The organism is Ruegeria sp. E1 (genome assembly GCF_056534225.1).
In genome coordinates this window covers 53,023-103,274 of sequence record NZ_JBQFPE010000016.1, presented here as the reverse complement: position 1 = coordinate 103,274, position 50,252 = coordinate 53,023, and the positions used below count along the sequence as shown (strand labels likewise).

The following is a 50,252-nucleotide window of genomic DNA, read 5'->3' as shown; positions in this document are numbered from 1 at the left end:
CAGAAAATCTCAGTACAGCCCGCATCACCACAATTGAGCCGCCAGTTCAATCGCTTGTCCGAGCCTCGTCGATTTCAGGGCCTAGGTCCCACAGGGGCCACGAGCTCTTCAATCCTCAACTTGAAAAGTGAGAAAAACAAGGAACGGATCTGTCAACTCACCCATGCACAAGCCAATGAAACGAAAGTACAAACTCTGACCAATTTCAACATTACAGAAACCGATAACTCTACGTGGATGTGTGTGCTGGGTTTGCGTCTAACTGCTTCATATTTGTCCGGATAGGCCCAAAACTGCAAGGCAAGCCGCAGGCAGAGCACGCTTAGGGCGACCGGTGCCAACAGTTTGGTGGGCCATAAGGGGATGCTGATATTGAGCGAACCGTCGCGGCTCCGGAGTGGGCGCCAAAGTTGAAACTGCGCTGACCGTTTCCATTGTTTGCCGGTGCCGCGGGTGCCCCTGACGCTCAGACCTGCAATGTCCGTCAGTGATTTCGACGTGTTGCCCATACCGACAATGTTGTACCGTGGCAGCGGCGAAGGCATTGGCAGGGTCGCTTCCCATCAGGCCAAACCCTCGACGACGACCGGATGCCGGTCGCCACGTGTGGCCAGGTCTCGAACAGTCGATGACAGCGGCGCAACGAGTCGGGTCTTGTGATAGTCTGAGGGTATCAACACTAAAACTCGGGAGGGAAACATGTCTGATATCGATACCGTTAAGGCGCTTGACGCTGCAATCATCGAAGGGGTCAACGCGAAGGATGCAGCCATGGCAACAGCCCCCTACGCGGAAGATGGTGCGCTCATGCCTCCGGGGGCGCCAATGATGTCGGGTCATGCAGCCATCCGTGAATATTGGCAGGCAGCGATTGATGGCGGCCTGAGCAACGTCGTGGCCAATTTGACCCAGGTGCATATCAGCGGAGACTTCGCCGTTACCATGGGAACACTCAAGGGCTTGATGGGAGAGCAGGAACTATCGGGCAAGTACATTCTCTACTTCCGAAAGGGTGACAATGGCTGGAAAGTTCAACGCGACATCTGGAATTTCGACGCATAGGTTGCGCGAAAGGACCTGACGCGCAGCTTATTTGTCTCGCGCAAGCGGCGCGCGGGCAACGTCACCTGTGTCGGGCAACGCCCCACCTACGGCTTACGCCGGGATATTTCACGCCATGCTCTGCTATGCAGCTCGCACAGACTTGAGGTCGTCTTAGAGGAAATAACGCCCAAACAACTAATATGTCCGGTCAGGCGAGGTTGCCGCACGCGGCCTTTATGAACCGGCACGGGCACGCGCTTGACGTCAGAGCAGATCGCGCATCTTGCCAACATCGGTTTTTGCAACAAGCCGCTGATAACGGCTCTGGCGAGGCTTCGATTACATGCCAAACCTCAAATCGACAAGAGCCATTTCTTGAAAATTCTTACCGTGACACGCTCCTGATCGCCGGGACGGCAAACGAAATAAAGCCCGCGATCCAGCGGGACGTGGCTATCATCCAGGCGGATTAGCCGCCCAAGCTTTAAATCTCTTTCCGCCAACAGATGTCTGGCCAATGCCACGCCTTGCCCGTCAATCGCGGCCTCCAACAGAACCGCGCTGTCCACGTATTGGATACTCTGCGAATTGATCCGGTCAGGGTTCAGCCCGGCTTGTGCCGCCCAGCTTTCCCATCCGACGTTGAAGGCATCGTGCAATAGCGGGAGATCGACCACATCCCCGGCATTCATCGGCAACCGCAAATTTTCAACGAGCGAGGGTGCCGCCACGACAATCAGTTCCTCTTGTCTTATTTGCTCATGATAAAGCCCGTCCCAACCGGGTTCTCCAAATCGCAGCGCCACGTCGACCTCGGATCGGTCAAAATCCGCAAAGTGATCATTTGTGTCCAGCAGCAATGAGATACCGGGATGTTCCTGCTGAAACGAACTTAGCCGCGGCACAAGCCATTTGAGCGCCAGCGATGTGGACAACGATACCGTAATTGACTGGCGATGATGCTCGTTTCACCTCTATGACACCCAGCTGCAACGCAGAAAACGCCCCCCGCGTTGATTGATGCAGCCGTTCCCCCGCTTTGGTCAGTTCAACCCCGTTGGGGCGGCGATGAAAAAGCGTCACGCCAAGATGCAGTTCCAGCAGTTTTATTTGTCGGCTGATTGCCCCGTGTGTGACGTTCAGAACATCCGCCGCCTTGGTCAGGCTGGATTGGGTTGCGGCTTCGTCAAAGGCCTGAAGGGCGCGAAGGTGTCTCAGGTTTTCAGTCATGTGAGGAAAACTAACAGCAATGTGCCATAATCTCGATAGAAACCTTTAATTTAAGCGCTTTATGCTGGGCTGAACCCAATAAATCTCACACGAGGCCCCGAGGAAAGGAAGTTTGATGTCCGAGGTTAAAGTTGCGCTGATGACAGGCACGGGACAAGGCATAGGCCGAGGATGTGCCATTGAAATGGCGAAAGCTGGCTACACGGTCTCGCTGATGTCTCCGTCCAATCGCTCGGTTGAACTGGCCGAGGAGCTTGGCGGTATCGGCCGTTGCGGCTCGGTGCTGGATGTCGATGATCTGCAGGCGATGATCGATGACACCATGAGAAAATACGGGCGGATTGATGCAATCGTCAGCAATATGGGTCACGGTGGAACAGTGCCAGAAGCCATCAAGACGGTTGGCTTCGATGTTGACTTTGACGGGCCGCTTTTGGAACTCAGCGATGAATTGTGGCATGAAAGTCTGGACATGTATGTGCTGAACGTCGTCAAGATCGCCCGGATCGTCACACCCATTCTGATCGAACAAGGCGGTGGCGCATTTGTAAATATCTCATCCATGAACACAATCGAGCCGCGCGCGCCCTATCCCATGAGCATGTTGCGCGGTGCTCTGCACAGTTTCGCAAAGCTGTACGGGGATCGCTACGCCCGGCACAATATTCGCATGAACAACCTGCTGCCTGGGTTCTGCGAGAATGTGAACCTGTCTGAGCGGGCCCGTCGGGAAATCCCTGCTCAGCGACCCGCAACATTTGAGGAAATTGGGCAGGCCTGCGTATTTCTCGCCAGCGAAGGAGCCCGCTATATTAACGGCCAAAGTATATTGTCCGATGGCGGAATGAACCGCGCAGTACGATAGGAACAAGGCGGGGACGTATGATTATCACACCACTCAAAGATATCCTTGACACAGACAGGGATGTGTCCGGTCCGGGTTGGAATAGCAGAAGGTTGCTGCTTGCCTCTGATGGAATGGGGTTTTCGCTGACCGATACGATCATCAAAAAGGGTGCATTGCTTGAACTTGAATATACCCACCATTTAGAGGCGTGTTATTGCATTGAGGGTAGCGGCCGGATCAGGGCGTTTGACAATGAAACATGGCATCCCATCGAGCCATTTACCCTTTATGCCTTGGATCAGCATGACCGGCATCTGGTGCAGGCCACAGACGCTGATCTGCGGCTTGTCTGCGTTTTCAACCCACCTCTTACCGGGCGCGAAGTGCATCGCAAAGACGGAAGCTATGCACCGGCTGATCCCTGATAACTCAAGAGGTTTTGTTCCGATCCCGATATTCTGTCTTTGTCAGGAAAGCACTTTGCAGTCCATTTCACATCTGAGGATAGGAAATTGTTCGGAATTCATCTCTGAGCCATTCGAACCGGGATGTCATCGGATTTACAAAGTGCATATCCATCAGATTCTGCATCGTGTTGTGGATCAGTTTTGACGTTGTGGTCGGGTACACGTTGCTGGTGAACAGGGATACGGTGCGTACAAAGCTTTTGCCGGGGAACGGCAGGACTTTGGTGAACTCGTGATAGCGGATGGCGCGGAAATAGCTTGCCGCCGTGGTGATCGTCCAGCCGCTGGAATCCGCGACCAACCCGATGATGGACTGGTTGCATTCCAGTTCGAACTTGTTCGGCAGATTGATCTTGCTGCGGTTCAGCTGCATTTCGATAAGCTTGCCGATCGTGTGATCCCGGGAATAGCGCAGGAACGGAAGTGCTGGCTTTGCGCGGATCAGGTCCTGGATATCGCCGTCGTAATCCGGTGGCAGGACAACGATGAACGGGTCGCGCATCAGCGGGTATTCAATCAGCCCCTCGACATTCTGGGCAGGCCGGGTGGCGATGCCAGCGTCCAGTTTTTGCGCCTGCAGCTTTTCGATGATCTCGTGGCTGGGGCGGGCGAAGTGGCGGAAATTGCACCGGGGCAGGGCGGCTGACAGAAAGCTGAACATCTCGGGCGCGATCTGATTGTCGAAATCGTCAATCAGCGCCAGCCTCAGATCGGTCGCGTGTTGCCAACTGCCCGAGCGGATCTCGGCCTCGCCCCGTTTCAGGGCGGTCATGCCCTCAAAGACATGGCGGGCATAAACAACGCCTGCGGGTGTCAGCCCCATCGGGCGACGGCTGTGGTCCACCAATTCCACGCCCAGTGCCTTTTCCAGATTACGCAGGTGGTTCGATACCGTGCTGATCGACAGCCCGGATTCCGCGGAAACCCTCTGAACCGAGCCAAGTTTAGAGATCAGCTGAAACACCTCCAGCCATTTGAGACTAAGCGTTTTTCTGGTCACAACGGCACCCTCATACGCGTATGGATTCAATAAAAGCGAAACAGAGTTTCGCTTTTAGCGCAACAAAGATTTTAATTCACTCTTTCATAAGCTGGGGCTTATGATTTCCTCACCTTGCACGCGCTCGAAAAGCAAAAACCACGAGCGCTGCAGACTGATAGGGAGAATTAGTCAAAATGTCGAAAAAACATCTGCTCACAACGGTCTTCGCCGGGATTGCAGCCGTAACCGCTTCGATGGCAACAGCGGCTGACGAAATCACCGTGGCGTATTTCCTCGAATGGCCGATGCCGTTCCAATACGCCAAGGCGAACGGTACCTACGAAGACGAAATGGGCGTCAAGATCAACTGGGTGTCCTTCGATACCGGTACCGCGATGTCGGCGGCGATGGCTTCGGGTGACGTGCAGATCGCCGTTAGCCAAGGTGTTCCGCCCTTCGTGGTGGCCACGTCGGCGGGTCAGGACCTGCAGGCGGTGGACGTCGCGGTCAGCTATTCGGAAAACGACAACTGCGTTGTGGCCGAGGCGCTTGAGATCGACAAAACCAATGCGGGTGAGTTGAACGGCAAGAAGGTCGGCGTTCCGATCGGCACCGCCGCGCATTACGGTTTCCTGTCCCAGATGGAGCATTTCGGGGTCGACGTAAACTCGCTTGAAATCGTTGATATGGCACCGGCAGACGGCGCGGCGGCGTTTGCGCAGGGCAATCTGGACATGGTCTGCGGCTGGGGCGGTGCACTGCGCCGGATGCTGGAACACGGCAACATCCTGCTGACCGGAGCCGAGAAGGAAGAACTGGGCATTCTGGTCTTTGACGTCACCAGTGCCCCGACCGCGTTTATCGAGGAAGAACCCGAACTGCTGGCGAAATTCCTGAAAGTGACGGCAGATGCCAACGCGCAGTGGAATGCGGGCGACAACAAGGACGAAATGCTGGCCGTGATCGCCAAGGATGCCGGTATGGACGCCGCTGACGCCGAAGCGACCATCGCGACCTTCACCTTCCCCAGCGCCGAAGATCAGCTATCCGACAAATGGCTGGGCGGCGGCGCGCAGGAGTTCATGAAAGGTGTGGCGAACGTCTTTGTCGGCGCTGGCAGCATCGACTCGGCCCTGGATACCTATGACGGTGCAGTGAATTCCGCGCCCCTGTCCGCGGCTTCGAACTAAAGGTCCGACGCAATCTTTTTGGGGACTGGCCTGACATTCGGGCTGGTCCCCAGATGCAAAAGCAGGAAGGAAACGGAATGCCCGAGTTGGACATTATCGATCTGTCCATGCGTTTTGATTTGCCCAATGGCACGTCGGTGCAGGCACTTCAGGACGTAACGCTCAGCCTCAAGGAAGGTGAGCTTGTTTCGGTTCTGGGCCCGTCAGGATGCGGCAAGACCACATTGCTGAACATCGTCGCGGGGTTTCTCGCACCGACATCCGGGCGCGTCGAGCTGAATGGTCATGTCGTCGAAGGGCCGGACGCGGAACGCGGGATGGTGTTTCAGAAAGGCGCGCTTTTCGAATGGATGAACGTGCGTGAGAACGTGGAATTCGGACCGCGCATGAAGGGAATGCCCAAGGCGGAGCGGGACAAGATCTCGGACCACCTGCTTGAAGTCGTGGGATTGCAGGACTTCAAGGAAAAGGCGGTTTACGAATTGTCAGGCGGGATGCAGCAGCGTGTAGCGTTGGCGCGGTGTCTGGCCAACGAGCCCGACGTGATCCTGATGGACGAACCGCTGGGTGCTCTGGATGCGCTGACCCGCGAAAAGATGCAGGGTCTGGTTCTGAAACTTTGGAAGGAAACCGGCAAGACCATCATCCTCATAACTCACTCGGTCGAAGAGGCGTTGCTGCTGGGTGAGCGTCTGATCGTCATGGCCCCGCGCCCCGGGCGCATTCACAAGGAATATAACCTGCCCTTTGCCGAGCGCGGCGTAAACGCGGATCTTCGTGACGTGAAGAAATCCGAAGGCTTTGCCGAAACCCGAGACGAAATCCTGTCGATGATTTGGGAGATGGAAGAAGAAATCATGGGCCGGACGGAGCAAGCATCATGATTGTACTTCTATTCTATGTCGGTCTGTTTGGCGGCGCCTTTCTGATCGTACACCTACTGCGCAAGGGCCTGCAAAGCCGTCAGGACTTTACCAGCCTGAAAACCGTGACCTTCGGCGACGAAAGCGCGGTGCGCTCGGACCGGGCGGCGTCGATAATCTCGGTTCTGGTGATCTTTGTGATCTGGGCCGCGTTTACCGGCTCGAAACTTCTGCCTATCCATGTTCCGGGACCTTTTGTCGGGGACATGCAGTTCACCTACACGGTCGAAAGTGCGGATGGCGCAACGGACGACGCAACCGTATACGTGCGCGTTCCACCTTTTGGTGAAGATGCCGAAGACTTCGAGGTCGATGGCGGTGATGGCTTTGCCAAGGACGTCGCCTTTGCCGCGCCCAGCGGTCGGTCATCAACCATCCTGTTCGACAAGAATGATGAGGTTAAACGCAGTGACGGGGCCAAGATCGTAGCAATCAACGGCACTCGGATCGGGCCGGATGGTACGGTTGATGTCGGCAACGGCACGGTGTCTCTGACCGGCAAGGGTGCGATCAGCTTTACCCCTGCGCAGGGTCTGCAGATGAACCCCATCTGGTTGCCTGCGCCCGAAACAGTTGTGGCGCGGTTCTTTGAAATCGCCAGCGAAGGCTACCAGAACTTCTCGCTCTGGCAGCATCTGGGCTGGTCGCTGCTGCGCGTTGTCGCAGGGTTTATTGCCGGTGCGATTGTGGGCATCCCGCTTGGCTATGCCATGGGCCTGTCTGGCTGGTTCCGTGGCTGGTTCGACCCGATTGTCGAATTCATGCGACCAGTGCCGCCGCTGGCGCTAATCCCGCTGGTTATCATCTGGTTCGGCATCTGGGAGACCGGCAAGATCGTTCTGCTGTTCCTTGCCGCGCTCTGGATCATGACCATTGCGGCGCGGGCGGGTGTGTCCGGTGTGAATATCTCGAAGATTCACGCGGCCTATTCGCTGGGGGCGTCGAAATGGCAGATCATGCGGCATGTGATCGTCCCGAACTCGCTGCCCGAGATTTTCACGGGTGCGCGCGTGGCGATGGGCGTTTGCTGGGGCACGGTTGTTGCGGCCGAACTGGTCGCGGCGCAGAAGGGGGCCGGGATGATGATCATCGCGGCATCCAAGTTCCAGCTGACGGATATCGTCATCATGGGCATCGTGCTGATCGGAATCATTGGCTATGGCATCGATATCCTGATGCGCAAGGCCGAGAATATTCTGGTGCCCTGGAAAGGCCGCAGCTGATCCAGAACAAAAAAAGAAAACCCCGGGCAGCGCCCGGGGTTTTTTGTTTCTAGACCTAAGCCCGCTTAGCCGAACACACGCCCCAGTGCGCCGTCGACCGCGTCGGTGATCTGATCGATATCGTCGGCGGTCGCAATCAACGCAGGTGAGAAGCACAGCGTGTTGTTCTTGCCCGGAACCGACCGGTTGGTCACACCGATGATCACCCCCTGCGCCATGCAGTCGGCCACCACCGCCTGCGCCAGTTTCTCGTTCACTGGCTCACGGGTCGAACGGTCCGCGACCAGTTCAGCCCCAAGGAACAACCCTTTGCCGCGCACGTCGCCGATGACTTTGTGCTTTTCCATCAGCGCCTGCAGGTTGCCCATCATGCGGTCGCCCATGTCAGTGCAGTTCTGCAGCAGATTTTCATCCTCGATGATCCGCATGTTTTCTATCGCCGCTGCCGGTCCGGCGGTGCAGCCACCAAAGGTCGAGATATCGCGGAAATAGTTCATCGGGTCGTCGGCATTGTCCTTGAACATGTCAAAGATTTCTTCGGTCGTGACCATGCAGGCAATCGCCGCATAGCCCGAGGCAACACCCTTGGCCATAGTCACGAAATCGGGCTTTACACCATATTGCTGATAGCCGAACCAGGTGCCGGTACGGCCCACACCGCAGACAACCTCGTCAATATGCAGCAGGATGTCATATTTCTTGCAAATTTCTTGCACGCGCTGCCAATAGCCTTCGGGCGCTTCGATCACGCCGCCGCCTGCAGTTACCGGCTCAAGGCAGAGGGCTCCTACGGTATCGGGGCCTTCACGCAGGATGACCTCTTCGATCTGATCGGCGGCCCATTCGCCAAAGTTCTCGTCTGGCGCTCCGTCCAACTCGTGCTTGCGGTACTCCATGCAATGCGGCACGCGGATGAAATCCGGCGCAAAGGGGCCGTATTGTGCGTTGCGCTCGTCCTGACCGCCCGCCGACATCGCCGCCAAAGTCGAGCCGTGATAGTCGCGGTCGCGATACAGGATCTTGGTCTTTCTGCCGCCGTATTTCTTGTGCGCGATCTGGCGAACCATCTTGAACGCCTTCTCATTCGCCTCAGAGCCCGAGTTCATGTAATAAACCCGGCTCATCCCCGGCATCTTGCTGATCAGCTTTTCGGCAAAGATCGAACCGGGGATCGAGCCCGCAGACTGGGCGAAATAGCAAAGTTTCATCAACTGGTCATAGACCGCCTTACAGATCGATTCGCGGCCATAGCCAACGTTCACCGTCCAGACCCCACCCGATACGGCGTCCAGATGTTCCTTGCCCTTCTGATCCCAGACGCGCATGCCTTTGCCTTCGACAATTATGCGCGGGTCATTGGTTTCAAACGGTTTGTGTTGGATCAGGTGATGCCAGATATGGGCGCGGTCGGCCTCGACCACACGCGAAAGATCGTTTTCGTTGAACGTGCCGTCCATGACATGTCCTTTCAGTCAGATGCGATGTGCTGGATGCGGGAACAATCCCACAATAGCATGAATGTGCGATAGCCCAGATCACCGCGAATGGCCCTTTGACAATAGGGCCAGATCGCATGATCGCTTAGCGCCAAAACCAGCCATGCTGTATTTCTACGGGTTTGTCACGCGCCCGGGTTTGTGATCAAGTCGCGCAATCAAATATCGGGAGGATGACCAATGACAGCTTCGAATATCTACGCGCGCCATTTGGACAAATGCCCCGCGAATTACACGCCGCTGTCACCGCTCAGCTTTATTGACCGCACCGCGCAGGTCTATCCCGATTACCCTTCGGTGGTTTACGGCGACCGCCGGTATAACTGGGGCCAGACCTATGCCCGCTGTCGCCGTCTGGCCAGCGCCTTGACCGCGCGGGGTGTGGGCGTGGGGGATACGGTGTCGATCATCGCCGCCAACATCCCCGAACTGTATGAGGCGCATTTTGGCGTACCCATGGCGGGGGCGGTTCTGAACGCGATCAACACCCGGCTGGACGCGCCGATCGTCGCGTTCATTCTTAACCATGCCGAGGCAAAGGTGCTGCTGGTTGATCCTGAATTTTCCGGCGTGGTGAAAGAGGCGCTGCAGCAGGTGGATCACGACATTTTGGTCATCGATATCGAAGATCCCAGCTTTGACGGGGGCGAAAAGCTGGGCACGCTGACCTATGACGCGCTGCTGGCCGAGGGCGACCCCGAATACGCATGGTCGCTGCCTGCGGATGAATGGGACGCGATCACCCTGAACTATACCTCGGGCACAACCGGAAACCCCAAGGGGGTTGTCTATCATCACCGGGGGGCGGCGCTGAACGCCCAGTCAGACTTGTTGGACTGGGACATGCCGAAACACGCGGTTTATCTGTGGACGCTGCCGATGTTTCACTGCAATGGCTGGTGTTTCCCTTGGGCCATGGCAGCCAACGCCGGTGTGTCGGTCTGCCTGCGCGCGGTCCGGGCCGAGCCAATTTATGCCGCGTTCCGGGACGAAAAAGTGACCCATTTCTGCGGTGCGCCGATAGTTCTGAACATGCTGGCCAACGCGCCGGATGATCTCAAGGATTTCGACCACCAGATCAAGGCCATGACCGCCGGTGCCCCGCCGCCTGCCGCGGTGATTGAAAAGATGGAAGGCATGGGGGTCGAGGTCACGCATGTCTACGGTCTGACCGAAACCTACGGCCCCTCGGTGGTGTGTGCGTGGAAGGACGAATGGAACGACAAGGCAGCGCCAGAGCGTGCCGCGCTCAAAGTCCGGCAAGGCGTTCGCTATAGCGCGCTGTCCGGGCTGATGGTGGCCGACCCCGAAACGCTGGAACCAGTCCCGGCGGACGGCGAAACCATGGGTGAGATTTTCATGCAGGGCAACGTGGTGATGAAAGGCTATCTAAAAAACGCCTCAGCCACCGACGCCGCCTTTCGCGGCGGCTGGTTTGCCTCGGGTGATCTGGGTGTGATGCACCCGGACGGCTATATCGCGCTCAAGGACAGGTCCAAGGACATCATCATTTCAGGGGGCGAAAATATCTCATCCGTCGAGGTCGAGGATATCCTTTACAAACACCCCGCCGTGATGGAGGCCGCCGTGGTCGCCCGCCCCGACGAGAAATGGGGCGAAACACCCTGTGCCTTTGTTGAACTGAAACCGGACAGCACCGTGACCGAGGTCGAGATCATCACCTTTTGCCGCGATAACATGGCTCATTTCAAAGCGCCTAAAACGGTTGTGTTCGGACCACTGCCCAAAACCTCGACCGGTAAAATCCAGAAATTCAAACTCCGTGATCAGGCCCGCAGCCTGACCTAAAGCGTTCTCCCCCGCTTCTTCTGTTCAAAAATACCTCGGGGGAGTCGCAGCCTGCTGCGACGGGGGCAGAGCCCCCAATGGGTTTCAACCGAAGATCGACAAATCAAGGTCCAGCATCTCGCCCATCCAAAGCGCACGGTCTCGGTGATCGGCCAGATGATCGCCGGTATCGGGATGGGTAAAGATGGTCAGTCCCTGCCGGTTCAGCATCAGCCAGGGAATTACTTTGTCAAAGGCATCCGGGGCAAAAGCCAGCTGGCAACTCCACCGCGGATGCGGGCCGACATTGCGAGCGTGCATCCGGCCCATTTCCACCGCAAACAGGCGGGCCGCCTCTTCGCAGAGGTGTTGGGCCGTTTCCTGCGTCTCGGCATCGAAATAGACATGGGCATGATAGCCTTTGATTTCCGGCATGTTGGCCTCCGTAGGTGGGATACCGCCAACCTATGCCCGCTGATGGGATTTGCCTATCCGCGTCTGAACACAGACCCTGTGCAGGGACTTAGTTCGGGGCGTGCAGGTCCGGGTGCGCTGCGGCAAAACCCGGATGGTCCGCGCAGACGGCCTCAACCGCCAGCAGGCGCGGCAAGTCGGACAGATCGACATCCCATCGGCGGGCATTGTAAAGCTGCGGGATCAGGCAGATATCGGCCAGACCGGGCGCGTCGCCGGTGCAGAACGGTGTCTGGTCGAACCCGTCCAGCAACGCCTCAAAGGCCATTAGACCGGGGCGGATGAAATGCCGCATCCAGTCGCCGGGCATATCGTCAGCCCCGTCGCTCAGCGCAGTAGCATGGCGCGCCACCGACAGGTTGCAGACCGGGTGAATGTCCACGGCAATGCTATGCGCCAGCGCCCGCGCCGCCGCCCGGCGGGCCGGGTCCTGCGGCAGCAGGCCCAGCTGCCGGGTCTCATCCAGATAATCGAGGATCGCCAGCGACTGTGTCAGGCGCAGCCCGTCGATCTCAAGCACCGGCACCAGCCCTTGCGGATTGCGCGCCAGGTGTTCCGGCGCACGGTGGGCCCCGCTCACCAGATCGACCACCACCGGGCGATAGGGAATACCCGCCAGATTCAGCGCGATCCGAAGCCGATAGCTGGCCGAGGACCGCCAGTAGTCATAAAGAACCACATCAGACATTCAGCGCTCAGCCCTTGCTCAGTTCCTTGGCGTGCAGCCAGTCGGCGTGCTGAGGTGCCTTCTTGGTGCGCGACCATTCCTCAAGCATGTCCCATTTGACCGAATCCAGCCGGGCCAGCATGGCCTCTTCTTCCGGGTCCGGGCAAGCCAGTTCGACACGGTGCCCGTTGGGATCGAAGAAATAGATCGAATGAAAGATCGAATGATCGGTCACACCCAGAACCTCGACCCCGTTGGATTCGAGGTGATCCTTGAAGGCGATCAACGCGTCGCGATCCTTGACCTTGAAGGCGATATGCTGAACCCAGATCGGCGTATTCGGGTCGCGACCCATTTCCGGCTTGGTGGGCAGTTCGAAAAACGCCAGCACGTTGCCGTTCCCGGCATCCAGAAACAGGTGCATATAGGGATCGGGCTCATGGGTCGAGGGCACATGGTCCTCGGCAATCGCCAGAATGAAATCCATGTTCAGCATCTTGCCGTACCATTCGACGGTCTCTTTCGCGTCTTTGCAGCGATAGGCGACGTGGTGGATCTGTTCGATTTTCATGGGTCTATCCTTGCTTCAGCGCGGCTGCGTCAAGCGCCTGTCTGAGTGTGGCGTTGTCGCCAATATGGTTGGCCAGTATCAGAACCAGCCGTGCGTTCAGTGCGTCGCTGTCGGCTTGCTCAAGCCCCTCATGCGCAGCCAGAAGATCGGCATAGAAATCATCGGCGTGGTCGAAATTTGGTGACAGGATCAGATCGGCCATTGGGGGTTACTCCTTCCCTGTGGCCCGGCGAACGGCATGCCGGAATGTGTTTTCTTCGAATGAGTCACGGCGCGCCGCGACGTGCTGATCGGGCCGGATCAGATAGACGGCACTGGTCGCATCGCCCAGATAACGGCGTTTCAGCGTCAGGGTCGGGTCGTCCTTGACCGACAGGGCAAGGCGTTTGACGGTGATGCCGTCGACCTCAAGCTCATCGGGCGCATCCGCGTCGATGCTTAGCAGCGTGAACTGTCCGGCCAGTTTGGGCAGCAGGAATTCATCCCCCAACGGTGCATCCGGGCAGGGAGATCCGGGCCGCGTGCCGTCCGGGCCATTCAGCCCGTCCGCCGAGTTCAGCGGCGAGCCGTCATAGGTGCAGGGCACGCTCAACCGGCCCGAGTTCACCAGCGGGCGGGCGAAATCGTAATGCTCGCTCAGGTCCAGCACCGCGTCGCGAAAAGTGCGCGACATCTGCGATTTCGGTGTGATGAAATCGGTCGAGCGGGTCGAGTTCAGAATGTTCTCATCCGCGCCGTGGATACGTTCGATATCGTAGCTGTCCAGCAGCGATTCAGGCGCTTTGCCGTCGATCACCAGTTTCAGTTTCCAGCACAGGTTGTCGGTGTCCTGCACCCCCGAATTGGCCCCACGCGCGCCAAAGGGGCTGACCTGATGGGCGCTGTCGCCTGCAAAGATCACACGGCCATGGCGGAACTGCTCCATCCGGCGGCACTGGAAGGTATAGATGCTGACCCATTCAAGCTCGAACTGCACGTCCTCACCCAGCATCGCCTTGAGGCGGGGGATCACGTTTTCCGGGCGCTTTTCGCGTTCCTTGTCAATATCCCAGCCCAGTTGCAGATCGATGCGCCAGACGCCGTCGGGCTGTTTGTGCAGCAGTGCGGACTGGCCCTTGTTGAAGGGCGGATCGAACCAGAACCAGCGTTCCGAGGGGAAATCAGCGTCCATGATCACATCGGCGATCAGAAAGTTGTCTTCGAACACGCGGCCCACGAAATCCTTGCCCAACATGGTGCGCATCGGAGAGTTGGCACCATCGCAGGCGATGACCCAATCGGCCTCGACCGTATAGGATCCTTCGGGCGTTTCCACCTCAAGCCGGACATGATCGGGATGGGTGCCGACCGCTTCGACCTTGTTACGACCGCGGATTTCGATGGGCGCCCCTTCGGCCTGCAATTCGCGCACGCGCTCGACCAGATATTCTTCGAAATAGTATTGCTGCAGGTTGATGAAAGCCGGACGCTGATCGCCGCTGTCGGGCTGCAGGTCAAACTCATAGACCTTGCGGTCGTCGAAAAAGACCTTGCCCTTGTTCCACAGGACACCCTTGTCGACCATCGGCTGGCCACAGCCAAGACGGTCGAGGATTTCCAGCGGGCGTTTGGCAAAGCAGATGGCGCGGCTGCCGAAACTGACCTTGTCATTGTCGTCCAGCACCAGAACTTCGACCCCTTGCTGGGCCAGATCGATGGCGGCGGCCAGACCCACGGGGCCAGCCCCGATGACGATCACCTTGTGGCGCACAGGGGTCGCAGCGGTTTGGTCCGGGCTGGCCTGATAAGCATAAAGTGGAACTTCGAAGATCTTGTTCACGGTCTCTCTCCCCAATGATCTGCGCGCGGGGCGCACCTCTTCCGGTCTCCGGCGCGACACGGCCCGGAGGGTTCGTCTGATGGTCTCACTGTCAAACCCGGGCCGCGACGATCTGGATCAAGTGCAGCCCGGAATTTCTATCCCTGCAGCGCCTCCCACATCTCAAGGTCGCGCTGGGCGGTCCAGATGCGGGGGGTATCTATGCCCCGCGCCTCGTCATAGGCGCGGGCGACGTTGAACGGCAGGCAATGTTCATAGATCGCGTAGTCGGCGAATTTCGGGTCGCATTCCGCGCGCACCGCGTCCCAGGCTTCTTTCAGACTGCCTCCGCGCGCCGCAACCCTGGCTGCAGGCCGATAGGTGCTGTCAACGAAGTCGCGGGTGTTTTCTATGGCCGCGTTGACCATGTCCTTTCCGACCAGAGCGTCCCCACGTCCCGGAGCAATTGCGTCTACGTCGAACCACTTGATCTCGTCCAGGGTATCGCCCCAGTCGCTGAAGTGCCCGTCACCGCAATAACAGGCCGAATGGTATTCGACGATGTCACCCGTAAACATCACGTTCTGGTCGGGCACATGGATGACAATGTCACCGGCAGTATGCGCACGGCCCAGATGCATCAGGTCGATGCGGCGGTTGCCCAGATAAACGGTCATCGTGTCGCTGAACGTGGTGGTCGGCCATGTCAGGCCCGGGATGCTTTCATGCCCCTCAAACAGACGCGGGAAGCGCTGGAATTCACTGTCCCAGTCCTCTTGTCCGCGTTCCACAACCATGGCGCGGGCCATATCCGACATCAGGATCTGTTGCGCACCAAAGGCGCTGGCGCCCAGCACGCGCACCGCGTGATAGTGGGTCAGCGCCACATGAGTGATCGGCTTGTCCGTCACCGAGCGTACGCATTCGATCACTTTGTTCGCCAGCCGCGGGGTTGCTTGCGCTTCGACAATCATCACGCTGTCATCGCCGATGATGACACCCGAATTAGGGTCGCCTTCGGCTGTGAAGGCATACAGCCCTTCACCCACTTCGGTGAAGCTGATTTTCTTTTCGCTCATGTCCCCCTGGGACGCAAATGCCTTGGCCATATCATTGATTTCCTTACTGGACAGCGATCAACCTTGATGGTCTGGTCGCCTTATGTTTGAACGTCGATTTTTGCCTTATTGGGCAACCGCTTGTATTGTCGTGGTCTGCGCCATCATCCTGCTGTGGATGGGGCGCGAGCCGATTTGCAAATGTGGCTTTGTCAAGCTGTGGCATGGTGAAACCTATAGTTCCGAAAGCTCGCAGCACCTGACGGACTGGTACACACCCAGCCACATCATTCATGGTTTTCTGTTCTATGGCCTGCTCTGGCTGGTCGCCCGCCGCCTCGCTGTGGGCTGGCGGCTGTTCATCGCCACCCTGATCGAAATTGCGTGGGAGATTTCCGAGAATACAGACGCCGTGATCGAGCACTACCGCGCGGTTACGATCTCGCTCGATTACTATGGCGACAGTGTCGTGAACTCGATGGCCGATATTGGCGCTATGATGCTGGGATTCTGGCTGGCCCGACGTCTGCCGATCTGGGCAACGGTTGCCATCGCACTGGCGTTCGAGGTGCTGACCACCGCGCTGATCCGCGATGGCCTGACCCTGAACGTGCTGATGCTGCTTTACCCGATTGAGGCGGTAAAGGACTGGCAGAGCGCGCTCTGAATATGTGAGTGCGACCTGCACTCAGTCCCTCGCAAACGGGATTTCAAGAGCGGGCAGCACGCGGCCCACGCAATCGCCAAAGCCGATTGTATAGCCGTCGCCACGCGCATTGCCGCGCAAGGTCAGCGTGTCGCCATCTTCGATAAAGCCGCGCGTTTCACCAGTGTCCAGCGTAAAGGGCTCTCGCCCGGCCCAGCTCAGCTCCATGAGCGAGCCGAATTCTTCGCGAACGGGGCCGGATATGGTGCCCGAGCCCAGCAGATCGCCCGGGTTCATCGCGCATCCGCCGATGGCGTGGTGGCACAACTGTTCGGCGGCCGAGTAATACATCCGGTTGTAGTTGGTCCTGGCAATGACCGAGGCGGTGTCCGCCCCCTCGGGCTGCATCAGAACCTCTAGCTCGATGTCATACAGCCCGTCTTTGCTGCCGTTCAGATATGGCAGCAGTTTCTTATCGCGCGGCGGGGTGGGCGCGCGAAAGCTGTCCAGCGCGGCGGCGGTGACGATCCACGGGGAAATCGAGGTGCCGAAGGCCTTGCCCTGAAACGGGCCGAGCGGCTGGTACTCCCAGCCCTGAATGTCGCGGGCAGACCAATCGTTAAGCAGCACATAGCCAAAGATCATCGCGTCGGCCTGATCAACGGTGACGGGTTCGCCAAAAGCCGAACCGGTGCCGACGATGGCACCCATCTCAAGCTCGATATCCAGCCGTTTCGAGGGGCCAAAGGACGGCATCTCGGCATCCGGCGCCTTGGTCTGCCCGTTGGGACGGTGGATCGGTGTACCCGAAACCACAACCGACGAGGCGCGCCCGTTGTAACCGATCGGGATATGCAGCCAGTTGGCAGGCAGATCGGGAGAGCCGCGCAGGATCGCACCCATATTCTGCGCGTGCTGCTTGCCCGCATAGAAATCGGTATATTCGCTGACCGCAAACGGCATGTGCATCTCGGCATCTGCCTGCGCCACCAGCAGGGGTTCGACCTGATCACGCTCGGTCGAATCTTCGGCCAGCAGGGCGGTCAGACGCGCGCGCAGTGCGGCCCAGACGGCGGGGCCTTCTTCCATCAGTGGGTTCCAGAACGGAAAATCCAGCAAGGGCTCGTCGCCCAGATCAATCAGGCCTTCGGCCTCGGCTGCGGTGACGTCTAATATCATGTCACCGATGGCCACTCCGCAGCGCGGCTCGTCCCCGTTGGTCGAGAACACGCCGTAGGGCAGGTTGTTCAGCGGAAACGGGTGGTCGGCATCATTGGCCGAAGCCACCCAAGAGGTCTTCAAAGGCATCTTTTCTCCAAACCTTCGTCGGCGGGCCAAGATTTTTCGACGAAAAATCTCGGATCGCGTGGTGTGATCATTTCTTGCCGGGGGTGCCGTCGAACTTTTTCTCAAGCGAGGTCCAGCAGTCGATATAGTCATCCTGCAACGGCGCTTCGTTGGCCGCAAACGCAGTCAAATGCTGCGGGAAACGGGTTTCGAACATGAAGGACATTGTATTGTCCAGCTTGTCCGGCCCAAGGTTCGAGTTTGAGGCTTTCTCGAACGCTTCCTTGTCGGGGCCATGCGGAAGCATCATGTTATGCAGGCTCATCCCGCCCGGAACAAAGCCCTGCGGCTTGGCGTCATACTGGCCGTAAATGTTGCCCATCAGCTCAGACATGATGTTTTTGTGGTACCAGGGCGGGCGGAACGTGTCTTCCATCACCATCCAGCGCTCGCGGAACAGAACAAAGTCGATATTTGCCGTACCCGGCTGACCGGACGGTGCTGTCAGAACCGTAAAGATCGACGGATCGGGATGGTCGAATAGGATCGCACCGACCGGGCAATAGGTTCGCAGGTCGTATTTGTAAGGTGCGTAATTGCCGTGCCAGGCCACCACGTCCAGCGCACTATGGCCGATCTTTGTCACATGGAACTGCCCGCACCATTTGATCGTCACGGTCGAGGGCACCTCGCGGTCTTCAAAAGCTGCCACCGGGGCTTTGAAGTCGCGCGGGTTGGCCATGCAGTTCGCACCGATCGGACCACGGCCCGGCAGTTCGAATTTCTGACCATAGTTTTCGCAGACAAACCCGCGCGCAGGGCCTTCCAGAACTTCGACCCGGTAGAGCAACCCGCGCGGCAGAATGGCTATTTCCTTGGGTTCCAGATCGATGATCCCCAACTCGGTGGCAAAGCGCAGGCGTCCTTCCTGAGGCACAACCAAAAGCTCGGAATCTGCCGAGAAGAAATAGTCATCCACCATGGATTCGGTCACAAGGTAGATATGGCTGGCCATGCCGACCTGCGTGTTGACATCGCCCGCGGTGGTCATGGTGCGCATTCCGGTCAGCCATGTCAGCGGCGCGTCGCTGTGGGCAATAGCGTCCCAGCGGTACTGGCCAAGGCTGATGACATCGGGATCAATATGCGGCGCTGATTTCCAATAGGGCAGGTCGATCTTTTCATATCGATGCGAATGCTTGACCGAGGGCCGAATACGATAACACCAGGTCCGTTCCGGGTGCTGGGCGGTAAAGGCCGTGCCGCTCAGCTGTTCGCCATACAAGCCGTAATTGCACTTTTGCGGGCTGTTCATGCCCTGTGGTAGCGCATCGGGCAAAGCCTCGGTCTCAAAATCGTTGCCAAAGCCGGGCATGTATCCGGCATGGGTTCCCACAGGCGTCGCGGCCTGCGTCATGTGATGCGGATCGGTCGGGCGGTTCATGGCGCGGTCCTCTTTTTCCTGCTTGTGGAATAATAGTTGATTTTGTAACTAACAAGCATGACCCAGCCAGAAAACGCAGAAAAAGATGACTTTGATTTGCGGAATTTCCTGCCATTCCTGCTGAATCAGGCGGCCGAGGCCAGTTCGCTTGAGTTCAAACAGGTCTACAAGAATCGTTATGGCATGTTGCGCACGGAATGGCGGGTGCTGTTTCACCTTGGCAATTACGGCGAGATGACGGCCCGGGATATCGGTCAAAGGGCCTCGATCCACAAAACCAAGATAAGCCGCGCTGTCCACAAATTGGAACAGCGGCGGTTTCTCCGGCGCGTGCGCGATGAAAATGACCGTCGAATCGAGCGTCTGTCGCTGACACCGGCAGGGCAGTCGGCTTATCGCGAGCTGCGCGGCATTGCGCAAACCTATGACGCAAAGCTGGCGGCACGGTTCACAACCGGCGAAGCTGCATTGTTGCGCATGATGCTGCGCCGCCTGTCCGGATTGGACTGACCTCTGGTAAACTGATCCCTCAGGCCCCAGATAGGCACTGAACAGATTGGGGACGTGAAATGACATCCTTGGACCCTGCCACAGCGAAGTACGAAGATCTGGTCGACTGGCTGGTGACACGTGGCCTTGAAGGTATGGGCGAGCAGGAACTGCTGGACGGCTATTGCAACAAGCTGCTGGACCTTGACGTTCCGCTGATGCGGTTTCACTCGGCCCAGCCCGCGCTGCACCCGGCCTATGGCGGAACAGGCTACAGCTGGTACAATGGGCGGGGCGGTGACTATCAGACCTTCGACTATACCGAAACGCCCTCGGAAGAGTGGCGGCATAGTCCGCTTTACGCCATCCTGAACGATGGTTTCGATGAGATTCACGAGCGGATGGTGGATCAGAACACACCCAGCCGCTTTCCCCTGATCAACGATCTACGCGAAAACGGAGCGACCGAGTATTACGCCACAGGCGTCAGTTTTGATGCGCCCTCGGGCCCTGAGCGTTTTGACACACACAAACGGATCGACGGCGTGTTGATGTCGTGGACCTCTGACGCACCCGAAGGCTTCCGCGACAGCGACCTGTCGCTGATCAAGGTCTCGCTGCCGCATCTGGGGCTGGCGTTGAAATCTGCATCCAGCGCCACGGTGGCGCGCGATCTGATGCGGGTCTATCTGGGGCGCGATGCAGGCCAGCGGGTTCTGTCCGGTGAAATCCGCCGCGGCTCGCTGCAAGAGATCGATGCGGTCATCTGGAACTTTGATCTCGAAGGCTTCACCCGCCTGTCCGAGGAACTGCCGGGGGCTGAAATCATCGACATGCTGAACGACTATTTGGCGGTGGCGGTTGACGTCGTGCACGAGTTCGATGGCAGTATCCTGAAATTTATGGGCGATGGCCTTATGGCGATTTTCGATGTGGGTGAGGCCGATGCAGACGCCAGAGCGGCGCTGGATGCGGTGGCGGTTCTGAAGGATCGCATGGCGGGTCTCAGCAACAGGCGCGCGGAAAACAATCAGCAGGTCACCAATTTTACGCTGGCCCTGCACGCCGGAGAGGTCCTGTATGGCAATATCGGCGCTGAAAGCCGGTTGGATTTCACGGTGATCGGCCCTGCCGTAAATCAGGCAGCCCGGATTTCCGAGATGCACAAATCAACCGGCCAACGCATCCTCTTATCGGACGAGGTCGCTCGCGCCGCGCAGCCCTGCGCGCATGATCTGGTGTCTGTGGGGCGATACATGCTACGAGGCGTGGCTGAACCGAAAGAACTGTTTACGGTCTATGCATGAACCCGAACCCTGCTGTCGCGGGGAACACGGCATCAGGCGGATTGTCTGGATTTCATCTCGTCCAAATGCGCCGCCAACTCTGATGGGCTTATGTTCTCGGCCAGTGCACGCTGCATGAACGCTGCTTGCGTTTCGGGTGCCAAACCGTCCTTAGGGGGATCGCGGTCCAGATTTGTCGGAAAGGAATACCCTTCGGCGGTGGCAGCAATGGCCGCGCTGATTTCAGCGGGGCTGAGAGAGCCGTCATTCCGCGCCGCGACAAGTTGCGGGTAGATCAGCGTGCACATCGCATCCCGATCAATGGATTCCATGGCGCGCCCAAAGGTCGAAGAGACTTGCAACAGGTTTGCCATTCGGTGCACGTCCGTTGTCGTGTTGGCACCGGCTGCGTGAAACAGCGCCGGGTTAAATAACACGGCATCGCCTTTCTGCAACGCGATCTGAACGCAATTCTCCTCGAATATCGCGCGAAAATCATCGCGCCGCCATGCCGCGTATCCCGGGCTGTAGGCTTGCGAAAATGGCAACAGCTTTGTCGGCCCGCTTTCAACCGGCATATCGCAATGCGCAATTGCGCCCTGCAGCGTCAAAGCCGGTGACAGGTCGTGCACATGCGCCGGAAAGCTGGCGCTGATCGCGGCGGTCTGAAATCCCAGATGATAATCGCGATGCGCCTGCTGCGCCGCGCCACCGGGATGAACCAGATTGACCTGCGCCGTCATCTGGTAGTTGGGGCCAAGCCATGCCTCGCAAACCGCGGCGATCGATGTGTTGGCGAAGTAGCGCATATAGATGTCCGGCGCGAACTCACACAGTTTCTGTAGCGAATTCCAGATCCGGTCATTCGCCCCCGACGCCGCAAAATGATCGCCACCGCCCAAAGCGGCCAGTTTTTCTGCCGCGATGATCTTTTCGTAAACCTCGGTTGCCTGGTCGATCACCTGCGTGTCGGCATAGGCGCGTCTGAGGGCAATGACACCCGCACCCGACCGGAAAACTTGCGCCCACTCGCTCAGAATGCCCCGGCGTTCTGCGGGGTTATCCAGCAACGGGCGGATCTCGTCCATCTGATAGACCGGCACGTTCTGTTCGATGGCAGCAGCGAAGGGAACAGTTTCAGGCGCAACGCTCTGACGGATCAGCGTTTTGAATTCTACAGGATCACACCCTTCGGGGTCATAGTACCCAACAGGTGTCCGAGACATGTCTTCCATGATGATCCCCGCGCCGCCGATTCAACTTTAGTATTGTTGAATGTGGCGGTGCAGATCAATTGGTGGCCGCGTTTGGCGGGATCAAAAATCAATCTCAACGCCCGGCAGGCTCAGTTCTTTCATCATGTCGCGCAACTCCTGACGCGCCGCGATGTTCGAGATATTCAGTTGTTTGACCCCAATATCCTTGAGGTCCAGCAGGGTCAGACCACGCGGGAACAACTCGCGAAAGATCACCCGCTCGGAAAACCCCGAGGCCACGCGAAAGCCGATGCGCTGCGACAGCATCTCGATTGCGCGTTGCATCTTTTCCTTGTTGACCATGCGCTGGGTGCCGACCCGGTTGCGCACAACGACCCAGTCGATGGGTTTCAGCCCGGCCTGCGCGCGCAACTGCCGCGCGTTCCAGACCATCTCGGAATAAACCGACGGGCCAAGGATTTTCTCACCCTTCGTGTCGATCCGCGCCAGCAGGTCGAAATCGATGAAACTGTCGTTCAGCGGGGTGATCAGCGTGTCGGCCAGCGAATGCGCCACCTGGCTCAGGCGGGTATGTGAGCCCGGACAATCGATCAGGATAAAGTCGCTGTCGCTTTCCAGCTCGGCTACGGCGGCAGACAGGCGGTGGTCATAGATGTTTTCACCCGGTCCCAGCTTGCTGGCGTCGATCTCGGGCAGGTCATGGTGGCGCGGGCTGGGCAAGCTCACGTCCGAGCCGTTCAGAAAGTTGCCCCGGTTCTCGAAATACCGCCCCAGACTGCGTTGGCGCAGGTCCAGATCCAGTGTGCTGACCTTGTGCCCCAGACGTGCCAGCGCGGTGGCCACATGCATCGAAACGGTCGATTTGCCTGCGCCGCCCTTTTCGTTCCCCACTACGATGATATGTGCCATGCCTGTATTCCCAAGTCCCGCCGTGTTTGCCCACACGTTGTTGTCGGCCACTATATGTTGTGTGACGAGGGAAGGGAAGAACTCTGAGCCGTGGTTTGTGTCATTATCAGCCTCTAAATTCCGACAGATGCCTCTTTGATGCGCCGGGTGAGGCGCGGTTGCCAAAGCTGTGAACACGCTCCAATGTGGCCGCAACACCTTGGAAGGACACCGGCGTGGAACACGTGTTTCTCAATGTTCTGAATGTGGTACTGCCGGTGCTGATCTGCGCAGGCGTCGGATTTTATATGGCGATGATCAAGGCCCCTTTTGACAACAAGATGATTGGCGGCATCGTTTCAAGGGTCGGATACCCGACGCTGATAATCTCGCACTTATCCACAACCAAACTGGCCGTAGGGACCTTTCTGGACATGATGAGCGCTGCGGCGCTGGCTGTCGCGGGATTCGGAGTGCTGGGATTCGCGGCTCTGAAACTTCTGCGCCTGCCGGTGCGCGCGTTCCTGACCCCGCTGATGCACGGCAATGTCGGCAATATCGGTCTGCCGATCGCGCTGCTTGCGCTGGGTGACGCGGGCATGGCCTATACAATGGCTTTCGTCGTGGTTGTTCTGATCAGCATCTTTACCGTGGGCATGTGGATTCCGGCCAAAGAATTCTCGGTTCGGAAAATCGCCACATCGCCGATCATCTACGCCGTGATCCTCTCGCTGATCCTGATGGCAACGGGCATCACCCTGCCGCAGCCTGTTGCCAAGTCCTTTGATATTCTGGGCGGGCTGTCGATCCCTCTCATGCTGCTGACGCTTGGGCATACTTTGGCCAGTTTGCGGATTAAAAGCCTTGGCCGCGCGTTGCTGCTGACTGCCCTGCATCTGGTCATGGCCATCGCCATCGCCAGCGCGTTGATCTGGCTGTTTGGATTTTCCGGCACCGAACGCGGTGCGTTGATCCTGTGCTGTCTGATGCCATCATCAGTCGCGACCTACCTGTTTATCGAGCAGCATGCCCCCGAATACGGACCGGACGTGGCCGGGTTCATTCTGGTGTCTACTCTGACGACGATACTGGTTTTGCCGTTGGCCTTGTCATACTGGATATGAAGATGGCGGTGTCCGGCGACAAAAAAGGATTTGTTGTCTATAAGTTAATTAACCGGAGCGCCGAATACGTGCGGCGAAAGACCCGAGGGTAACACAATGTCCAGCACAGGTTCAGACGAAGCATCCGAAATGCAACGCGCCCGTGTGGTTCTGGCGATGACCGCGATCTGTATGATGGTGGTTGGGTTCAACACAACCGCCGTGGCGACCGTTCTGCCAAATCTGAAGGCGGAATTCGATCTGACGCCGTCCGGGTTACAATGGGTGATGGCGATTTACACTGTGGTCAGCGCCTCGCTTGTCACCATTGTCAGCCGTTTGGGCGATATCACCGGCAAGATGGGTGTGTTCTTCTTTGGCATGATTGTTTTTGCGATTGGCTCGGCCTCGGTGCTGGTATCGCAGGACACGGCACTGCTGCTGTTTGGTCGCGGCGCGCAGGGGGCCGGGGCGGCGGCCCTGTTTGGCACCTCGCTGTCGCTGCTGACCGCCGCCACGCCCGAGGATAAACGCGCTGGCGTCACCGGCGCATGGGGCGCGATTGTGGGTCTTGCGATCGGGGTTGGCCCGATCGTGGGCGGTTCCTTCGCGCATTACCTCAGCTGGCGGGGTGTCTTTGCGACCGATCTTGTGCTGCTGGTCATCGCCTTTGTCATTGGCTTGCGGGTGCACAAACGCAACTATGTGCCGGACATACGTCAGAGCGGGGCCGCATTCGATCTGCCCGGCGCACTGGCACTGGTTCTGCTGCTCGGTCCTCTGTCCTTTGCGCTCAGCAACGGGGAAAGCCATGGCTGGGGCAACGCGCTGACGCTGGCGCCGCTCTGTATCTCGGCCTTGGCCGCCATTGCGCTCGTGCTGACGTCGCGACGCAGCGACGATCCCCTGATCGAGCTGCGCTATTTCCGCCATCCCCGGTACTTCATGGCGGCCGCAGGCATGTTCTTTACCGGCTTCACGCTGTTTTGCTTCTTTGTCTATTTCAACACTTTCGTACAGTCACCTGATGCGTTCGGCTATTCGGCCATCGGCGCAGGGGCTGCGATCCTGCCGCTGAGCGTCAGCATGTTCATCGTCTCTGTCACTGCACCACGCTTTCTGGCGCCCTATAGTTTCCGCTGGCCCGTTCTCTTCGGGATGGGGTTTCTGGGGTGCGGCCTGTTATTGATGACAACAACCAGCAACACCACGGATTATGCGGAAATCTGGTGGAAGCTGATGATCATCGGCATCGGTCTGGGCATCGGATTTTCCCTGCTGCCACGGCTTGGTCTGCGCCTGCTGCCTGAGGAGCACATGGGGCAGGGCTCGGGCGTCCTCAACGCCTTCCTCTATTTCGGTGCTACTCTGGGCGCGGTCGTGGGTGGTCTGGCCGAAGCCCGAACAACGCGCAATGGCCTGTCCGAGGTGATTGCCGCGCTGCCAGCCGGATCAACCCAGCAAGATGATCTGGCCCATGCCCTGACCCACGGCACACCCAGCCAGATCCAGCAGTTGATCGCTGGGCTGGATCCGCAATCCAGCACGGCACTGGCCAAAGCCCTGCGCGATCTGCAGGACAACGCCTTCGACAGCGCAATGTTGATCGGCGCTCTGGCCGCCTTGATTGCCATGGCGCTTTCAGTTTTCCTGTTGCGCGGACCTGTGCCCCCCTTGCACGAGGCGGCAAAGCTGACCCGAAAGCCAGAGTGATCGGCGGGGCCGGATGCAGGCTGCGTGGACGGGCCAAGAGGCAAGCGTGACGATAAATTTTTTCCAGACGGATGATCGATGAAACGCCTTAAACTCCTGATTGTATTCCCCACCCTGATCTGTCTGGGCCTGTTTGCGTCTGCCCCCGGCCCAGCCATAGCCCAAGAGGCAGAGGATTGGCCGCTGGGCGGCCTGTCCCTTCGGACCCCGGTACCGGATCTGAGCGGGTTGAACCATGTGCCAGCAGGCGCGCTGGGGCGGGTCGAGGCGCGAGGCAATGAACTGTACTTTGCTGACGGCACGCCCGCACGGTTCTGGGGTGCGAACCTGCAGGCCTATGCGCTGTTTCACACCAGCCCCCGGTTCATCAAGGCCCATGCCCAGCGGATTGCCCGGCTGGGTTTCAACCTCGTCCGAATCCATCACCACGATTCCCATTGGGTGCAGCCCAACATCTTTGGCCAAGACCCCAAAGGCACCCGTGCGCTGGACAGGGACGCGATGCGCAGGCTGGATCAGTGGATTGCCGCGCTCAAGGCCGAAGGCGTCTATATCTGGCTTGATATTCATGTCGGGCGCAGGCTGTTGCCGCAGGATGGCGTCGCAGGATTTGACGAAATCGTATCCGAGGAAGGCCACGCAGACCTGCGCGGGTTCAACTATATTTCCGAAGATATCGAGCGCCTGATGCTTGAATTTCAGGACGCCTATCTGAGCCACCGAAATGGCCTCACGAAACTGACCTATGCCGAAGACCCGGCCATCATTGCGGTGATGCTGACCAATGAAAACGATCTGACCCATCATTTCGGCAATGCGCTTTTGCCCGACAAGAACGTTCCTTTCCACAATGACATCTACATGTCCCTGTCGCAGGATTTTGCGCAAAGCAACGGTCTCGACCCCGAGGCGACCTGGCGTTCGTGGGAATTTGGCCCGTCCAAGATATTCCTCAATGACCTTGAGCGGCGGTTCAACGAACGCCTCATCCGCGCCGTTCAGGAGGTCGGGTTTGGCGGCCTGATCTCGACCACCAGCCTGTGGGGCGGTATGACGATCGCGGGGCTGCCCTCGCTGACGCTGGGGTCAATCATCGATGCGCATGTATACGGGGTCGAAGGCGACACCGGGTTCGATCCACGCGAACAGGCCAGTTTTTTCGACTGGATCGCCATCGCGCAGGTCGCGAACATGCCGCTGAGCGTTTCCGAATGGAATCTGGCAAATTTCCCGACCGAGGACAGATTCGTGGCCCCGCTTCGCCTGGCCGCGCGATCCGCGCATCAGGGGTGGGATGCGTTGATGATCTACGGATATTCCCAGCAACCCCTTGATGATCCGCTGCGGCCAAGCAATTGGAGCATGGCCGAAGACCCCGCTCTGATCGCGGTCATGCCCGCCGCCGCGTTGCTGTTCCGCCAAGGGCATCTGCGGCAGGCAAATCAAACCTATGCGATATGCCTGAACGAGGACGAATTCTTCGACCAGCCGATCTCGCCCGAGACCTCGCTGGGCATTCGCACCATCACCGAACAAAGCCGCCTTGTGACCTGTATGCCCGAAACGCCCGCGCTGCCGTGGTTGCAACCGACCGCGCTGAAGGACGAGCAGGTGCAAAGGCTTGAACTTGACCGCTCGTACCTGCCGCATGATGCGGACGAAGTGGTGGCCGATACCGGAGAGTTTCGCAGGAACTTTGCCAAGGCGCAGTTTGTCATCGACACCGTCAAGACCCAGAGCGTCGCAGGGCGTTTCGACGGTGAACCGGTCGAAACCTCGGGTGTTGTATTCGATATCCAAAGCGACATGGCTGCTGTGGCTGTGCAGAGCATGGACGACCAACCCATTTCCGCGGCGCGGCGCATCCTGATCTCGGTCACCGGTCGCGCGGTTCCTGCTGGTTCCGATGCAACCTCATACCGGCTTGAACCCGTTGCCGGTACATTGCGCATCGCGGCCCAGCCGGGTTTGAAGCTGCACCCCCTGATACCCGCCAAGACGCTGCCGCCAGAGGCGCATCGCATCGAAGACGGGCTGCACATCGTCGATCTGAGCAAGCTAAACGGGTCGCATTGGTACTATCTGCAATAGGTGCAGAAACCCTGCCCCGTTGACGCCAGCCACGAAACGAAAAAGGCCACCCGATCGGGGCGGCCTTTCGAAATCGAATTGGAATGGGATCAGAAACCCAGACCTTCGTATTTCTTCTTGAACTTCGACACACGGCCACCGGCGTCCAGCAGGCGCGAGGTGCCACCGGTCCACGCGGGATGCGAGGAGGGGTCGATTTCCAGAGCCAGCTGGTCGCCCTCGGCGCCCCAGGTGGATTTCATCTGAACCACGGTGCCATCGGTCATTTTGACGTTGATGACGTGATAATCGGGATGGATGTCTTTTTTCATCTTTCCGCTCCTTACGCCTCGGCGCCAGCCTTGGGCTTGTAGTTGGTAACTTCTGCGATACGTGCGGATTTACCGCGACGCGAGCGCAGATAGTACAGTTTGGCGCGACGAACGCGGCCACGGCGGACAACGGTGATGCTGTCGATGTTGGTCGAATGCAGGGGGAACACACGCTCCACGCCTTCGCCAAACGAAATCTTGCGGACGGTGAACGAACCGGCGATGCCGCTGCCACCTTTACGCGCGATGCAGACGCCTTCATAGTTCTGCACACGGGTACGCGACCCTTCGGTCACTTTAAAGCCGACACGGATGGTGTCACCGGCTTTGAAATCGGGGATGTCTTTCCCCAGGGCGGCAATTTGCTCCGCCTCAAGCTGTGCGATCAGGTCCATCGCAATTACTCCTATCTGCTCGTGGTTGGTCCACGAAGTTTGGGCACGGTCCGAGAGCTCTTGGTCTTCACCGGGTCCTGCTTTGCAGCCCGCCAGAGGTCAGATCGAATGTTCCTTGGTCTGGTCCGCTATGACACGCCACAGCCGAAGAAAGCCGGGGGATTGCGCCATGATGCAAACCAAAACACCGGAGTCGCGTGAAGCGGCACCGGATTGCGGTCGTTTAAGGAATTTGCGGACAGGGATCAAGCCTTAATTTGCCTTGCCAGAAAGGCACGGCGGTGCGTTTTCGCCGGTTGCAAACTGAACCATTGCGTTGTCGCAGGGTTCAGGCATTCTGGATGCAATTACAAGAGCAGATTTGAGATACATCCATGATACGCAACGCCCTTATGATGGCCGTTCTGACGCTTGCAATCGTTTCCTGCGGGCGTCGCGGCCCCGCCCCTCAGGCGGTCGAGCCGCTGGCCTTTGCCGATGCTACCGCGCCCGCGGTGATCTATCCCGATTTCGGCGACGCCGATCCTCATCCGTGGGAGGGGCGGCATCCGGGCCATTATCCGGTGCACGGGCTTGATGTGTCGCGCTGGCAGGGGCCGATTGACTGGCGCACGGCCAAGGCGTCAGGCGTCAGCTTTGCCTTTATCAAAGCGACCGAGGGCGGAGATTTCACCGACCCGATGTTCGAAGAACACCGTCGCGGTGCACAAGCGGCGGCCGTGCCTTGGGGGGCTTACCACTATTACTATTTCTGCCGACCCGCAGCCGAGCAGGCGCGGTGGTTCATCCGCAATGTCCCCAAAGGGGCCGACCTGCCGCATGTGCTGGATATGGAATGGACGCCCCATTCCAAAACCTGCACCCTGCGCCCAGATCCCCGCACCATCCGGGCCGAGGCGCAGCGTTTTCTGGACATTCTCGAACGTCACTATGGCCGCAGGCCGATCGTCTACACCACGGTCGATTTCTTTGCGGACACCGATATCGGACGTCTGCCCAAAACCGAATTCTGGCTGCGCTCGGTCGCGGGCCATCCGCGCGAGGTCTATCCCAGAACGCTCTGGCGGTTCTGGCAATATACCGGCACCGGTCTGGTGCCGGGGGTGCAGGGCAGGGTCGATATCAACACCTTCAATGGCACGCCCGAGATCTGGGCGCGCTGGAAGGCGGGGGCGTCCTAGATCGCTTTGCGTTTGATTTGAATCGAAATACGCTGCCTCTCCCAGCGGTCGAACGCGCATTTCGATATTCTAACATTAGATAAAAAACGCAAAACGCTCTAAGTACGCGGAGAGCCGTAAGTTTCAATCGTGCTGCCGTTGACAAGATGATCCAGACGTCTGACGCGCTCTTCCCCGTGGGCATCGTTCAGCCAGAACATCTCGCCATCACTTAAGTAACGGCGATCAAACCCGCGCTCGGTCATGCAGCGGTCAACCTGATCGAACTCGCCCTGCGCGCGCAGATTGTCTTGCATGGGAACCGTGACCAGGCTTCCAAACACTGGGCCCAGCAGCAGGATGCTTGTGGCGTAGCCGCCGATCACCGCACTGTCGCCGCCGATACCAGCCTCGGTTGCGCAGGATTGCACGGCAACGCGGGCCGAATTCAGGTTGTGACCGGCTTGCGTCGGCACCGAAGTTCCAAGGGGTTTGGTGGTGCAGGCCGAAACGGCGAGCACAGCCAGACAGATGAGTTTTTTCATTTGGCAGCCTGTTATCAATTGATCTGAAATCGCTTTGGTCAGCAACATCTTAGGAATGAGTATTTTTCGAACAAATCAACTGCAAGCGGCGTAAGGCAAATGCGCCGGGTTGCGGTTTTCGGGCCACACCCAGTGGGTCTTAGCCGGATGATTTATCCTGCTTGGCCACATAGCTTTGCCACAGATCGGGCCGCCGCTCCTGCGTGATCTGTTCCGACATCTCATGACGCCATTCGGCGATGCGTCCGTGATGGCCGGACATCAGAATATCGGGGATCGCGCGCCCGTTCCAGTCTGCGGGACGGGTATATTGCGGATGCTCCAGCAGACCGGTGGCAAAGCTTTCCTCCTCGGCAGAGGCCTGATTGCCCAACACGCCGGGGATCAGCCGCACCGTGGCGTCGATCAGCGCCTGCGCTGCAATCTCACCGCCGGTCATGACGAAATCACCCAAGGATACCTCTTGGATGCCGTAATGCTCCAACACGCGCTCGTCGACCCCTTCGAACCTGCCGCACAGCAGGGTCATGCCATCACAACGGGCAAGGTTCTGCATCATCTGCTGATTCATCGGACGGCCACGAGGGCTGAGGTAGATCAGCGGCCAGTTCCCGCGAACGCCCGCCATACTGTGTTTGATCGCGTCGCCCACCACATCGGCGCGCAACACCATGCCCGCACCGCCCCCCGCGGGCGTGTCATCGACATTGCGATGTTTGCCGACCCCGAACTGGCGCAGATCGATGGTTTCCAACTGCCACAGCCCCTCTTGCAGGGCCTTGCCGGTCAGGCTTTCGCCCAGCACGCCGGGAAAGGCGGACGGGAACAGGGTGATGATCCTGGCCTTCCAGACCCCGTGCAAATCCGGGGTCGGGGTCATCAATTCGCGCGGCTTCAATGTCGGGCGGATGGCTTTGCGGCCATGGGATTTTCCGGGCTGATCTGTCATTCTATGCCGATCCGGTCCATTTGGGCATGTTGGGCAAGCTCCTGTTTCTGCCGGATCAACTCGGCTTCGTCCAGATCGGACCGGTTCAGGTCCAGCATCTCTGACAGGATATCCGGCGGCAACGCCCGGTTTCGGCGCGCCGGAGCAATCAGCTGATCCGCTGGCAGGTCCAGAAATGCCGCCATCGGGGCGCCGGGGCCCAGCGGGTGGTGTTCCAGATCGTGCAGCCACTCGGTGCGGATTGTGGCGTTCTGAACGCGTGTCCGGATCGTGGCAACCGCGTCCTCGGGCGACTGTACCTGTGCCATCCGGGTCTGATACGCGTCGAAATCCAGCGGCAACCGGCCCCGTTGCAGGTCATGCGCCCAAAGGCTGCGCAGCCAGTCCTCGCGGCGCCGTACCGAGTAATAAAGCGTGATCTCGACCTCTTCCCCGGCAAAGCGGTTGCGGATCAGCCCGACAAGACAGGCCGCCAAATCAGGGGCAGCCTCATAGCCCACGGCCGGATTACGGCTGGGGCGCAGGCCCGAGAAATTTTCCTCACTCAGGATCAGCCCGCGCTTGTCGCCGAAATCCAGATCGGCCAGCAGGCGGTGCATCCCGTTGGCAAACTCGGTCATACTGCCATGAGTGCCATAGACCGAATAGCGCGTCGCAGCATCCGACAGACCCGACTTGCGGGTCCGGTAGGGCAACACCAGCGCGTGGTGTGGCCAGATCAACTCGCGGTTTTCGAACAGAAAGGATTGTGCCGCCGTTGTCCCGGTCTTGTGCAGACCCAGATGCAGCAACACGCGGCGCATTACAGCAGACCTTCGGGCGGATCGGCGACAATGCGGCCCTGTTCCAGATCGACTGTGGGCACCACCTCTTGCGTGAAGGGCAGAAGAACGGTGGCCTTCAGCCCCGGCCCGTGCAATTCCAGCAGGTCCGCAGCGCCGTGGTTCTGCACCGCCTTGACCTTGCCCAGCAGGGTGCCACCGGTGTCATAGACCTCAAGCCCGATCAGGTCGGTGTGATAGAATTCGTCATCCGGCAGCGATGGCAATTGATCGCGACGTGCGTAAAGTCGCAGGCCATTAAGTGCATCGGCCTGTTCCTTGGTCTCAACCCCGCCCAGCCGTGCGGCAAAGCCGTTCTTGATCGGGCGCGTCAGCACCAGCGGATAGCGCTCTTTGCCCGCCTCATCGGTCAAGGGCGAATAGGCCTCGATATCTTCGGGGATGGCGCAGAAGCTTTTCAGCCGCACCTCGCCGCGCACGCCGTATGATCCGGCGATGCTGCCGACGCAGTTCAGATCACTCATTTGAGCCTTCCGTTACACATAGCCCATCCCGCCACTGCCCGATGACCTCGCAGGCCTCGCGCTGGTTGCTGCGTTCAAAGAACACGCCAACAATAAAGGCGATTGCCAGCAGGATGGGAAGCCGTAACAATCCAAACATGGGCCTAGCGCACCTCGATGGGCAAAGTGTTGTTGCGGTTTTCCCAGCCGACCAGTTCCAGTTCCGGTGTCTCCGACAGCTCTTCGGGATAGCCGACGCAGAAATAGCCGATCAGACGCCAGGTTTCCGGTACGTCCAGATCGCGTGCCATCTGCTCGGGGTCCAGAATGGACACCCAGCCCAAACCCAGCCCTTCGGCCCGCAGGGCCAGCCAGAACAGGGTGATGGCCGATACCACCGAATAGCGCCGCATCTCGGGCATCGTGCCTGCGCCCAGACCCTGCCCCTTGTCGGTGGCATCGTCGCAGAACACGGCCAGTTGCACCGGCGCCTCTTGCATCCCAGAGAGTTTCAGACCGCTGTATAGCTGCGCCTTTTCGCCGGAATAGCCATCCAACGCCTCGGCATTGGCCGCTTTGAAATTCCTCAGCGCCGCATCGCGTGCGGCCTGACTTTCGACGCGAATGACGCGCCAGGGTTCGCTCAGCCCCACCGAAGGGGCCAGCCGAAACGCGTCGAGGCAGCGCGTCAACACTGCCTCGTCCACGGCGTCGGTGCGGAACCGGCGCACATCGCGCCGGAGCCGCATCAACAGATCGAACTGCGCGCGAAAATCGTCACTGAAGGCCTGATCCCGCACGCGCCCGCCTGCTTATTCTTCTGCAGCCGCTTCTTCAGCAGGCGCAGCAGCCGCTTCAGCAGCCTTTGCCGCTTTCTCTTCCGCGCGCTCTTGGGCTTTCTTGCCCGGGGTACCCTTGTTGGGGTTATTGCGCTCGGCCTTTTCACGGGTGCCGGCAGCTTCCAGCATACGTGCGATCCGGTCGGTGGGCTGTGCGCCCTGATCCAGCCAGTACTGAACACGCTCCATGTTCATTTTCACACGCTCTTCGCTGTCTTTCGGCAGCAGCGGGTTGTAGGTGCCCAGCTTCTCGATGAAACGACCATCGCGCGGCATACGGCTGTCAGCCGCAACAATGCGATAGAAAGGACGCTTTTTCGAGCCGCCGCGGGCGAGACGAATTTTCATTGCCATGGTGGTATCTCCTTTGAATGGCGTATCCGGGATTTGCCCGGTTTAGTTCTGGTGTTTCTTGTGGTGTCGGATGACTTCCTGAATGATGAAATTCAGAAAAGCCTTGGCGAAGTCGGGGTCCAGATCGGCCTCTTTCGCCAGGTCTTCTAACCGTGCGATCTGCGCAGCCTCGCGCGAGGGATCGGACGGGGGAAGGTCGTGTGTTGCTTTCAGCTTGCCCACGGCTTGCGTGTGCTTGAACCGCTCGGCCAGCGTGAACACAAGGATCGCGTCCAGCCGGTCGATGCTTTCGCGATGCTCTTTCAGCAGCGCCGCGGCGCGGGTGACGGGGTTGTTCATTGGCCGGTCCTTTCGGTGGTCAAGTCAATTTGCGGGTGACGCCAGATCTGGGCAGTCAGGCCCAATAGTTCGGCGTTCTCAATCTCCAGCGTGGCCCCAAGCCGTTCGGCCAGTGCGCGCGAGCGGTCATTGGCATGGGCGATATACGAGATCACGCCGTTCAGACCCTGATGCCGCGCGGCATAGTCACGCGCGGCTTGGGCCGCTTCAAAACCCAGCCCCTTGCCTTCGGCCTCGGCCATCAGCGTCCAGCCCAATTCGGGCTCGGCCCAACCGGGAACGTCGATGATACCCGCCCACCCGACGAACGCACCGCTGGTTTTCTCGGTCAGATGCCACAGGCCATAACCGCGTAAGGCCCAATGCCCCAAACGACCGGACAGTGAGCTCCAGCTGCCCAGCTCATCCTTGGGTCCGCCAACCATATGGCTGCGTTCCGAGGCGTAGAACGCGATCATCGCGGGCAGGTCATCCAGATGCGGCGCGCGCAGGATCAGACGGTCGGTTTCGACGGTGGGGATGGCGAACGTGGTCATGCGTAGGCCTCCATCCCGCCATTGACCAGATCGGCTGGCGACGGATGCCGCCAGACCTGCATCGATCCGAATGCCGGGTGTTCGAAGACGTAATCGAACCGGGCACCCAACCGTTCAGCCACGGCTTTGCTACCCAGATTATCCGGATCAATCAACGATATCGCGGTTTCCCAGCCTAGCACGTCATAAGCGTGGGCACGCGCTGCTTGTGCGGCCTCGGTCGCATAGCCTTTGCCGGTTGCGTGGTTCATCAGGGTCCAGCCGATTTCCGGCTCGGGCCAGCTGTGCGGGAACCAAAGGCCGACATGCCCGACATAGGTGCCGGTGGCTTTCTCTTCGACACCCCAGAACCCATAGCCACGCATTGCCCAATGCCCCAGCAGCATGGCAATCGCGCGCCATGTCTCGTCCGGGCGCTTTGGTCCGCCCACGAATTGCGAGGCGTCGCTGGCGAAAAATTCGGCTTCGGCCTCGAAATCGGCCTCGGACGGCGCGCGCATGATCAGGCGTTCGGTTTCAAGCGTTGGGATAGGCATCGCGAGTTTCATGCCATTGCCTCGCTATAGCGCCAGACATGCTGGTCCGGCCCAAACGCGGCTTCGGCGACCGTATCGCGCGACGCACCCAGCCGCTGTGCCAGAGCGTTCGAGCGTGTGTTGGATCGCGACACATAGCTTACGAACTGGCCCGACCCGAGCAGGTCAAATCCAAAATCACGCACGGCGGTGCAGGCTTCGGTGGCGTAACCCTTCATGCGATGCTGGGCACAGAACAAATAACCCAGCTCGGGCTCATGATCATCCCATTCCAGCCCAAGAATGACGAACCCAACAGTTTCGCCACCCTCAGCCAGAGTGACCGCAAACAGGCCGTGACCATGCAGAAGCCAGCCGGAGGTATAATAGGAAAACTCGGTCCAGGCTTCCTGCTCCGTATCACCAAAGCTGTCCTGACAGATCTCGGTCCATATTGGAAGGTCGTCCAAAGTGGGCGCGCGCAGAACCAGCCGCCGGGTCTGAATGACCGGCAGGGCCGCGCGATATTGCGCTGCTGCCATCGCCGCCTTTCCGGACGGGGGCTGGGTGCAGCGTGCTGGCGTCACTTTTTCTTCCCGAACCCGCTGAGGCCCGGAGGCAGCGCCATGCCGCCGCCCATGCCGGGCAGGCCGCCACGTCCGCCCATGGCCTTGGCCGCCTGTTCCAGCGCCTTGGGGTCCATGCCGGCTGCCATGTCCTCGGGCGAGGGGCCGCCCTTGCCGAACATGCCCTTCATGGCCTGTTTCAGCATCTTGCCTTTGCCCATCTTGCCCATCTTTTTCATCATGTCCGACATCTGCCGGTGCATCTTGAGCAGCTTGTTGAGGTCGCTGACCTCCATCCCCGACCCGGCAGCAATGCGTTTCTTGCGGCTGGCTTGCAGCAGCTGCGGATTGGCGCGTTCGCGTTTGGTCATGGATTGGATCATTGCGATCTGCTGGCGCAGGATCTTGTCGTCGAGGCCCGCCTGATCCATCTGCTTGGCCATCTTGCCCATGCCCGGCATCATGCCCATCATGCCCTGCATGCCGCCCATCTGGATCATCTGTTCCAACTGCATTTTCAGGTCGTTCATGTTGAACTGACCTTTGACCATGCGCTTCATCATGCGCTCGGTCTGTTCCATCTCCATCGTTTCCTGGGCCTTTTCGACCAGAGCAACGATGTCGCCCATGCCCAGAATACGACCGGCGATCCGGTCCGGCTCGAAGGTTTCGAGCGCGTCCATTTTCTCGCCCAGACCGACAAAGCGGATCGGCTTGCCGGTAACAGCGCGCATCGACAGCGCCGCACCACCGCGCCCGTCACCGTCCATCCGGGTCAGGACCACGCCCGAGATGCCGACCTTGGCGTCGAACTCTTCGGCGACTTCAACGGCGACCTGACCGGTCAGGCCGTCGACCACCAACAGGGTCTCGCGCGGGTCTACCGCGTTGCGCACCTGCTCGACCTCGTCCATCAGGACTTCGTCGATATGCAGACGGCCCGCGGTGTCGAGCATGTAGACGTCATAGCCGCCCAGCGTCGCCTGTTGCTTGGCGCGCTTGGCGATATCAACTGGCTTCTGACCGGGAACGATGGGCAGCGTATCCACGCCGACTTGCGTTCCCAGAACCGCCAGCTGATCCATCGCCGCCGGGCGATAAACGTCCAGCGAGGCCATCAGGACTTTCTTGCCCTCTTTTTCTTTCAGGCGTTTCGCCAGCTTACCGGTGGTCGTGGTCTTACCCGAACCCTGCAGGCCGACCATCAGGATCGGGGCAGGCGGGTTGTCGATCTTGAGCGCGCCTGGGTCTTCCTCGCCGCGCAGGGTATCAACCAAAGCGTCATGCACGATCTTGACGACCTGTTGGCCGGGGGTGATCGATTTCGTCACCGCCTGACCGGTCGCCTGTTCCTGCACCTTTTTGACGAATTCGCGGGCCACCGGCAGCGAGACATCGGCCTCGAGCAGGGCCACGCGAACCTCGCGCAGGGCGGTTTTGACGTCTTCTTCGGACAGGGCACCCTGTTTGGTCAGCCGGTCAAAGACGCCGGAAAGGCGTTCGGATAGATTTTCAAACATGCCTTCGGCCTCCTTAGCCGGTTATCTGGTGGCGTTCCCTAGATAGGAGGCGCCGGTTAAATGCACAAACGCCCCCTCCCACTGAATTAGACGTGGGGGTAATGCCAAATGGCATTGCCCCCACGGGCGAAACTCGCTGGTGGGGGGCGATCCCTGAACGACTCAAGGGACCGGAAGATCTGACGCTTCCGGATGTTTGCGGCGATTTAGGCTGATTGGCTGGCAGAGTCAACCTTGCGCGCAGGAAGCCAGTCATTGATGGCATCGACCATGCGGTGCGATCCATGCCCGCTGACATACGCCTCGACAATCGGGTGTCGTCCCGCACTCATGCCTTTATCCAGCACCAATACGGGGCGGTGCATCTTCGAGGTGCCCTTGTCGCTGGTCGAGGTGGTGGTCTCGACCTCGGCATGAGACAGGTTCGACAGCTTGTGTTCCACGGTGTCGTACCCAAAGACCGATTGCCGACGGATCAGGATGCTGTTGGTTGGGCGATCCAGAATGACCTGCACGCGGCGGACAAAAGCGCAGAACGCGCCAAAGCCCAGCCCGCCGCCAAACAAGGCAAAGAGGATGCCGAACCACAGGCCTTCACCGCCCTGGGTCACCATGAACAGGCCTGCGCCCACAAAGCATAAGATAAAGACAACCAGCATAATGCCAATTAGCCAGGGCGTATTGGACAGGATCAACTGGTCGTGCGTGTTTCGGGTGATCTTCATGACCGCAAGCTAACAGCGAAAGCGCGCTCTGTCGCGGCTTGAAATTTCGCGCAGGCTAAGCGATGAGCGCACCGCATGAAGGAGACCCACATGGACGCATCATCTGAATTTCAGGACACGCTGCCGCTTAGCTCTGACGCCTTGCTGGCGCAGCTGGACGATTGGGGGCTGAGCTACCGCTTGCACAGCCACGTCCCGCTGCGCACGGTCGAGGACGCCATGGGGGTCGAGGATCAGTTCATGGTGCCGGGTGAGAACGCCTTGCGGCTCAAGAACCTGTATCTGCGTGACAGGAAAAAGCGGAACTATCTGGTGACGCTGGAGCAGAGCCGCGAGATTGATCTGAAAGCGCTGGGCGCTGAGCTGGGCGTCGGGGGGCTGTCTTTTGGATCGCCCGAGCGGTTGTTGCAGAACCTCGGCATCCGTCCCGGCGCAGTCAGTCCTCTGGCGATGATCAACGGGGTCGGGAATGATGTGCGATTCTTTATGGATGCCGCTGCGCAGCAGGCAGACGTCATCAACATGCATCCGCTGGTCAATGATCGGACTGTGGTTTTGTCGCGCGAAGATTTGATGGTGTTCTTCGACAAGATCGGGTGCGATGTTAACTGGCTGCCGTGAGGGAACGCGCCTTGCGGCGCGTGCCTCCGGCGGAGGTATTTTTGAACAGAAGAAGGGGCGGGCGCTTTTAAGTCACGTCCAGAGCCTCTTTGAGGGCGGCGGCGACATGGGCGGCTGAGGGGTTGATGAACAGGTGCCCATCAGCCTCAAACACCGGGTCATCGAGATGATCGGGGAAGGCCAGCGGCAGTTCGGTGCAGGCCAGAAGGATGGCCGTGCCGGGGACCGCGTGTGTGTTGCAGAAGGCAAGCAAGCGGGCATGGGCGGTGTCAGAGGCTCCGCCGTAGAAATCGCTGTCGATCATCGCTTGCATTTCGGCGATTTCCGCATCGGGCAGGCGCGCGTTGGCGGTGATGCCCTTGGCTGCAAGACATTGCGCGTAATTGTCGGCCTGCATCGTGACCGTAGTGCCAAGAACCAAAGCGTTGCTGGCCGCGGTTGTCGCGGTCGCTTCGGCGGTGGCGTCAAAGATGCTGAGGATCGGCATGGACACGCCCTGCCGGATGGCGTGCAGCCGGGCGTGCGGTGTGTTCGAGGCGATGATGCCAAAGTCACATCCCGCGCGTTCCAGCGTCAGCAGGGCGTCGCGGAACACAGCGTCGAAACCGGCCCAACTGGCCTCGTCCCCGGCCACGCCGCGCAGGGCGCGGGTTTTGGCCTGCGTGACGGATTCGATTGTCATCGGTGGGATGGGCAGGGGGGAACCGTGCCCGCGATCCGCGTAGTACCGGCTGGCCCCTTCGGCAATGGCCCGATAGTAATCCACGGTCGAGGCCCAGCCGACGCCGCCCAGTATTCCGATCTTTTTCATGTGAAACGCCCAATCCGCAGTGACCTCATGGGATGCAGATTGGACGTTTCATCCGGCCTTGACCAGAGGGGGTAAAGTCAGGCTGCCAGTTCACTGACAGCTTTGTGGGCGCTCTTCAGCGTGGCTTCGGCGTCCAGCGCCATTTGGTCAGCGGCGATCACCTCGACATCGTGGATGCCGATGAAGCCCAGAACGTGGCGCGCATAGTTGGTGGCAAAGTCGATCTCGGACCCCACAGCGGTACCGCCGGAAGCAATTGCCAGAACCGCGCGCTTACCTTCAAGAAGGCCTTTGGGGCCGGTTTCGGAATAGGCAAATGTCAGTCCGGCACGGGCAACCAGATCGATCCAGGCCTTGAAGGCGGCGGGGACCGAGAAATTGTAGATCGGCAGACCGATGACAATCGTATCGGCCCTTTGCAGTTCCTGAACAAGTTCATCCGACAGCGAGAGCTGGTCGCGCTGGACCGAGTCCCGCTGATCGGCGGGTGTGAAGTTCGCGTTGATCCAGTCTTCGGTCAGCAGGGGCAGGGGCGTGGCCAGATCTCGGCGGATGATGCGCGCGGCACCCAGGTGTTTGACGATGCGGTCCGACAAGTCGCGGGTGGCAGATCCGGTACGGCGGGCCGAAGCGTCGATATGCAGGATGGTTTTGGTCATGTCACGGGGTCCTTTGGATGTGGATTTGTCTGCTGCGCTTCAATATGAGCGTTGCGCGAATGAACAAAAGTCGGATATGTAAACAAGTATTGTTAGAATTTGCACACTGGAATGATGCGATGGACAATTGGGATGAAGTGAGAACCGCCTATCAGGTAGCGCGAATGGGTACGGTCAGCGGGGCGGCCGAGGTTCTGGGCGTGCACCATGCCACCGTGATCCGCCATATCGACGCGATCGAGGCTCGTCTGGGCGTCAAGCTGTTCCAGCGCCATGCGCGCGGCTATACGCCCACCGATGCGGGCGATGACCTGCTGCGCGTGGCGCAGGCCACCGAGGATCAGTTCAACCAGCTGGTCGGGCGCATGAAGGGGCGTGGCGACGATGTCTCGGGTGAGCTGGTGGTGACGTCTCTGGCCTCGTTGGCGCCGCTGCTGGTTCCGGCGCTGGCCGAGTTTCAGGCGATGCATCCGGGGCTGATCGTGCGCTATCTGACCGGCGACCGCCTGTTCCGTCTGGAATATGGCGAGGCGCATGTGGCCATCCGCGCCGGTGCTGCCCCGGATCAACCCGACAATGTGGTGCAGCCCTTTATCCCGCAAGAGGTCGGGTTGTTCGCCAGCACGTCCTATATCGAACGCCACGGCAAGCCCGAAACCGTGGAAGAGTTCGCGGATCATCTGTTTGTCAGCACCGATGACGAAAACAGCCGCGCGCCGTTTTCCAGATGGTTGCGTAACACTGTGCCCGCCGAGGCGATTGCCTTTCGCTGCACCAACAATTTCTGTATGCGCGAGGCGGTTCTGGCCGGGGCCGGGATCGGTTTCATGGCAAGGTGGGAGGCATCGCGCGATCCCGATCTGATCGAAGTGATGAGCCCTCTGCCGGAATGGGCCGGTAACCTGTGGCTGGTGACGCATGTGGACCTGCACCGCACCACCAAGGTTCAGGCGTTCCTGACCTATCTGAAAGAGCAATCCAAAGGCTGGCTTTCGTGACGCCGCAGGCGCGTGGTCATCTGGCGATGGTCACGTTTTCCGTTCTGGTGGCGGGCAGTTTCTCGCTGGGCTCGATTGTGGCCAATCAGATTGCGCCGATGGCCATCACGGCGGCGCGGTTTCTGCTTGCGGCGATCATCATCGGATTTGCCGCTTTGGCCACCACCGGGCTGCCGCGCAGTGCCGCACAGGCTCCGTGGCGCTATGGTGTCTTGGGCGGGCTGTTTGCGACCTATTTCGTGCTGATGTTCTATGGCCTGAAAACGGCTGACCCGGTCAGTACTTCGGCGGTGTTCACCCTGACGCCTGTGATGTCGGCGGCCGCTGGCTGGATACTGCTGCGCCAGATCACGACCCCGCGCATGGCATTGGCGCTGAGCGTCGGCGCGACCGGAGCGCTGTGGGTGATCTTTCGCGCTGACTGGCAGGCCTTTCGCGCCTTCGAGATCGGCACAGGCGAGATCATCTTTTTCTGGGGCTGTCTGGCGCACGCAATCTATACGCCGATGGTGCGCAAGCTGAACCGGGGCGAACCGGCGGTTGTGTTCACCTTTGGCACCATTGTCGCCGGGTGCGTGATCCTGTCCCTTGTCGGCTGGTCGGATATCCGCGCAACCGACTGGCTCAATCTGCCACCCATTGTCTGGATCAGCCTGCTGTACTTGTCGGTCTTTGCCACCGCTTCCAGCTTTGTGCTGGTCCAGTTCGCGGCTTTGCGCCTGCCGTCGGCCAAGGTCATGGCCTATACCTACCTGATCCCAAGCTGGGTGATCCTGTGGGAAATCGCGCTGGGTCGGCCCGCGCCCACCGGTCTGGTCCTGATCGGCGCGGCCCTGACAGCGCTGGCATTGGTGCTTTTGCTGAAATCCGAAGAACCGACACCCAACGCACCACCCAAGTCACCGACCGATTGACGCTTGCATTCTGGGCAGGATGTGACAGCCTCTGACCCGAAGATGAAACCGCGAGCGTCACCATGAAACGGGCTATCATAGCTGCCATAATACCTCCTCTGACCGCCTGCACGCAGGGCGCACCCGGCAGCGGGTCTACCCAAGATCTTCAGGGCAGTTGCGAAGCATTGGTCGCGGCGGAAACAGGGGTTCGGCCCGACGGCGTCAACGCCATCTCGACCCAATCCGACCTCACCGGAACGACCACAACGGTTTTGGTCGCAGGCGCGCAGGCCCCGTGGCTTTGCTATGCCGATACCGGCGGCGTGGTGACAGGGGTGGAATACAGTCAAGAGGGCTGAGGCCATCCCGGCATCCGGGTGATCTCTTGAGGCAGATCAAAGTGTTCATATGCAGTTTTCTCTATGCTTCCTGCCGAGGAGGAATTTGCAATGTTCAATCACATCATGATCCCCGTCGACCTGCACCTGCCACCGGAAACCCGCAAAGCGTCCGATGTGGCCGCGCAGGTGGCCAAATGGCAAAACGCGAAGATCACTGTGGTCAGCGTCTCTGGCACACAGTCCAGCGCACCGATCCAGTCCGATGAGGTGCGGGCCTTTGTCGATGAACTGTCGCGCTCCAGCGGGACCGAGGTCGCGATACGCAACATCCACTCCGTTGATGTCGCGGCCGAGATGGACAGCGACCTGAAAAACGTGGCCGAGGAAATCGGCGCAGACCTGATCGTTGTCGGCACCCACGCGCCGCGGATCACCGACCACATCTTTTCCAGTCATGCGGGCTATCTGGCAAAACATGCCAGCATGTCTGTCTTTGTGGTGCGTTAGGGTCAGGACCCTAAGCCTCGTCCGAGGGCAACTCGACCTCAAGAAACCGTTCAAACGCATCCAGATTGACCGGTTCGAACTGCCCGAACCCCTGCATCCAGACCGAGGCCGCGCGCAGCGCGTCAGGCTCCAGCTTGCACCATTTCACCCGGCCCCGTTTTTCCTGCGAGATCAGCCCGGCGCGGGTGAGAATGACCAAATGTTTCGAGATCGCCGCCAGCGACATCTCGAACGGCTCGGCGACGTCCGTCACCGCCATGTCGTCCTCCAGCAGCATCGCAAGGATGGCGCGGCGGGTTGGGTCGGCAAGGGCAGCAAACACGGTGTCGAGGTCGTTGGACATGGCTCTTTCCTAATACGCAGGAACCGGTTTGACAATTTCCACACCCACGCCATGCTGCGCCGGAACTGGCAAGGGGCGTGGCGATGCCGTTGAAATACTGGATGGTGATCTGCGTCCTCGGCATCGGCTGGGGCATGTCTTTCATGTTCAACGCTATTTTGCTGCGCGAGCTTGGGCCTCTGTCCGTTTCGATGGGGCGCGTTGGCTTCGGGGCGCTCGGGTGCTGGATCTATGTGCTGGGCCGACGTCTGCCGGTCCAGTTGACGTTTAAGCGTGCCGCGGGGCTGTTGGGCTTTGGCGCGCTCAGCTACGCAGCGCCATTTGCGTTTTATGCGCTGGGCCAGCAGCATATCGGCGCAGGTGTCGCCGGGATTGTGAATGCCACAACACCGGCCTTTGCCGTCATCGTCTCGCATTTCTGGCCCGGAGGAGAGCGCGCCACGCTGCTCAAATCACTCGGCGTGATCTGCGGATTTGCCGGTATCGTCGTGCTGTCCCTGCCGCTGCTGCAATCGGGGGCAAAGTCCGAGTTCTGGGCTGTTCTGCTCATCATTCTTGCCCCGGTCTGCTATGCCTTTTCGGTCAATTTCGCCCGTGCGTTCCGGGATATGCAGCCAGTGGTTCTGGTGGCGCTGGCCCTGACGGGCGCAACGCTGGCGATTGCGCCTCTGGCGTTGTGGCAGGACGGGCTGCCCCATATCACCCGGGCCGAGACCTGGGCCTCACTTCTGATGATCGGGTTTGTGCTAACCTCGGCGGCGTTCATTGCGTTTTACTGGCTGCTGCCAAAGGTCGGACCAACCAATATCTCAACCGTCACCCTGATCGCCCCGGTCTCGGCGCTGGTGCTGGGAACATCGGTTCTGGGTGAGGCGCTTTTGCGCGAACATCTGATCGGCATGGCGGCTATTTTCGCGGGCCTGCTGCTGATCGATGGGCGCATCGTCAGGCGTTGGCAAGCGGACAGGGGGGACAAAGATCAACCAAAAGGTTGAATATACGGATTCAGCCCAATTCGGTTGATCTGCGATCCCGGCACATCGCCGCAGCTCCAGTCGTCTAAGATTTTTGGCATAAAAATCATAGACATAAATGCATACAAAGTGCGACCTCAACCCCGTTGACTCTGTGCCCCCGGGGCCTTAGCACCCTACCCAAGACTGTGCGAGGGAAACGCCCGTGACCGATGACGACCAAAAGCAGCGTATGGCGCAGCTTGAGGCCAAGATCGAAGCGGCGAAAAAGGCCAAAGCGCCCAAGCCCCGCGCAGATGCTGACGTGTCCGGGGGCGAGCTTGCCTGGAGGATGGTCATCGAAATGGTATCCGGTCTGGGGATCGGATTTGGCATCGGATACGGGCTGGACAGCCTGCTCGGGACGATCCCGATCTTTCTGGTGCTGTTCACATTGCTGGGCCTTGTCGCGGGCGTGAAGGTTATGCTCCGCAGCGCGAAAGAGGTTCAAGAGAAACAAGCGGCTGCAAGCGCGGCCGAGAAGGACGAGAGGGACTGAACGTGGCGACCGAGACCACCGCAGCAGAAGGCAGCAGCCTGGTATTCCACCCGATGGACCAGTTCATCGTCAAGCCGTTGTTCGGCGACGGTGCGATTGCATGGTACACGCCCACCAACGTGACCCTGTGGCTGTTCCTGGCGATTGCGGCGATCTTTGCTCTGCTGGTTCTCAGCACCTCAAAGCGCGCGATTGTTCCGACCCGGATGCAGTCGGTGGCCGAACTGGCCTATGGCTTCATCTACAAGATGCTGGAAGACATCTGCGGCAAGGAAGGCGTCAAGTACTTCCCCTATGTCATGACCCTGTTCATGTTCATCGTCTGCGCCAACTTCCTGGGCATGTTGCCCATGTCCTTCACCACTACATCGCATTTCGCCGTGACCATCCCGCTGGCGCTGGCCGTGTTCCTGACCGTGACCGTTCTGGGTTTCGTCAAGAACGGTGCAGGCTTCCTGGGTCTGTTCTGGGTTTCCAGCGCCCCGATGGCGTTGCGCCCGGTTCTGGCGATTATCGAGCTGATTTCGTACTTCGTACGCCCCGTCAGCCACTCCATTCGTCTTGCCGGTAACGTCATGGCAGGCCACGCGGTGATCAAAGTGTTCGCAGGCTTTGCCGCGATTGCCGCGATCTCGCCCGTGTCGGTTCTGGCAATCACCGCAATGTACGGCCTCGAGGTCCTCGTGTCCTTCATCCAGGCCTACGTATTCACCATTCTGACCTGTGTTTATCTGAAAGATGCGCTGCATCCGTCGCACTAAGGTCCGAACACCCAACATCGAAACTTCCAATTCGTAAGGAGATACATCATGGAAGGCGATCTCGCACACATCGGCGCAGGCCTGGCAGCAATCGGTTCCGGCGCAGCCGCAATCGGGGTGGGCAACGTTGCAGGCAACTTCCTGGCCGGCGCCCTGCGCAACCCTTCGGCGGCTGCTTCGCAGACCGCAACCCTCTTCATCGGTATCGCATTCGCAGAAGCGCTGGGCATCTTCGCATTCCTGGTATCGCTGCTGCTGATGTTCGCCGTCTAATCTGCGGAACCTGATCCTTACGCGCAGGTGGGCCCAAGCCATAGTGGCCCACCTGTTGTAAAGACAACGTTCCGACGGAGGACATCATGGCGACTGAACCCCTTACAGAAGAGGTAGCTGGCACCTGCGTTGACTCGTATGGGTCGGCCATCGGGATGCCGCAGCTCTGCTTCGATTGGTTCCCCAACCAGATTTTCTGGCTGGTCATTACGCTGGTCGTCATCTTTCTGGTCCTGTCTCGCGTGGCTCTGCCCCGCATCGCGGCAATCCTGGCTGAACGTCAGGGGACCATTACAAATGACCTGGCTGCGGCCGAAGATCTGAAGGCCAAGGCGGTCGAGGCCGAAGAGGCCTATAACAAGGCGCTGGCCGATGCCCGTGCCGAAGCGCAGCGTATCGCTGCCGAAGCACGTGCAGAAATCCAGTCTGGTCTGGATGACGCAATTGCCAAGGCGGATGCGGAAATCGCTGCAAAGGCGGCTGAATCGGAAAAGGCAATTGCCGACATCCGTGCCGGTGCGCTGGAAAGCATTCAAGTGGTTGCCAAGGATACGGCGGCTGAACTGGTCACTGCACTGGGCGGTAAGGCGGATGCCGATGCCATCAACAGTGCCGTAGACGCGCAGACGAAAGGATAAGTGACATGCGGAACACTCTTGCCCTTATCCTGACCGTTGGTGCCGCCAGCCCTGCGCTGGCCGCAAGCGGCCCGTTCTTCTCGCTTGGCAACACCGACTTTGTGGTCACTCTGGGCTTTATCGTCTTCATCGCGGTCCTGTTCTATTTCAAGGTTCCCGGCATGATTGGCGGTGCTCTGGACAACCGAGCCGAAGGCATCAAGTCCGAACTGGATGAAGCCCGCGCCCTGCACGAAGAAGCCCGCAGCCTGCTGGCCTCGTACGAGCGTAAGCAGCGCGAAGTTCAGACCCAAGCCGACGCTATCGTCGAAGCGGCGAAAGCGGACGCGGCTCTGGCAGCGGATCAGGCCAAGGTCGATCTGGAAAAGTCCATCGCGCGCCGTCTGGCGGCCGCACAGGATCAGATCGCATCGGCTGAAGCTTCGGCTGTGAAAGAGGTGCGCGATCAGGCGATCACCGTGGCTGTTTCGGCAGCGAACGCGGTTCTGGCCAAGCAGATGACCGCTGCGCAGGCCAACAAGCTGATTGACAACGCCATCGCGGATGTTGGTGAAAAGCTGCACTGATCTGCAAGACAGTTGATAACAAAACCCGAGGGCCGCAAGGTGCTCGGGTTTTTGTGCTCTCAGGCCCTACGCCAACTGAGAAACCAAACAAGCAGCGCAATAACCGTAATCACGATCTCAACCTTGAAGGTCCAATGGTTGAGAAAAGACAATATCCAATGAGAATGGGTCGCCTGTACCACGACTAGAGGATGCGTTGCGTCTGAAAAGGGCCAGAGCCAAGCGACTTCTCCGGTGATCGAATCCAGCACCATATGTACCAGCCCGCCTGCGCCGAAGAAGGTCAGAAAAGTGCTGGTTCTCAAGGCCCAAACGCGTATAGCCATCCCGGCCATCAGGAACCCCGCCCAGATGATAGGGCGGTGCGTCAGATAAGAATGGTGATGATGCCCCTGGTTGTCGACAAGATAGAACCAGAGCATGTCTACGTCTGGGGCAACGGCCCCAATCATCGCTGCTGCAAATGCAAGTTTGCCAAGGTTTGGCGCCGCCGCTCGAAAGACCAGATAGGCACCGGGTAGATGACCAATAAACATCAAACCTCGCCCGTCTCATGCTTCAACCGCTGCTGTGCGATCTCTTCGTTGCGTTGGGCTTTCTGATGATCGGCCATGCTCGCCTCGACAAAGCTCAGATGCTGTTCGACCGCCTGCCGTGCCCCCGCCGGGTCGCGGTCCTGCAGGGCGGCGTTGATCGCCCGATGCTGATCCAGAATGGCATCCCGCGTGGTTCGTTGGTTGAACATGAGCTGCCGGTTGTAAAACACACCTTGCCGCAGCAGATCGAACATCGATCGCATCATATGCAGCATCACCACGTTGTGGCTGGCCTCGATAATCGCCATGTGAAACTGCGCGTCCAGATGCGCCTCTTCCTCGGCGGCGTTGCTTGCATGGGCGGCTTCCATCTTGTCAAAGATCGCCTGAACCACCTTCAGATCACTGTCCGAGCCCAGCCGCGCCGCGCGTTCAGCCGCCAGCCCCTCCATATCGCGCCGGAACGATAGATAATCGAACACCGCCTCGTCATGGCTGCTGAACAACCGGATCAAAGCCGGGGAAAAGGCCGATCCCAGAACTTCGGCCACATAGATGCCCGACCCGGCCTTTGAGGTCAGCAACCCTTGCGCCTGCAACTCGGATATGGCGTCGCGCAGGGACGGGCGCGACACCCCCATCCGTTCGGCCAGATCCCGTTCGGACGGAAGGCGCTCACCGGGGCGCAGGATGCCGCGCAGGATCAACAGTTCGATCTGGCGGACAACGGCAAGGGACAGTTTTTCGGTCTGAACTTTCTGGAATGGCATGGCGTGTCTGTTTGAAATTGGTCAATTCACATGACCACGTATCCAGACCCGGTTCAAGAAACCGCAATCACATTCTTTGAAACATTAGGTCAGTATTATTGACTTTAATCGCGACCCCCATAGCCTGCGCGCACCAACGGTCAGACGAGGAGACGGCCCATGGATCAACTCTACGCCACACGTGCGTCGCGGATGAAAGCATCCGAGATCAGAGAACTGCTGAAACTGCTGGATCAGCCGGGTATCATCTCATTCGCGGGCGGCATCCCCGACCCCGATCTGTTTCCCGCTGATGACTTCGCGCAAGCGTTTCAGCGTGCGCTCGGACCCGATCAACAGGCGCTGGCGCTGCAATATTCGGTCAGCGAGGGCTATGCCCCGCTGCGCCAGTGGCTTGCAGATCACATGCGCCAGATCGGAATTGAGTGTGACATCGACAACATCCTGATCACCTCGGGCTCGCAACAGGCGCTGGATTATCTGGGCAAACTGTTCCTGTCACCCGGAGACACCGCTCTGGTTGGGTGGCCGACCTATCTGGGCGCACTGGCCGCCTTCAACGCCTATGAGCCGCGCTTTGATCGCTTGGGCATCAATGGCAATCGCGGCGCCGACGAATACCGCGCAGGGGCAGGGCAGGGCGCGGTCAAGTTCGCCTATCTGTCTCCTGACTTCGCCAACCCCACAGGCGAAACCGTGGACCTGCGCGGGCGCGAGGCGCTGCTGGACCTCGCCGACGATCTGGAATGTGCAGTGATCGAGGACGGGGCCTATCAGGCCCTGCGCTATGACGGCGATCCGATCCCGCCCATCCTTGCGCTGGAACTGGCGCGAAAAGGCTCGATCGAACACTGCCGCACGATCTATTGCGGCAGCTTCTCGAAAACCCTGTCGCCGGGGCTGCGGGTCGGCTGGGTTGTGGCTGCAAAGCGGGTCATTTCGCAGATGGTTTTGCTGAAACAGGCCGCCGACCTGCATTCATCGACGATCAACCAGATGGCGGTGCATCAGGTGGCGCAAGCCTGTTTCGACACTCATATCCCCAAGCTGCACAAAGCCTATGGCGCACGCCGGGATGCGATGTTGTCGGCGCTGGCCCGCCATATGCCTGACGGTGTGCAATGGACCAAACCCGAAGGTGGTATGTTTGTCTGGGTCACGCTGCCAAAAGGGACCAGCGGTGCAGACCTGCTGGCGCGGGCGTTGGAAACGGTCAAGGTCGCCTTTGTCCCCGGTCAGGCGTTCTTTCCGGACGACACCGGGGCCAATACCATCCGCCTGAGCTTTTCCAACTCGGACGAACAGATCATCGAAGAAGGCATTCGCAGACTTGGAGAGGTGCTGCGCGCCTGACCGGCGAAAGGTTTCGTTAACCATAGTGCATCTAGAAAGGCCGCATGACCCGCCTGCTCGCCTTCCTGCTGCTTGCCGCCTGTTCGGGCGGCACGCCCTATTTCCGCGACCAGCCCGCAACCCGCGTGTCCGTCAACGGCAGCGTCTTTGACGTGCGGGTGCGGCACGAACTGGCCGAGGCCGTGCGGGTCAACGCCCAATACGCCCCGCGCCTTGGCCCGATCCGCGACCGCGCTGCGCTGGCGATGGCCCATGTTTCGGGCTGCCCGATTCTCGACGTGATGGGCGATGCTGCAGTGACCGTTGGCGTGTTGGGCTGTGATCGGGAACTGGGGGAAAAGCTGATTTTCGGCGCGCTTTTGCGCGGACCTTATGAATGCGTCAACTACGGCTATTCGGGCGGATACGGCTATCAGGTCTTTGAATGCACCCCGTACTGAGATACGCGCAAACCCGCGTAGTTTTGCCAAGATGTTGTGGATAACTCGGGCGAATGACCCATATCCTGCGCAATCACGTTGACACCTCGCCCTTCGGTTGCGCACACTTCTTGAGTACAGGAATCATACCAAGAGCAGCCATTGCGCTTTAGCAAACTCAAACTGACCGGCTTCAAAAGCTTCGTGGACCCGACCGATCTGATCATCGCGGACGGGTTGACCGGTGTGGTTGGCCCCAATGGCTGCGGCAAGTCCAATCTGCTGGA

63 protein-coding genes (1 of these 63 running past the window's edge) are annotated in these 50,252 nt (G+C 59.3%); 29 read left to right on the top strand and 34 right to left on the bottom strand.

Translation table 11 applies throughout. From position 1 onward, the window contains the following. A partial coding sequence (locus ACR0FG_RS18465; RefSeq protein WP_480894593.1) for a hypothetical protein occupies positions 1–285 on the top strand: 285 nt, incomplete at its 5' end. A gap of 414 nt (positions 286–699) precedes the next feature. Next, on the top strand, positions 700–1,062 hold the full coding sequence (locus ACR0FG_RS18460; protein ID WP_480894591.1) for a YybH family protein: 363 nt from the start codon (positions 700–702) through the stop codon (positions 1,060–1,062). Positions 1,063–1,397: 335 nt separating this feature from the next. Here the strand turns inward: ACR0FG_RS18460 and ACR0FG_RS18455 are convergent, their stop codons facing one another. Beyond that, complete coding sequence (locus ACR0FG_RS18455) at positions 1,398–1,979, bottom strand: LysR substrate-binding domain-containing protein (protein ID WP_480894589.1); 582 nt, start codon at positions 1,977–1,979, stop codon at positions 1,398–1,400. Then, entirely contained in the window at positions 1,885–2,274 is a 390-nt protein-coding gene (locus tag ACR0FG_RS18450; RefSeq protein ID WP_480894587.1) for a LysR family transcriptional regulator, read from the bottom strand. Before ACR0FG_RS18450 ends, ACR0FG_RS18455 begins: the two co-directional genes overlap by 95 nt. 115 nt (positions 2,275–2,389) lie before the next feature. Between ACR0FG_RS18450 and ACR0FG_RS18445 the strand changes: the two genes are divergently transcribed. Then, positions 2,390–3,139 (top strand): SDR family oxidoreductase, encoded by a 750-nt coding sequence (locus ACR0FG_RS18445; RefSeq protein ID WP_480894585.1) that lies wholly within the window; start codon positions 2,390–2,392, stop codon positions 3,137–3,139. 17 nt (positions 3,140–3,156) lie between these two features. Next, positions 3,157–3,546: an ectoine synthase gene (locus tag ACR0FG_RS18440; protein WP_480894583.1), complete on the top strand. Its 390-nt coding sequence runs from the start codon at positions 3,157–3,159 to the stop codon at positions 3,544–3,546. Positions 3,547–3,613: 67 nt separating this feature from the next. Here ACR0FG_RS18440 and ACR0FG_RS18435 read toward each other — a convergent pair whose 3' ends face one another. Further along, positions 3,614–4,588, bottom strand: a complete 975-nt coding sequence (locus ACR0FG_RS18435) for a LysR family transcriptional regulator (protein ID WP_170715538.1) — start codon at positions 4,586–4,588, stop codon at positions 3,614–3,616. 176 nt (positions 4,589–4,764) lie between these two features. On the opposite strand from ACR0FG_RS18435, the gene ACR0FG_RS18430 reads away from it, so the two are divergent. The 3 genes from ACR0FG_RS18430 (at position 4,765) to ACR0FG_RS18420 (ending at position 7,906) form a co-directional block, all read left to right on the top strand. Then, a complete protein-coding gene (locus ACR0FG_RS18430) occupies positions 4,765–5,760 on the top strand; it encodes a taurine ABC transporter substrate-binding protein (protein ID WP_480894581.1) in 996 nt (331 codons plus the stop codon). A gap of 77 nt (positions 5,761–5,837) precedes the next feature. After that, a complete protein-coding gene (locus tag ACR0FG_RS18425; RefSeq protein WP_170715758.1) occupies positions 5,838–6,644 on the top strand; it encodes an ABC transporter ATP-binding protein in 807 nt (268 codons plus the stop codon). Further along, the gene (locus ACR0FG_RS18420) at positions 6,641–7,906 is read left to right on the top strand and encodes an ABC transporter permease subunit (protein ID WP_480894579.1); all 1,266 of its coding nucleotides are present in this window, start codon (positions 6,641–6,643) and stop codon (positions 7,904–7,906) included. Before ACR0FG_RS18425 ends, ACR0FG_RS18420 begins: the two co-directional genes overlap by 4 nt. Before the next feature lie 65 nt (positions 7,907–7,971). Here ACR0FG_RS18420 and ACR0FG_RS18415 read toward each other — a convergent pair whose 3' ends face one another. After that, positions 7,972–9,363 carry an aminotransferase family protein gene (locus ACR0FG_RS18415; protein ID WP_480894577.1) on the bottom strand — a complete coding sequence of 464 codons (1,392 nt, stop codon included), beginning with the start codon at positions 9,361–9,363 and terminating at the stop codon, positions 7,972–7,974. A 219-nt stretch (positions 9,364–9,582) separates the two neighbouring features. Here ACR0FG_RS18415 and ACR0FG_RS18410 point away from each other — a divergent pair, with 219 nt between their 5' ends. Further along, positions 9,583–11,211, top strand: a complete 1,629-nt coding sequence (locus tag ACR0FG_RS18410) for an acyl-CoA synthetase (protein WP_480894575.1) — start codon at positions 9,583–9,585, stop codon at positions 11,209–11,211. Between the two features lie 84 nt (positions 11,212–11,295). Here the strand turns inward: ACR0FG_RS18410 and ACR0FG_RS18405 are convergent, their stop codons facing one another. The 6 genes from ACR0FG_RS18405 to ACR0FG_RS18380 all read right to left on the bottom strand — a co-directional run bounded on the left by ACR0FG_RS18405 (position 11,296) and on the right by ACR0FG_RS18380 (position 15,809). Beyond that, entirely contained in the window at positions 11,296–11,625 is a 330-nt protein-coding gene (locus ACR0FG_RS18405) for a DOPA 4,5-dioxygenase family protein (RefSeq protein WP_480894573.1), read from the bottom strand. 88 nt (positions 11,626–11,713) lie between these two features. Then, complete coding sequence (gene maiA, locus ACR0FG_RS18400) at positions 11,714–12,352, bottom strand: maleylacetoacetate isomerase (RefSeq protein ID WP_480894571.1); 639 nt, start codon at positions 12,350–12,352, stop codon at positions 11,714–11,716. 7 nt (positions 12,353–12,359) lie between these two features. Continuing rightward, a complete protein-coding gene (locus ACR0FG_RS18395) occupies positions 12,360–12,902 on the bottom strand; it encodes a VOC family protein (protein WP_480894569.1) in 543 nt (180 codons plus the stop codon). 4 nt (positions 12,903–12,906) lie between these two features. After that, entirely contained in the window at positions 12,907–13,104 is a 198-nt protein-coding gene (locus ACR0FG_RS18390; protein ID WP_170715557.1) for a DUF2783 domain-containing protein, read from the bottom strand. A 6-nt stretch (positions 13,105–13,110) separates the two neighbouring features. Next, positions 13,111–14,721: an FAD-dependent oxidoreductase gene (locus ACR0FG_RS18385; protein ID WP_480894567.1), complete on the bottom strand. Its 1,611-nt coding sequence runs from the start codon at positions 14,719–14,721 to the stop codon at positions 13,111–13,113. A 137-nt stretch (positions 14,722–14,858) separates the two neighbouring features. Continuing rightward, positions 14,859–15,809, bottom strand: a complete 951-nt coding sequence (locus ACR0FG_RS18380) for an MBL fold metallo-hydrolase (protein WP_480894565.1) — start codon at positions 15,807–15,809, stop codon at positions 14,859–14,861. A gap of 52 nt (positions 15,810–15,861) precedes the next feature. Here ACR0FG_RS18380 and ACR0FG_RS18375 point away from each other — a divergent pair, with 52 nt between their 5' ends. After that, complete coding sequence (locus ACR0FG_RS18375) at positions 15,862–16,425, top strand: DUF2585 domain-containing protein (RefSeq protein ID WP_480894563.1); 564 nt, start codon at positions 15,862–15,864, stop codon at positions 16,423–16,425. A gap of 21 nt (positions 16,426–16,446) precedes the next feature. On the opposite strand, the gene fahA is transcribed toward ACR0FG_RS18375, so the two are convergent. Together fahA and hmgA are read right to left on the bottom strand one after the other, a co-directional pair. Further along, complete coding sequence (fahA, locus tag ACR0FG_RS18370; RefSeq protein WP_480894561.1) at positions 16,447–17,712, bottom strand: fumarylacetoacetase; 1,266 nt, start codon at positions 17,710–17,712, stop codon at positions 16,447–16,449. A gap of 67 nt (positions 17,713–17,779) precedes the next feature. Further along, entirely contained in the window at positions 17,780–19,135 is a 1,356-nt protein-coding gene (gene hmgA / locus ACR0FG_RS18365; protein WP_480894559.1) for a homogentisate 1,2-dioxygenase, read from the bottom strand. 57 nt (positions 19,136–19,192) lie between these two features. On the opposite strand from hmgA, the gene ACR0FG_RS18360 reads away from it, so the two are divergent. Both ACR0FG_RS18360 and ACR0FG_RS18355 read left to right on the top strand, forming a co-directional pair. Beyond that, positions 19,193–19,645, top strand: coding sequence for a MarR family transcriptional regulator (locus tag ACR0FG_RS18360; protein WP_170715567.1), 453 nt, complete (start codon positions 19,193–19,195; stop codon positions 19,643–19,645). Between the two features lie 59 nt (positions 19,646–19,704). Then, positions 19,705–20,931, top strand: a complete 1,227-nt coding sequence (locus tag ACR0FG_RS18355) for an adenylate/guanylate cyclase domain-containing protein (RefSeq protein WP_480894557.1) — start codon at positions 19,705–19,707, stop codon at positions 20,929–20,931. A 32-nt stretch (positions 20,932–20,963) separates the two neighbouring features. Here the strand turns inward: ACR0FG_RS18355 and ACR0FG_RS18350 are convergent, their stop codons facing one another. Continuing rightward, on the bottom strand, positions 20,964–22,145 hold the full coding sequence (locus ACR0FG_RS18350) for a phytanoyl-CoA dioxygenase family protein (RefSeq protein ID WP_480894555.1): 1,182 nt from the start codon (positions 22,143–22,145) through the stop codon (positions 20,964–20,966). 81 nt (positions 22,146–22,226) lie between these two features. Next, the gene (locus ACR0FG_RS18345; RefSeq protein WP_170715572.1) at positions 22,227–23,036 is read right to left on the bottom strand and encodes a division plane positioning ATPase MipZ; all 810 of its coding nucleotides are present in this window, start codon (positions 23,034–23,036) and stop codon (positions 22,227–22,229) included. A 215-nt stretch (positions 23,037–23,251) separates the two neighbouring features. Here ACR0FG_RS18345 and ACR0FG_RS18340 point away from each other — a divergent pair, with 215 nt between their 5' ends. From ACR0FG_RS18340 to ACR0FG_RS18330, 3 genes are all read left to right on the top strand, one after another. Beyond that, positions 23,252–24,139: an AEC family transporter gene (locus tag ACR0FG_RS18340; protein WP_480894553.1), complete on the top strand. Its 888-nt coding sequence runs from the start codon at positions 23,252–23,254 to the stop codon at positions 24,137–24,139. 96 nt (positions 24,140–24,235) lie between these two features. Next, positions 24,236–25,831 carry an MFS transporter gene (locus ACR0FG_RS18335; protein ID WP_480894551.1) on the top strand — a complete coding sequence of 532 codons (1,596 nt, stop codon included), beginning with the start codon at positions 24,236–24,238 and terminating at the stop codon, positions 25,829–25,831. A 78-nt stretch (positions 25,832–25,909) separates the two neighbouring features. Further along, complete coding sequence (locus ACR0FG_RS18330) at positions 25,910–27,922, top strand: cellulase family glycosylhydrolase (RefSeq protein WP_480894549.1); 2,013 nt, start codon at positions 25,910–25,912, stop codon at positions 27,920–27,922. A gap of 89 nt (positions 27,923–28,011) precedes the next feature. On the opposite strand, the gene rpmE is transcribed toward ACR0FG_RS18330, so the two are convergent. Together rpmE and rplS are read right to left on the bottom strand one after the other, a co-directional pair. Further along, on the bottom strand, positions 28,012–28,233 hold the full coding sequence (gene rpmE / locus ACR0FG_RS18325) for a 50S ribosomal protein L31 (protein WP_170531455.1): 222 nt from the start codon (positions 28,231–28,233) through the stop codon (positions 28,012–28,014). A gap of 11 nt (positions 28,234–28,244) precedes the next feature. Continuing rightward, complete coding sequence (rplS, locus tag ACR0FG_RS18320; RefSeq protein WP_170328369.1) at positions 28,245–28,628, bottom strand: 50S ribosomal protein L19; 384 nt, start codon at positions 28,626–28,628, stop codon at positions 28,245–28,247. A 374-nt stretch (positions 28,629–29,002) separates the two neighbouring features. Here rplS and ACR0FG_RS18315 point away from each other — a divergent pair, with 374 nt between their 5' ends. Continuing rightward, positions 29,003–29,809, top strand: coding sequence for a glycoside hydrolase family 25 protein (locus ACR0FG_RS18315; protein WP_480894547.1), 807 nt, complete (start codon positions 29,003–29,005; stop codon positions 29,807–29,809). Positions 29,810–29,907: 98 nt separating this feature from the next. Here the strand turns inward: ACR0FG_RS18315 and ACR0FG_RS18310 are convergent, their stop codons facing one another. From ACR0FG_RS18310 to ACR0FG_RS18250, 13 genes are all read right to left on the bottom strand, one after another. Continuing rightward, positions 29,908–30,333 carry a hypothetical protein gene (locus ACR0FG_RS18310; RefSeq protein WP_480894545.1) on the bottom strand — a complete coding sequence of 142 codons (426 nt, stop codon included), beginning with the start codon at positions 30,331–30,333 and terminating at the stop codon, positions 29,908–29,910. 139 nt (positions 30,334–30,472) lie between these two features. After that, positions 30,473–31,282 (bottom strand): tRNA (guanosine(37)-N1)-methyltransferase TrmD, encoded by an 810-nt coding sequence (trmD, locus tag ACR0FG_RS18305; RefSeq protein ID WP_480894543.1) that lies wholly within the window; start codon positions 31,280–31,282, stop codon positions 30,473–30,475. Then, a complete protein-coding gene (locus ACR0FG_RS18300; protein ID WP_480894540.1) occupies positions 31,279–32,085 on the bottom strand; it encodes a hypothetical protein in 807 nt (268 codons plus the stop codon). Before ACR0FG_RS18300 ends, trmD begins: the two co-directional genes overlap by 4 nt. Then, on the bottom strand, positions 32,085–32,588 hold the full coding sequence (rimM, locus tag ACR0FG_RS18295; protein WP_480894538.1) for a ribosome maturation factor RimM: 504 nt from the start codon (positions 32,586–32,588) through the stop codon (positions 32,085–32,087). The genes ACR0FG_RS18300 and rimM overlap by 1 nt, the downstream gene beginning before the upstream one ends. Next, positions 32,581–32,727 carry a hypothetical protein gene (locus tag ACR0FG_RS18290; protein ID WP_170715589.1) on the bottom strand — a complete coding sequence of 49 codons (147 nt, stop codon included), beginning with the start codon at positions 32,725–32,727 and terminating at the stop codon, positions 32,581–32,583. Before ACR0FG_RS18290 ends, rimM begins: the two co-directional genes overlap by 8 nt. 4 nt (positions 32,728–32,731) lie before the next feature. Next, the gene (gene bluB, locus ACR0FG_RS18285; protein ID WP_480894536.1) at positions 32,732–33,367 is read right to left on the bottom strand and encodes a 5,6-dimethylbenzimidazole synthase; all 636 of its coding nucleotides are present in this window, start codon (positions 33,365–33,367) and stop codon (positions 32,732–32,734) included. A gap of 12 nt (positions 33,368–33,379) precedes the next feature. Then, positions 33,380–33,760, bottom strand: a complete 381-nt coding sequence (gene rpsP, locus ACR0FG_RS18280) for a 30S ribosomal protein S16 (RefSeq protein WP_480894534.1) — start codon at positions 33,758–33,760, stop codon at positions 33,380–33,382. A 42-nt stretch (positions 33,761–33,802) separates the two neighbouring features. Then, positions 33,803–34,099 (bottom strand): chorismate mutase, encoded by a 297-nt coding sequence (locus ACR0FG_RS18275; RefSeq protein WP_170715595.1) that lies wholly within the window; start codon positions 34,097–34,099, stop codon positions 33,803–33,805. Further along, positions 34,096–34,635 (bottom strand): GNAT family N-acetyltransferase, encoded by a 540-nt coding sequence (locus tag ACR0FG_RS18270; protein WP_170715597.1) that lies wholly within the window; start codon positions 34,633–34,635, stop codon positions 34,096–34,098. The genes ACR0FG_RS18275 and ACR0FG_RS18270 overlap by 4 nt, the downstream gene beginning before the upstream one ends. Then, positions 34,632–35,183 carry a GNAT family N-acetyltransferase gene (locus ACR0FG_RS18265; RefSeq protein ID WP_480894531.1) on the bottom strand — a complete coding sequence of 184 codons (552 nt, stop codon included), beginning with the start codon at positions 35,181–35,183 and terminating at the stop codon, positions 34,632–34,634. The genes ACR0FG_RS18270 and ACR0FG_RS18265 overlap by 4 nt, the downstream gene beginning before the upstream one ends. Beyond that, the gene (locus tag ACR0FG_RS18260) at positions 35,180–35,692 is read right to left on the bottom strand and encodes a GNAT family N-acetyltransferase (protein ID WP_480894529.1); all 513 of its coding nucleotides are present in this window, start codon (positions 35,690–35,692) and stop codon (positions 35,180–35,182) included. The genes ACR0FG_RS18265 and ACR0FG_RS18260 overlap by 4 nt, the downstream gene beginning before the upstream one ends. 41 nt (positions 35,693–35,733) lie before the next feature. Next, positions 35,734–37,236: a signal recognition particle protein gene (gene ffh, locus ACR0FG_RS18255; RefSeq protein ID WP_480894527.1), complete on the bottom strand. Its 1,503-nt coding sequence runs from the start codon at positions 37,234–37,236 to the stop codon at positions 35,734–35,736. 206 nt (positions 37,237–37,442) lie between these two features. Then, a complete protein-coding gene (locus ACR0FG_RS18250; RefSeq protein WP_480894526.1) occupies positions 37,443–37,961 on the bottom strand; it encodes a hypothetical protein in 519 nt (172 codons plus the stop codon). A gap of 90 nt (positions 37,962–38,051) precedes the next feature. Here ACR0FG_RS18250 and ACR0FG_RS18245 point away from each other — a divergent pair, with 90 nt between their 5' ends. Next, positions 38,052–38,582: a prolyl-tRNA synthetase associated domain-containing protein gene (locus tag ACR0FG_RS18245; RefSeq protein ID WP_480894524.1), complete on the top strand. Its 531-nt coding sequence runs from the start codon at positions 38,052–38,054 to the stop codon at positions 38,580–38,582. Between the two features lie 67 nt (positions 38,583–38,649). On the opposite strand, the gene ACR0FG_RS18240 is transcribed toward ACR0FG_RS18245, so the two are convergent. Together ACR0FG_RS18240 and ACR0FG_RS18235 are read right to left on the bottom strand one after the other, a co-directional pair. Beyond that, positions 38,650–39,393: an aspartate/glutamate racemase family protein gene (locus ACR0FG_RS18240; protein ID WP_480894522.1), complete on the bottom strand. Its 744-nt coding sequence runs from the start codon at positions 39,391–39,393 to the stop codon at positions 38,650–38,652. Positions 39,394–39,470: 77 nt separating this feature from the next. Next, a complete protein-coding gene (locus ACR0FG_RS18235) occupies positions 39,471–40,052 on the bottom strand; it encodes an FMN-dependent NADH-azoreductase (protein ID WP_480894520.1) in 582 nt (193 codons plus the stop codon). 119 nt (positions 40,053–40,171) lie between these two features. On the opposite strand from ACR0FG_RS18235, the gene ACR0FG_RS18230 reads away from it, so the two are divergent. The 4 genes from ACR0FG_RS18230 (at position 40,172) to ACR0FG_RS18215 (ending at position 42,794) form a co-directional block, all read left to right on the top strand. Continuing rightward, positions 40,172–41,050, top strand: coding sequence for a LysR family transcriptional regulator (locus tag ACR0FG_RS18230; RefSeq protein WP_170715613.1), 879 nt, complete (start codon positions 40,172–40,174; stop codon positions 41,048–41,050). After that, positions 41,047–41,964, top strand: coding sequence for a DMT family transporter (locus ACR0FG_RS18225; protein WP_480894518.1), 918 nt, complete (start codon positions 41,047–41,049; stop codon positions 41,962–41,964). The genes ACR0FG_RS18230 and ACR0FG_RS18225 overlap by 4 nt, the downstream gene beginning before the upstream one ends. Before the next feature lie 62 nt (positions 41,965–42,026). Further along, positions 42,027–42,305 carry a hypothetical protein gene (locus tag ACR0FG_RS18220; protein WP_170715618.1) on the top strand — a complete coding sequence of 93 codons (279 nt, stop codon included), beginning with the start codon at positions 42,027–42,029 and terminating at the stop codon, positions 42,303–42,305. 90 nt (positions 42,306–42,395) lie between these two features. Beyond that, the gene (locus ACR0FG_RS18215) at positions 42,396–42,794 is read left to right on the top strand and encodes a universal stress protein (RefSeq protein WP_480894516.1); all 399 of its coding nucleotides are present in this window, start codon (positions 42,396–42,398) and stop codon (positions 42,792–42,794) included. Between the two features lie 10 nt (positions 42,795–42,804). On the opposite strand, the gene ACR0FG_RS18210 is transcribed toward ACR0FG_RS18215, so the two are convergent. Then, positions 42,805–43,137 carry a metalloregulator ArsR/SmtB family transcription factor gene (locus tag ACR0FG_RS18210; RefSeq protein WP_170715622.1) on the bottom strand — a complete coding sequence of 111 codons (333 nt, stop codon included), beginning with the start codon at positions 43,135–43,137 and terminating at the stop codon, positions 42,805–42,807. An 83-nt stretch (positions 43,138–43,220) separates the two neighbouring features. On the opposite strand from ACR0FG_RS18210, the gene ACR0FG_RS18205 reads away from it, so the two are divergent. The 6 genes from ACR0FG_RS18205 to ACR0FG_RS18180 all read left to right on the top strand — a co-directional run bounded on the left by ACR0FG_RS18205 (position 43,221) and on the right by ACR0FG_RS18180 (position 46,887). Then, positions 43,221–44,132 (top strand): DMT family transporter, encoded by a 912-nt coding sequence (locus ACR0FG_RS18205; RefSeq protein WP_480894515.1) that lies wholly within the window; start codon positions 43,221–43,223, stop codon positions 44,130–44,132. Between the two features lie 184 nt (positions 44,133–44,316). Continuing rightward, on the top strand, positions 44,317–44,649 hold the full coding sequence (locus ACR0FG_RS18200) for an AtpZ/AtpI family protein (protein WP_170673619.1): 333 nt from the start codon (positions 44,317–44,319) through the stop codon (positions 44,647–44,649). Between the two features lie 2 nt (positions 44,650–44,651). Then, entirely contained in the window at positions 44,652–45,410 is a 759-nt protein-coding gene (locus tag ACR0FG_RS18195; protein WP_170673622.1) for a F0F1 ATP synthase subunit A, read from the top strand. Between the two features lie 48 nt (positions 45,411–45,458). After that, on the top strand, positions 45,459–45,683 hold the full coding sequence (locus tag ACR0FG_RS18190) for a F0F1 ATP synthase subunit C (protein WP_005981269.1): 225 nt from the start codon (positions 45,459–45,461) through the stop codon (positions 45,681–45,683). Positions 45,684–45,769: 86 nt separating this feature from the next. After that, entirely contained in the window at positions 45,770–46,321 is a 552-nt protein-coding gene (locus ACR0FG_RS18185) for a F0F1 ATP synthase subunit B' (RefSeq protein ID WP_170715626.1), read from the top strand. A gap of 5 nt (positions 46,322–46,326) precedes the next feature. Further along, entirely contained in the window at positions 46,327–46,887 is a 561-nt protein-coding gene (locus ACR0FG_RS18180; RefSeq protein WP_170715628.1) for a F0F1 ATP synthase subunit B, read from the top strand. Positions 46,888–46,946: 59 nt separating this feature from the next. On the opposite strand, the gene ACR0FG_RS18175 is transcribed toward ACR0FG_RS18180, so the two are convergent. Together ACR0FG_RS18175 and ACR0FG_RS18170 are read right to left on the bottom strand one after the other, a co-directional pair. Beyond that, entirely contained in the window at positions 46,947–47,423 is a 477-nt protein-coding gene (locus tag ACR0FG_RS18175) for a metal-dependent hydrolase (protein ID WP_480894512.1), read from the bottom strand. Next, positions 47,423–48,193 carry a FadR/GntR family transcriptional regulator gene (locus ACR0FG_RS18170; RefSeq protein ID WP_480894510.1) on the bottom strand — a complete coding sequence of 257 codons (771 nt, stop codon included), beginning with the start codon at positions 48,191–48,193 and terminating at the stop codon, positions 47,423–47,425. Before ACR0FG_RS18170 ends, ACR0FG_RS18175 begins: the two co-directional genes overlap by 1 nt. Positions 48,194–48,352: 159 nt before the next feature. Between ACR0FG_RS18170 and ACR0FG_RS18165 the strand changes: the two genes are divergently transcribed. The 3 genes from ACR0FG_RS18165 to ACR0FG_RS18155 form a co-directional block, all read left to right on the top strand. Beyond that, positions 48,353–49,546, top strand: coding sequence for an aminotransferase-like domain-containing protein (locus ACR0FG_RS18165; protein ID WP_480894508.1), 1,194 nt, complete (start codon positions 48,353–48,355; stop codon positions 49,544–49,546). A 44-nt stretch (positions 49,547–49,590) separates the two neighbouring features. Next, positions 49,591–49,986, top strand: coding sequence for a hypothetical protein (locus ACR0FG_RS18160; RefSeq protein WP_480894506.1), 396 nt, complete (start codon positions 49,591–49,593; stop codon positions 49,984–49,986). 141 nt (positions 49,987–50,127) lie between these two features. Beyond that, on the top strand, positions 50,128–50,252 hold the 5' portion of the coding sequence (locus tag ACR0FG_RS18155) for a chromosome segregation SMC family protein (RefSeq protein ID WP_480894505.1). The gene runs 3,331 nt beyond the window's last position; only the first 125 of its 3,456 coding nucleotides appear in the window; the start codon lies at positions 50,128–50,130; its stop codon lies off the right edge, out of view.

What these genes read in the sequence shown, in the direction of transcription:
- hmgA (WP_480894559.1), bottom strand. Translation starts at nt 19,135, where the DNA reads ATGAACCGCCCGACCGATCCGCATCACATGACGCAGGCCGCGACGCCT.
- ACR0FG_RS18390 (WP_170715557.1), bottom strand. Translation starts at nt 13,104, where the DNA reads ATGGCCGATCTGATCCTGTCACCAAATTTCGACCACGCCGATGATTTC.
- rpsP (WP_480894534.1), bottom strand. Translation starts at nt 33,760, where the DNA reads ATGGCAATGAAAATTCGTCTCGCCCGCGGCGGCTCGAAAAAGCGTCCT.
- ACR0FG_RS18380 (WP_480894565.1), bottom strand. Translation starts at nt 15,809, where the DNA reads ATGGCCAAGGCATTTGCGTCCCAGGGGGACATGAGCGAAAAGAAAATC.
- ACR0FG_RS18245 (WP_480894524.1), top strand. Translation starts at nt 38,052, where the DNA reads ATGGACGCATCATCTGAATTTCAGGACACGCTGCCGCTTAGCTCTGAC.
- ACR0FG_RS18260 (WP_480894529.1), bottom strand. Translation starts at nt 35,692, where the DNA reads ATGGCAGCAGCGCAATATCGCGCGGCCCTGCCGGTCATTCAGACCCGG.
- ACR0FG_RS18175 (WP_480894512.1), bottom strand. Translation starts at nt 47,423, where the DNA reads ATGTTTATTGGTCATCTACCCGGTGCCTATCTGGTCTTTCGAGCGGCG.
- ACR0FG_RS18170 (WP_480894510.1), bottom strand. Translation starts at nt 48,193, where the DNA reads ATGCCATTCCAGAAAGTTCAGACCGAAAAACTGTCCCTTGCCGTTGTC.
- ACR0FG_RS18160 (WP_480894506.1), top strand. Translation starts at nt 49,591, where the DNA reads ATGACCCGCCTGCTCGCCTTCCTGCTGCTTGCCGCCTGTTCGGGCGGC.
- ACR0FG_RS18300 (WP_480894540.1), bottom strand. Translation starts at nt 32,085, where the DNA reads ATGCGCCGCGTGTTGCTGCATCTGGGTCTGCACAAGACCGGGACAACG.
- ACR0FG_RS18335 (WP_480894551.1), top strand. Translation starts at nt 24,236, where the DNA reads ATGTCCAGCACAGGTTCAGACGAAGCATCCGAAATGCAACGCGCCCGT.
- ACR0FG_RS18375 (WP_480894563.1), top strand. Translation starts at nt 15,862, where the DNA reads ATGTTTGAACGTCGATTTTTGCCTTATTGGGCAACCGCTTGTATTGTC.
- ACR0FG_RS18405 (WP_480894573.1), bottom strand. Translation starts at nt 11,625, where the DNA reads ATGCCGGAAATCAAAGGCTATCATGCCCATGTCTATTTCGATGCCGAG.
- ACR0FG_RS18360 (WP_170715567.1), top strand. Translation starts at nt 19,193, where the DNA reads ATGACCCAGCCAGAAAACGCAGAAAAAGATGACTTTGATTTGCGGAAT.
- ACR0FG_RS18205 (WP_480894515.1), top strand. Translation starts at nt 43,221, where the DNA reads ATGCCGTTGAAATACTGGATGGTGATCTGCGTCCTCGGCATCGGCTGG.
- rimM (WP_480894538.1), bottom strand. Translation starts at nt 32,588, where the DNA reads ATGAGTGATCTGAACTGCGTCGGCAGCATCGCCGGATCATACGGCGTG.
- ACR0FG_RS18215 (WP_480894516.1), top strand. Translation starts at nt 42,396, where the DNA reads ATGTTCAATCACATCATGATCCCCGTCGACCTGCACCTGCCACCGGAA.
- ACR0FG_RS18355 (WP_480894557.1), top strand. Translation starts at nt 19,705, where the DNA reads ATGACATCCTTGGACCCTGCCACAGCGAAGTACGAAGATCTGGTCGAC.
- ACR0FG_RS18420 (WP_480894579.1), top strand. Translation starts at nt 6,641, where the DNA reads ATGATTGTACTTCTATTCTATGTCGGTCTGTTTGGCGGCGCCTTTCTG.
- ACR0FG_RS18395 (WP_480894569.1), bottom strand. Translation starts at nt 12,902, where the DNA reads ATGAAAATCGAACAGATCCACCACGTCGCCTATCGCTGCAAAGACGCG.
- ACR0FG_RS18270 (WP_170715597.1), bottom strand. Translation starts at nt 34,635, where the DNA reads ATGACCACGTTCGCCATCCCCACCGTCGAAACCGACCGTCTGATCCTG.
- ACR0FG_RS18440 (WP_480894583.1), top strand. Translation starts at nt 3,157, where the DNA reads ATGATTATCACACCACTCAAAGATATCCTTGACACAGACAGGGATGTG.
- ACR0FG_RS18230 (WP_170715613.1), top strand. Translation starts at nt 40,172, where the DNA reads ATGGACAATTGGGATGAAGTGAGAACCGCCTATCAGGTAGCGCGAATG.
- ACR0FG_RS18415 (WP_480894577.1), bottom strand. Translation starts at nt 9,363, where the DNA reads ATGGACGGCACGTTCAACGAAAACGATCTTTCGCGTGTGGTCGAGGCC.
- ACR0FG_RS18350 (WP_480894555.1), bottom strand. Translation starts at nt 22,145, where the DNA reads ATGGAAGACATGTCTCGGACACCTGTTGGGTACTATGACCCCGAAGGG.
- ACR0FG_RS18185 (WP_170715626.1), top strand. Translation starts at nt 45,770, where the DNA reads ATGGCGACTGAACCCCTTACAGAAGAGGTAGCTGGCACCTGCGTTGAC.
- ACR0FG_RS18425 (WP_170715758.1), top strand. Translation starts at nt 5,838, where the DNA reads ATGCCCGAGTTGGACATTATCGATCTGTCCATGCGTTTTGATTTGCCC.
- ACR0FG_RS18265 (WP_480894531.1), bottom strand. Translation starts at nt 35,183, where the DNA reads ATGAAACTCGCGATGCCTATCCCAACGCTTGAAACCGAACGCCTGATC.
- trmD (WP_480894543.1), bottom strand. Translation starts at nt 31,282, where the DNA reads ATGACAGATCAGCCCGGAAAATCCCATGGCCGCAAAGCCATCCGCCCG.
- ACR0FG_RS18445 (WP_480894585.1), top strand. Translation starts at nt 2,390, where the DNA reads ATGTCCGAGGTTAAAGTTGCGCTGATGACAGGCACGGGACAAGGCATA.
- ACR0FG_RS18410 (WP_480894575.1), top strand. Translation starts at nt 9,583, where the DNA reads ATGACAGCTTCGAATATCTACGCGCGCCATTTGGACAAATGCCCCGCG.
- ffh (WP_480894527.1), bottom strand. Translation starts at nt 37,236, where the DNA reads ATGTTTGAAAATCTATCCGAACGCCTTTCCGGCGTCTTTGACCGGCTG.
- ACR0FG_RS18450 (WP_480894587.1), bottom strand. Translation starts at nt 2,274, where the DNA reads ATGACTGAAAACCTGAGACACCTTCGCGCCCTTCAGGCCTTTGACGAA.
- ACR0FG_RS18250 (WP_480894526.1), bottom strand. Translation starts at nt 37,961, where the DNA reads ATGAAGATCACCCGAAACACGCACGACCAGTTGATCCTGTCCAATACG.
- ACR0FG_RS18190 (WP_005981269.1), top strand. Translation starts at nt 45,459, where the DNA reads ATGGAAGGCGATCTCGCACACATCGGCGCAGGCCTGGCAGCAATCGGT.
- rplS (WP_170328369.1), bottom strand. Translation starts at nt 28,628, where the DNA reads ATGGACCTGATCGCACAGCTTGAGGCGGAGCAAATTGCCGCCCTGGGG.
- ACR0FG_RS18275 (WP_170715595.1), bottom strand. Translation starts at nt 34,099, where the DNA reads ATGAACAACCCCGTCACCCGCGCCGCGGCGCTGCTGAAAGAGCATCGC.
- ACR0FG_RS18345 (WP_170715572.1), bottom strand. Translation starts at nt 23,036, where the DNA reads ATGGCACATATCATCGTAGTGGGGAACGAAAAGGGCGGCGCAGGCAAA.
- ACR0FG_RS18460 (WP_480894591.1), top strand. Translation starts at nt 700, where the DNA reads ATGTCTGATATCGATACCGTTAAGGCGCTTGACGCTGCAATCATCGAA.
- rpmE (WP_170531455.1), bottom strand. Translation starts at nt 28,233, where the DNA reads ATGAAAAAAGACATCCATCCCGATTATCACGTCATCAACGTCAAAATG.
- ACR0FG_RS18330 (WP_480894549.1), top strand. Translation starts at nt 25,910, where the DNA reads ATGAAACGCCTTAAACTCCTGATTGTATTCCCCACCCTGATCTGTCTG.
- maiA (WP_480894571.1), bottom strand. Translation starts at nt 12,352, where the DNA reads ATGTCTGATGTGGTTCTTTATGACTACTGGCGGTCCTCGGCCAGCTAT.
- ACR0FG_RS18315 (WP_480894547.1), top strand. Translation starts at nt 29,003, where the DNA reads ATGATACGCAACGCCCTTATGATGGCCGTTCTGACGCTTGCAATCGTT.
- ACR0FG_RS18290 (WP_170715589.1), bottom strand. Translation starts at nt 32,727, where the DNA reads ATGTTTGGATTGTTACGGCTTCCCATCCTGCTGGCAATCGCCTTTATT.
- fahA (WP_480894561.1), bottom strand. Translation starts at nt 17,712, where the DNA reads ATGCCTTTGAAGACCTCTTGGGTGGCTTCGGCCAATGATGCCGACCAC.
- ACR0FG_RS18220 (WP_170715618.1), top strand. Translation starts at nt 42,027, where the DNA reads ATGAAACGGGCTATCATAGCTGCCATAATACCTCCTCTGACCGCCTGC.
- ACR0FG_RS18165 (WP_480894508.1), top strand. Translation starts at nt 48,353, where the DNA reads ATGGATCAACTCTACGCCACACGTGCGTCGCGGATGAAAGCATCCGAG.
- ACR0FG_RS18210 (WP_170715622.1), bottom strand. Translation starts at nt 43,137, where the DNA reads ATGTCCAACGACCTCGACACCGTGTTTGCTGCCCTTGCCGACCCAACC.
- ACR0FG_RS18180 (WP_170715628.1), top strand. Translation starts at nt 46,327, where the DNA reads ATGCGGAACACTCTTGCCCTTATCCTGACCGTTGGTGCCGCCAGCCCT.
- ACR0FG_RS18310 (WP_480894545.1), bottom strand. Translation starts at nt 30,333, where the DNA reads ATGAAAAAACTCATCTGTCTGGCTGTGCTCGCCGTTTCGGCCTGCACC.
- ACR0FG_RS18240 (WP_480894522.1), bottom strand. Translation starts at nt 39,393, where the DNA reads ATGAAAAAGATCGGAATACTGGGCGGCGTCGGCTGGGCCTCGACCGTG.
- ACR0FG_RS18430 (WP_480894581.1), top strand. Translation starts at nt 4,765, where the DNA reads ATGTCGAAAAAACATCTGCTCACAACGGTCTTCGCCGGGATTGCAGCC.
- ACR0FG_RS18235 (WP_480894520.1), bottom strand. Translation starts at nt 40,052, where the DNA reads ATGACCAAAACCATCCTGCATATCGACGCTTCGGCCCGCCGTACCGGA.